This window comes from Enterococcus columbae DSM 7374 = ATCC 51263 (assembly GCF_000406925.1).
Lineage (GTDB): Bacteria > Bacillota > Bacilli > Lactobacillales > Enterococcaceae > Enterococcus_E > Enterococcus_E columbae.
The window spans coordinates 5474-62358 of sequence record NZ_KE136351.1 but is presented as its reverse complement, the minus strand read 5'-3'; the positions used below and the strand labels follow the sequence as shown (position 1 = coordinate 62358).

Genomic DNA, 56885 nt, shown 5'->3' with positions numbered 1-56885 from the left:
GGAGCATTAAGTCAAGGCTTTTATTCAGATATTGCCGCAACAATTGCTGAAAACTTTGGCGTTGCAGCTACTGAAAACGGCAAGAGCTTCTTAGCTGATTTGAAATAATTAGGAGGAAAATTCATGACTTTACAAAACCGTTTAGCTGAAACAACTGATTTTATCCATCAAAAAGGCGTAGACGCTGTTGAGTTTGGGTTAATTTTAGGTTCTGGTCTAGGAGAATTAGCTGAAGAAATCGAAGACAAAATCGTGATTCCCTATGCTGAAATTCCGCATTTCCCAGTATCGACCGTCGTTGGGCATGCGGGCCAACTAGTTTACGGTACTTTAGCAGGGAAAAAGGTTTTGGCGATGCAAGGTCGCTTCCATTTTTATGAAGGACACTCTATGCAAGTAGTGACTTATCCTGTTCGAGTGATGTCTGCCCTTAAAGCACATTCCTTAATCGTAACCAATGCTTGTGGTGGAGTGAATGAAGCTTTTGCGCCAGGTGATTTAATGTTGATTACTGACCACATTAATTTCATGGGGACCAATCCATTAATCGGTAAGAATGAAGATGAAATCGGTCCACGCTTCCCTGATATGTCTCAAGCCTATCATTTAGATTATCGAAATGTGGCAAAACAAGTGGCTGAAGAAAAAGGTTTACACTTAAAAGAAGGAGTGTACATGGGCTTTACCGGTCCAACGTATGAAACACCGGCTGAAATTCGCTTTGCCCGAACAATTGGTGCGGATGCAGTGGGTATGTCTACAGTGCCTGAAGTGATTGTCGCTGTTCACAGTGGTCTTAAGGTATTAGGCATTTCATGTATTACTAACCTTGCAGCTGGTATGCAAGCTAACTTAAATCATGAAGAAGTAGTTGAAACGACCGAACGAGTTAAAGCAGAATTTAAAGCTTTAGTCAAAGAAACTTTAGCTGCATTATAATGATAAATTGGAAGGAGCATATGAATGAGCGTTCATATTGAAGCCAAAGCAGGCGAAATTGCTGATAAAATTTTATTGCCAGGAGATCCGTTAAGAGCGAAATACATTGCCGAAACTTTCTTAGAAAATCCTGTATGTTACAACAACGTTCGAGGAATGCTAGGTTTTACTGGAACTTATAAAGGTGAAAGAATTTCTGTTCAAGGTACAGGGATGGGGATGCCTTCAGCTACTATCTACGCCCATGAGTTAATTAATTCTTATGGTGTAAAAAAATTAATTCGAGTAGGAACTTGTGGGGCGATTTCTAAAGATGTCCATGTCCGCGATCTAGTCTTAGGTCAAGGTGCGGTAACTAGCTCTTCAATGATTGCTAAAAACTTTGATACTTTCCATTTTGCACCGATTGCCGATTTTAAATTGTTAAAAACGGCTTATGAAATTGCTCAAGAAATGGGAACGACAACCCACGTAGGAAATCTACTTTCAGAAGATAGTTTCTATAAAGATGATATGACTGAAACCATTCAACTAGCTAGTTTAGGTGTGATGGGTGTTGAGATGGAAGCAGCCGCACTTTACTATTTAGGTGCTAAGTTTAATGTCCAAACGCTAGCTATCTGTACGGTTAGTGATCATATTATTACCGGAGAAGAAACAACTGCTGAGGAACGTCAATTGACCTTTAACGATATGATTAAGGTAGGACTAGAAACAGCGATTCATTCGTAAAGTATAAAAAGATATTTATATGATATGTAAGTAGCAAGTGCTTGTTTAACAAACAAGTACTTGCTACTTTTTAATAGTGATTCGCTTCTGCAATTAATTGTTTTAATTTATCTGGAAAGATTAGATAGCCTTTCTTTTGTTTACTTATGTACTGATTATCACGTAACCATTTCAATGTATAGGTAAGATGTCGATAGCTTGTTCCTAAATAATCGGCAATTTGTTCGTGCTTTTCCTCGTAAATATTATCAGTAGAAAATTCCAATAACAACATAGCTAGTCGATACTTCAATGAAAAGCTTTGATTTTTAGTAAAATGATCTGTCCGTAGTAACATTTTTTGAGCGATATGTCTAGCGATGGTTTGTAGAAATTGAACATCATAATAGAGTTCCTCCTGAGCAATGACTTGTGGGATAGCAAAAGTCCATACCTCGCCAATAGCAAGTATATCTGATGATTTTTTTTCGCCCTTCACTAAGGCTAAATCTCCTATAAAGTCACCAGCAGATAAAAATTGCGCAATCCTTTGTTTACCATTTGGCTCATTACGTAGGATTTTGGTTTTTCCTGATAAAATGAAAAAAAGATAATCAAAGGTGTCGCCTTCATGATTGAGATATTCATTTTTAGTAAAATGAATAATACGGCTGTCTTTTAGAATATTTTCATTAAAAATAGGGGGGATTTGATTAATAAGGTGTTTAACCGGGCAATCTGTAAGTAAATATTTTTTCATAATTATATATTCAACTGGGAGATTTCTCCTAGTCTATCCTTTCTTTATTACTTATAATCTATTATACCACTAATAGTCGGTATATTTTTAAAATTCAGAAAATTTTGGTAAAAGGAGGAAAATAAATGAAAAAAAGAATGGTTTTTATAAGTTTGGTTTGTAGTATTTTCTTAGTTGGTTGCAGTAGTGGTTCGAAGGATGTTTCAAAACAGACTGATTCAAAAAAAGTGGAACAAAAGCTTACTATTAGTTCAGAATCAGCAATCTCAACAATGGTTCCTTCACTTGCAATGGATACTACTTCCACTTTAGTAATGAATCAGGTGTATGAAGGTTTATATACTTTGGGTAAAAATGATAAATTTGAATTGGGTGTGGCGGCAGAAGAACCTGATATTTCTAAGGATCAAACGGTTTATACTTTCAAATTACGAAAAGATGCCAAATGGTCTAATGGTACGCCAGTCACTGCAGATGATTTTGTTTTTGCATGGCAAAAATTAGTAGATCCACAAAACGTTTCACCTAATGCAGATATTTTATTTAACGTTGTAAAAAATGCCAAAGAAGTTGCAGAGGGAAAACGAGCACTAGATGAATTGGGAATCCGGGCAATTGATGATAATACATTGGAAATTACTTTAGAAAAACCTACACCGTATCTTGTCTCGCTGCTATCTTTTCCTGTTTTGTATCCACAAAATAGAGCGTATGTTCAATCTCAAGGTGAAAAATACGCTTCTGATGCAGAACATTTAATTTATAATGGCCCATTTAAACTTTCAAAATGGAGTGCGGTTGGCGACAATTGGTCTTATGTCAAAAATGAAACCTATTGGGATGAAAAGACAGTAAAATTAAAGACTGCAGATGTAACTGTTGTAAAAAGTCCTTCTACTGCAATTAACTTATTTAAAACTGGAGAGTTAGATGTTGTAAATAAACTAAGTGGAGACTTTGTTGCAAACTATCGAAATGACCCTGCATTTGTTGCGGTTCCTCAGTTTGTTACTTTCTTTATCAAAATGAATGGGCAAAGAAATGGGAAAACTTCTATACTGAACAATATTAATGCTCGTAAGGCGATTGCACAAGCGTTTGATAAAAAAGGTTTTGTAAAATCTGTATTAGCAGATAAATCAACCCCAACCGATCAATTGATTCCTCCTGGTCAAACAATTATGCCAGATGGAAAAACAGATTTTGTCAAATCAGCAGAGAAAGCCAATGATTATTTGACCTATAATCCTAAAAAGGCACTGGCATTATGGAAAAAAGCTAAAGATGAACTAAAAATAGAAAATGTCACTTTGCAGTTTTTAACAGATGATACAGATAGTGCCAAACGATCTGCTGAATATTTTCAAAATCAACTAGAGACCCATTTACCTGGTCTAAAAATAGAAGTTACCCAAGTGCCATTTACAATTCGTGTTCAGCGAGATCAAAGTAAAGATTATGATTTAGAACTATCTGGCTGGGGAACTGATTATAGAGATCCATTGACAGTTTTACGTATTTTTACCTCTGATAGTACACAAGGAGGCGTTACTTTTAGTGATCCAACCTATGATCAGCTTATTAATCAAACCAGAAACGAGTATGCGGGTAATCAAGAGCAGCGAATGAAGAATTTTATGCAAGCGCAAAATATTTTAATTAATAAAGTAGCTGTGTTAGCACCAATTTATAATCGTTCGCTTTCAGTATTAGAAAATACTAAAATAAAAAATCTATATTGGCATTCATTTGGACCTACTTATAGTTTGAAATGGGCTGAAAAACAATAGTGAGGATGTGAGAATGTGTTATTAAAAAATGTTCGTTTAGAAACAGCCTTGAAAAAAGTTAAAGGGCAAACATTAGCTACCGAGACAGCAATTTTTGATTTGAGAATAGAAAATGACAGGATTGTAGAAATTAAAACGCATATTGCCCCTGCTGATCAAGAGATTGTCTATGATGTAGAAGGAAATTTGTTAGTTCCTTCTATGAGAGAAATGCATATCCATATTGATAAAACATATTTTGGCGGAGAATGGAAAGCGTGTCGGCCAATTATTAATGGCATCCAAACAAGAATTGACGAAGAAAAATGGCTGTTACCAAGTCAAGAAGCGACTAGCTATCAGCGTGCGGAAGCTATGATTAAGCATTATTTGTCTCAAGGCCATAATCATATTCGTACCCATGTGAATATTGATCCGATAATGAAAACAAGGCACTTAGCCATGGTTGTGGAGTTGTTGAAGAAATATGAAGACGTTTTGACGTATGAAATTGTTGCCTTTCCTCAGCATGGATTGTTAAAATCTGATGTTGCCGGGTTGATTCGAGAGGCTTTAGCAATGGGAGCGACACATGTGGGTGGGGTAGATCCGTCTTTGGTAGATCGACATGTTGATCGTTCGCTTCAACAAATTTTTGATCTTGCAAGTGAACAAAATAAAAAAATTGATCTTCATTTGCATGCTAGAAATTCCTTGGGGTTATATGAATTTGAAAAGATTATTGCTTATACAAAGCAATATCAATATCAAGGTAAAGTAACTTTAAGTCATGCAATGGCTCTAGGTGATTTGAATGCAACGGAGCTAGAAAGTATCGCTAAAAAATTTGCCGAGACTAATATTGATTTAACTACAACAATACCTATTCGCAATACAACTATGCCTATTTTGGACTTAGAAAAAGCTGGTGTAGGTGTCTCGCTAGGACATGATAGCTTAACCGATCATTGGTCACCATTTGGATCAGGAAACACTATTGAGAAACTCAACACGGTAGCGCAACGTTTTTCAATTAGTGATGAGTATCGCTTGTCTAGGTTATTAGGATTTGCTACGAATCAATTGACGCCACTTGATTCACAAGGAATACAGCAATGGCCGAGAGTGGGAGATAAGGCTGATTTTTTCACAGTAAATGCCCAATCAACAGCTCATATGATTGCGAGAAATTTGCCAATTGAACAGGTTTTTGCTAATGGAAAATTAATTGCGACAAGAGGTGAAGTGGATGATTCGATATTTAAATAATGTTCGTTTGGAAACGAATTTTTATAAAGACGAGACAGATTTAACAAGAACAGCGACTGAATTAGTAACATTAGGTATAGAAAATGAAAAAATTGTAGAAATTCTTGTCCAAAAGGAAGGTAGTTATCCTAAAGGCGAAGATATGAAAGGATTATTGGCACTGCCTACATTAAGGGAAATGCACAATCATTTAGATAAGACATACATGCCTTTAGGGTGGCGGGCTACTACACCTGTTGCTAATCTAAAAGAGCGTTTGGCGTTAGAAGCAAATGAATTAGCGCTATTAGCTCCTAGTACGGTTTTACGTGCTGATGCCATGATTAAACATTTATTAAGCTATGGGGTGAGTCACATACGCACCCATGTCAATATTGATCCTTACATTGGCTTAACTAATTTTCATGGTGTTAAAGAAGCTCTAGAAAAATATAAGGACTATCTTACTTATGAAATTGTTGCTTTTCCTCAACATGGCTATTTTTTAGAAAATACTCCTGAATTAATGGAACAGGCACTACAAGAAGGAGCAGATTTAGTAGGTGGTTTAGATCCTGCAGGAATTGATTTTGCAATTGAAGATTCGATTACTGAACTGGTACAATTGGCTCAAAATTATGATAGAGGGATTGATATTCATTTACATGATTTAGGTGATGTAGGGGTTTATACCGTAGAGACACTACTGGATCAATTAGAAAGGTGTGATTTTAAGCATTCCGTTGCGCTTAGTCATGCATTTTGTTTGAAAATATCTGAAGATAAGAAAAGAAACGAATTATTTGAGCGACTGAGTAAGACTAATGTCCATATCATGTCAACTGTTCCGTATGATTTACGTGATCGTAGACCTCCAATCGATCAATTAACACAGGCTGGAGTTGCTGTTAGTTTTGGCTCGGATGGATTTTTTGATTCGTGGAGTTCGTTTGTTTCTGGGGATTTAGTGGAGAAAGTAAAGAATTTTTGTGAAGTAACGGGTAAAATAACGGAAGAAGAAATTGCTAGAAGTTATCAATACGCTTGCGGTAAGCCTTGTCCATTTAGTTTTGATTCGAAAAAGTATTGGTTTGATGAAGGTGAGCTAGCAAATATATTATTTGTTCCTGCAAGCTGTACCGCGGAGTTTGTTGCTAGGCGTCCACTTGAAAGAAAATTATTATTACGCGGTAAGTGGATAGATGTAAGTGACGAAAATAGATATTAAAAAAATATGAATATGACCATCGATTTAATATTTGAGCATATCGATGGTCATATTTTTAATTTATAGGAATACCGATTGTAAAGCAACTTCCCTTCTCATTAGAGGTCACCGTTAGTAACCAATCATTTTTCTTAATGAGTGATTGAATAATATACAAGCCTAGACCGGTGCCCCCACTTTTATGCTTAGTAGTAAAGAATGGTTCAAATATTTTTTCGCGTAATTCTTCAGGAATGCCTGAGCCAGTGTCTTCTACGCTGATGGCTACGAATTGTTTATTTCTATAGATATACGAGTGTTGTTGGAATTCAGCTAACAACTCATTTTGTGCTCGTTTGATTTGGACAAAAATCTTCCCTTGATTATCCATCGCTTGAATTGCATTGGTCAGTAAATTATATAATATAACCTGTAATTCATCTTGGCTGAGTAATAGTTTAAATGTTTCCGATGCTTGTTTAAAGAAAATCTGAATCCCTTTAGGCGCTAACAGACTAATGGTATCTGTGGCTTCCTTGACCGTTTGATTGATATCAATCAAATGAATTTGTGTATTTTGCATCTTAGAAAAATTCAATACTTGTTTAGATAGATTTTGTCCACGTTTAGCCGCCAAATGGATTTCTGTTAATTCGTCTAAAATTTCTGGCTGATCATGATAGTTTTCCATCATTAATTCGATATTACCGATTAAAGGGGTCAAGAAATTATTCATATCGTGAACAATAGATGTTGTAAGTAGCCCAATCGTTTCTAGCTTCGATTCACGTAAAATTGTTTTTTCCAGTTCACTTTTTTGCTGCTCCAACTCATATTGGGCGACGATTCGTTGGTGCTCATTGTAGGCAAAGTTTCTGCGAATATAGGCCCGTAGATTTAGAAAGGCTAGAATGCTGATGGCTAAAATAATAGCTAGTAGCCCTAAAACGATTAAAAAATCTTGAGAAAATAGATTGGTTTGTCTTTGTAAATCAGTATTGCTTGCTACCACCCATTGTTCTTCACCGATTTTCAGCCGTTTAAACACGGCTACTTTTTTTACGCGTTTATAATCTTTTTTAGTCCACCAATAAGAATGATAGACGATTAATCCACTGTCTTTCGTTTTTTGTTCGTGCTCTAAGCGCTGAAGATCGGAATAGTCTAGAGATGGAAACTGTTCTCGTCTTTCTTCTACGATAGTTAGGCCAACTTGCTCGTCTGCTGGGTGCATAACGATTTCCATATTCATATTTTTAACCAAAGAGTACCCTTGCAAATCATTATTACTATCTTGAATATTGTTCTTAAAGAGTTTTTCTAGCTGAATTTGTAAAATAAACACGCCAAGAAGTTGCTTTTGCTCATTTTTTAAATAATAATAGATATTAAGGTAGGAAGCATGATTTTTTTCGTCAAAATAAGCTTGCCCATTTTGTACCTCTTTTTGAAAGGCTAGTTTAAAAATCGGATCTTTTTGTACGAGTGAAGGATTTTTGCTTTTAACTAGCTGCTGTTGTTGATCTAATTGATAACCATCTTGTAGTGTGCCGTTTGGTTGATACAGAAAAATAGCAGAGAAAATAGGCGTATTCTCAGCAAGCAACTGGGTTAAATGTTTGTCAAAAGTTATTTGCTCAGGGATATGCGTAACATTAGGATAGGCTTCGTTGCTATAGGTTTGCAGTGTGTTCACAGTGCGGTCGATTTCTAAGGTTAAGATATCACTGACATAGTTATTAATCTTAGTTAATTGGGTTTTAGCTAGCTGAATAGCCTCGGTATTGGCACTTTGATAGCTATATCCAGTAAAGATCAATCCAAGGCAGGTTAGGATGAGTGAACTAAATAGACAAATGTGTAACCAAAGTTTTGAAGGCTTTCTTAACATGGCAACTCCTTTCCACACACAAAGTAGATTATCTAGGAGGGATACTTTATGCGTAATGATAAGATTCTAGTTGTTGATGACGACGTTTCGATTCGTAGATTGATTTGGAAGTCGTTGCAATCTACAGGATTACTTATTTATCAAAGTGATTCAATTGAAAAAACTTTAGATATTATGACCAGAGTAAAGTTTGATTTATTTATATTAGATATTTCATTAGAATATGAAAATGATGGTTATCATTTAGCGCAATTGATTCGTAATCAAGATCCAATTGTGCCGATTGTCTTTTTAAGTGGTAAGACAAGTGAAAATGATATTGTTACTGGTTTAGAAACCGGTGCAGACTTGTATTTAACCAAACCCTTTACACCTAATGTATTACGTGCGCAAATCATTGCTACGTTAGATCGTTCTAAACAAGTTCAAGGTACGCAACAGGTGAATCAAGTCAACGAGCTCATTGCTGGTGCCTTTAGACTTGATTTAAATCGCTGCCAGCTTTTTAAACATGAAATACCTATTAAGTTGTCCTCAAAAGAATTAAAGCTGATGCAGTTTTTTATGGAAAATCCGAATCAGGTTTTTTCAAAGGAACAGATTTATAATAGTGTTTGGGGCAATGATCAAGTTGATGCCAACACGATTATGGTTTTCATGAATCATTTACGAAGCAAGATTGAGGATAATCCTAAAAATGCTCGTTTTTTAAAAACCGTCTGGGGAATAGGATATACTTTTACCCCAACGGAAGAGTGATTTTTTCCTCGATAATTAACCAAAAGATAGCTAAAGCAAGTACGTCAGCTGCCCCGCCAGGACTTAAGTAACGTTTTGTCAGTAATTGATTGTAGGCTGATAAACTATCTAAAAAGCGTGTTTCATCCGCAATTAAGCTAATTTGTGCGGCTTCGTTTTGAACAGTACGCCAAGCATCTAATCCACCACGATGAATAAGGTTGCTATCTTCAATATTTGCCATTAAAAAAAGGAGTCCGCGTAAAAGTTGGCTCTCTTTTTTTATCGGTAATTGGCCGTTTAAAAAAGGCAGTAGCTGGTCAAAAAGATCAGGATATCCAGCGGCTGCTTGACCTCTAATACCGGTTATCCCGTATTTAATAAACAATTTTTCACCGTTAGTTGAGCGCTTCTTTATTTCCTTTTTTTGTAAATCTTCTTCAATTAAATGTTGGGTCATTTGTTGAATGTATTGGCGAATCTGTTTTTGATCAAACTGATTGAAGGTTGCAGGAAGGTTTTGCATTGTTTTTCCAATAGCTGCTAAAAATAAAGCAAAGGAAAAATTTGCACCTTTATGGGTATTGATTCCCTTCGTTGCTGTTAACATCGCTTTTTCAGCTTTTTGACCAATTTGGCGAATCTTATCAAACAATTGGCGCGGGGTTCCCTGATGCTGATAGCCAGTTAATGCATATTGATAAAAATAAGGCTGTAACGCCAAGATGCTTTCTGTAAAAGTAAATAAATGCATATCGTTGTGTGCACCATTGTCTAATCGATCAACTAATCCGGGCTTAGGTGCTAATTGTACTTCGATAAATAAGGCTTTGGCTGCGCTTTGCTGTAAAAATAATAATCCATCAGACAATCTTATGCTTCTCCATTTCTTTAATAATAAATTGTAGGGAATGATCTAAGTGTTCATGAGTAATCAGTTCGATTTGTAGTTTATCCTTATTTCTCATTCCACGATATAAAAGCCAATGTTCAGCTAATGCTTTTTCCCGTCTTTGTGTGGAGCGAATAGCAATATCACGAAAATAAACTAAATAGGTTTGCAGCTCTAGAACAATGGCTTTTAAACGTAACATTTGGCTTTTTTCATAAATAAATTGATTGAAATCTGAAAAATTTTGTAAAACCTCGTCTACTTTCCCTTCTTGATGTAAGGCTTCACCTCTGATTAATAAAGCTTCTAATTCATCGAAATCTTTTTCTGTCATTAAATGCATGGCTTTGATAGTTGCTAAGGTATCAAGTGATTTACGAATATCATAAATCTCATAAGCATCTTTTATACTGATGCCTTTTACTACAATCCCTATGCGTGGGACGTGTTCGACTAGTTTTTCTTCAACTAATTGCTGCATAGCGAAGCGAATAGGGGTACGCGAGATATTTAACGTATCTGAAAATTCTTTTTCGTTGATGCGTTCACCTGCAGGAATATCGCCCAAAATAATGGTTTTTCTAAAGGCCTCGTAAAGTAAGGTTTTTAAAGGTTTGTTTTGGGTTAAGTCTAAATTTTTTTTGACAGCCTCAATTGTTGGATTCATTTTGCATTCATCCCATCCTTTTAGATATAAAACTTTTTAGTAGTTATTTTTATAAAAATAATCCGCTTTCTTATACTTATATGATATAGTACTTTTGTTTTGAAAACTACAGATTTCATTAAGGAATTTGCCTGTTGTTATAAATAATATGTTAGTTATTAATGTTTTTTTAAGAATTAAAAAATAAAACTTCCTCAAGCAAGCTGCTTGCGGAAGTCTTATTGACAGTTAAAGTAGTATAAATGCGTTTATTGCGCTACGTAGATAGGAATGAATCCTAGAGCTGTAATTGTTACAATAAAGATAAAGAAAATACCTAATGCGTATTTAGCTGATGTACGTTGCCATTGTCCCATATCTAATCCAGTTAAACGAAGTAATAGATAGATAAAGGCAACTAATGGACTTAATAAGTGGAAGGCTTGTCCCATCAATGAAGCTAAGGCCATTTGCATATCGGTAAAGCCATATTGACGACCTGCTTCCGCTAATACAGGTAATACCCCGAAGTAGAAACCATCATTTGAGATGAAGAAGGTACCTGGTGCTGAAATTAAGGCAATAATTAAGCCCCAGAATGCGCCAAGCTGTTGAGGGATAATTTTGGTAAAGCTTTGAGCTAAAGCTTCAGCCATACCAGAGCCTTGGAATAATCCCATAAAGATACCAGCAGCAAATACTAAGATAACGACTTGGACTGCATCACCACCATTGGCACCGATACGTTTAGATTGGTCTTTTAAGACTGGATAGTTGACTAACAAGGCGATACAGGTTCCAACCAAGAATAATAATAATGGTGGTAAAGAGATTGATTCAACAAAAGAACCACTAACCAACCAAGCAATTAAACCAACTGTTAAAACTGCATTAAATAGCCAATTTTTTGGTCGACGAATTTCCAAGGTTTCAGGATCTGTAATTGTAGTCATTTCTTGGATTTCAGCTTCAGTTAAATGTGTAATCCCAAGACGTTCGCGCTCTTGTTTCCCCATTCGGCGTGCAACAAAGAAGATAACGTATAAAACAGAAAGCACCATTCCAGGAAGTAAATAAGAAAGAATATCTGCATCGACCTTTAATACAGCCATAGCTCTGGCTGTTGGTCCACCCCATGGAAGCAGGTTCATGATGGTATTTTGTAAAATGACTAAAACACCCAGATTCATCAATTTCATGCCTAACTTTTTATAGATAGGGATAAAAGCAGAGCAACAGATTAATGTAGTTGTTGTTCCATCACCATTTAGTGAAACTGCAGCAGCGACAATAGCAGTTGCCATTAACACACGCATTGGATCACCTTTGGCAAAGCGAATCATTTTATTAGTAATTGGATCAAATAATCCAGCATCTAACATAATTGAGAAATATAAAATCGCAAATAATAGCATAATTCCGGTATTAGCAGTGGTGCCTACTCCGGCTAAAACATATTCACCTAGGGTTCCTTTTTTGGCTACGCCGGCAAATTTGGCGATTAAAGCAAAAATCATCGGAACTAATACTAAGGCAGTGAAGGGCGACATTTTTTTCTTCATAATGACAAACATGAAGACAATAATCATCGCATAGGATAAAACAGTTAATAACATTTTTTCTCCTCTTTTCTATTTCTTTTTTAGAAAGCGTTATCTATAGTTTTATAAAAAAACAAAATGTTCATTATTGTTTATAAATTAAACTATTCACATAACCGCTTACATGAATTAAGATACTCAAAATAAAGAAAAATAAAAAGGGCTTTCTTTTGAAAAGCACAAGGAAAAAACAATTTGGTATAGAAATTCTTAGCGAAATATTAACGAGATATTAATAAAATATTAATTATCTCATAAATGTTGATATATCAATGATACTTGATGTATTCTATAATTGGATATAGATTTTGAACAGCAAAAAAACAATTTAAATTCAGTTTTGGTCTAGTTTAGATAAAAAGAAATCTTATAATGGAATCATAGAAAGTTTTCTGAAGAGAGGTGAGTAGATGAGATTGCTTCAATGGTTGTTTAAAAAAACAGATGATTCTAAAAATAAGGTGGATGATTCTAATAAAGATGTTTTGTCAAGTGTTGGAGAAGCATCTTGGCAAGAATTAGATGGTTATATTCCAGCCCAAAGCCAAGAATATCAAATCGTCAGTTTAATAGCCAGTGCGATTGCTACCGGTGACAATCCTGAGCGTCAGTTTGTTGTTAAAAAGATATTAAAGCGCAATCCAGAAGTGTTACAAGTATCTTTGATTGCCTCTAGCTTGGTTCAAACGACTGATCCAAATGCGCAAGTTATCATTAAAAAAATTAGTAAAAAGTTACATTAATTATTGGAGGAAAAATATGTTAAGAAAATTTAAAATCTCAATTGATGGTAAAGAATATTTAGTAGAAATGGAAGAAATTGGGGGTGCTCCTGTACCGGCTGCTCCAGTTGCCCAGGAAGCGCCAGTCGCTTTGCAAGCATCAGAACCTACACCTAAACCAGTTGCCACACCACAGCCAGCTGCTCCTGTTGCTGCGGGTAGTGATGCGATGACTGCGCCAATGCCAGGAACCATTTTACGTATTTTAGTTAATCCGGGTGAAAGCGTAACTGAAAATCAACCGTTAATGATTTTAGAAGCAATGAAGATGGAAAACGAAGTGGTAGCTAATCGTTCAGGTGTTATTAGTGCAATTCATGTAACCCAAGGACAAATGGTCAATCCTGGAGATGCTTTAGTTACTATTGGATAGCAGCAAAGAACAAATAAAGAGGAAGTGATGAATGTGGAAACACTTATTGCAGGTGTTGTTCAAATGGGACAAGAGCCCGGAAGAATTGCGATGATGATTATTGGGGGTATTTTGATGTACCTCGGTATCAAAAAAGAATATGAACCGACCTTGTTGGTGCCGATGGGATTGGGAACGATTTTAGTTAACTTTCCATTTTCAGGAGTATTAGCAGCTGGTGGAGAAGAAGGGCCTTTTCAGGTTTTATTCCATGCAGGCATTGACACTGAGCTATTTCCATTGCTTTTATTCATCGGTATTGGTGCCATGATTGATTTTGGTCCATTATTACAAAATCCGTTTTTACTATTATTCGGTGCAGCTGCTCAGTTTGGGATTTTCTTCACCGTCATTGCCGCGGTATTGTTAGGTTTTGATTTAAATGATGCAGCTTCAATCGGTATTATCGGTGCTGCTGATGGGCCAACTTCTATTTTCGTGGCAAATACCTTACATTCGAAATATTTAGGGGCAATTATGGTTGCGGCTTATTCATATATGGCCTTAGTCCCAATTATTCAACCAGTAGCTATCAAAGCGGTAACGACGAAGAAAGAACGTCAAATTCGTATGAAATATCATGCTGGTCAGGTTTCACAAACGGCTAAAATTTTATTCCCAATCGTGATAACAATCGTAGCCGGTTTAATTGCACCAGTTTCTCTACCGTTAGTAGGCTTCTTAATGTTTGGTAATTTATTAAGAGAATGTGGGGTTTTAGATCGATTATCTGTAACCGCTCAAAACGAACTAGTGAATATTATTAGTATTCTATTAGGTTTAACTGTTTCAGTAAAAATGCAATATCAAGAATTTTTACGTGTAGATACATTAATGGTTATCGGCTTAGGTTTAGTAGCTTTTGTAATGGACTCTGTAGGGGGTGTCTTGTTTGCTAAGGTATTAAATCTATTCCGCAAAGAAAAAGTAAACCCAATGATTGGGGCAGCGGGTATTTCTGCCTTTCCAATGTCTAGTCGAGTAATTCAAAAGATGGCGACAGAAGAAGATCCGCAAAACTTTATTTTAATGCATGCAGCAGGAGCGAATGTCTCTGGACAAATTGCTTCAGTAATTGCCGGTGGTTTATTACTAGCTTTATTATCTTAAGAGAGGAGTCTAGCAATGTCAGAAGCATTAATGAAAGCATTAGAGTTATTAGTATTTGGCTGGGGTGGCGTTTTTAGTGTCATTTTGATCATCTATTTGGCAGCTTTACTGATTGCCAAGGCCTTCCCAGTGAAAAATAAATAAAGGAGCGAGCAACGTGTTTGAACTAAAAAGATTATGGCTGCAATATGATGAAGTGATGCATCAAAAATGGAAACAATTGATGGAACAAGCTAATCTAGACATTCACGAACAAATCGAATATACGCTAGGAATTTTTGATGGGGAAGATTTAATTGCAACGGGTTCATTTGATCGTAACATTATCAAGTGTTTGGTTGTTTGTCAAAACTATCAATCCGAAGATTTATTGTCCAAAATGTTGACACCTCTCATGCAAGAAATTCGGCAAAATGGCTTTAATCACTTTTTCATTTATACAAGTCCAGAAAAAGAGGCGATTTTTCAATCGCTGGGCTTTCAAACAATCATTAAAACAGCAGATATTCTCTTTTTAGAACAAGGCAATCCTAATTTAGATTCTTATTTAGCAATGCTTAGACAAAAGAAAATTATGGGTGTGACAGATGCAGGTGTGATTGTGATGAATGCCAATCCTTTTACCAAGGGGCATCAATATTTGGTGGAGCATGCTTGTCGTATTTGTAGTCATGTGTATGTTTTTGTTTTGTCAGATAATCAAAGCGAGTTTTCAGCAAACGACAGAATGGAAATGGTGAAAGCCGGAGTCGCACACTTAAAAAATGTTACGGTTTTGCCAACGAATGATTATATGGTTTCTTCGGCCACCTTTCCTGCTTATTTCTTAAAAGATAAAGCGCCATTAGCTCAAGCAAGTGTTCAAGCAAGATTAGATGCATTACTTTTCAAGCACAAGATTGCTCCGATATTGGAGATTCGATCCCGTTTTGTAGGTGACGAGCCCTTCTCCAAGGTGACTGATGTCTATAATCAAGCAATGCAAGAAGTGTTTCAACCAGAAATTCAGTTACATGTGTTGAAGCGACTAGCGATTGATAACCAAACAATCAGTGCAACCAAAGTGAGAAAAGCGCTGAAGGAACATGATGAACAACTCCTTTTACACTTTTTACCACAAACAACCTATAACTATTTGAAACGATACTATAATAATTTAGAGGTGAATATAAGTGGAAATCAAAATGAATTCAGTAGCAGGAACCGTTGAATCCAGTGATATCATGGTAACGATTGAACCAAACGATCAAAATAAAATCGAACTTCATTTGGTCAGTAGCGTAGAAAAGCAATTTGGTAAACAGATTCGTAAAGTCATTCTAGAAACTTTAGAAAATCTGGGTGTTACTTCTGCCAATGTTTCGGCAGTGGACAAAGGAGCGCTAGACTGTACAGTTCGTGCGCGTACGATTACAGCTGTCCACCGTGCGGCTCAAGTTGATACTTATGATTGGAAGGAGATAAACTCATGGAACGCTTAAGAAGAACGATGATGTTTGTGCCAGGTGCAAATGCAGCGATGTTAAGGGATGCGGCTTTATATGGTGCGGATTCTATTATGTTTGATTTAGAAGATGCAGTTTCTTTAAAGGAAAAAGATTCTGCGCGTGCATTAGTTCACTTTGCTCTAAAGACCTTTGATTACAGTAATGTGGAAACAGTGGTTAGAATTAATAGCTTAGATAGCTACGGCAAGCAAGATATTGAAGCGATGGTTTTGGCTGGTGTGAATGTTATTCGGCTACCAAAAACTGAAAACAAACAAGATATTATCGATGTGGATAATGAAATTACACGAGTAGAAGAAGAAAATGGTCTCTTAGTAGGAACAACTAAAATGATGGCTGCTATCGAATCGGCAGAGGGAATTTTGAATGTACGGGAAATAGCCACAGCCTCCAAGCGACTAATTGGAATCGCTTTAGGTGCGGAGGATTATGTGACAAATCTAAAAACTAAACGTTATCCTGACGGTCAAGAATTATTTTTTGCTCGTAGTATGATTTTACACGCAGCCAGAGCAGCTGGTATTGCCGCGATTGATACCGTATATTCTGATGTAGAAAATGTAGAAGGCTTTAAAGAGGAAGTTAAACGAATTAAGCAACTAGGCTTTGATGGAAAATCAGTCATTAATCCTCGTCAAATTCCAATTGTTAATGCTATTTATGCACCAACGCCTAAGGAAATTCAACAGGCTAAAGAAGTTATTTGGGCAATTCGTGAGGCCGAAGAAAAAGGTTCTGGTGTTATCTCGCTGAACGGTAAGATGGTAGATAAACCAATCGTTGAACGAGCACAAAGAGTAATCGCATTAGCTAAAGCTGCGAAATTGATTAGTGAGGAGGATTTATAAAATGGTTGTAAATAAAGTAGGTAAGGAGATTCCTCAAGCATATGCTGATAAATATGGTGTTTTTGAAGGTGAGCTAGCACATATTCATGAGTATCAAGAAGCCAGCCGTAAAATTAAACCAGTGAAGCCTTCTGATAGTAAGCTAGTCAGTAGCTTAAGGGAAGCTATTGAAAAAACCGGCTTAAAAGATGGAATGACTATTTCATTTCACCATCATTTCCGCGAGGGAGATTATGTCATTAATATGGTGATGGATGAAATTGCTAAAATGGGTATTAAAAATTTGTCGATTGCACCAAGCTCAATTGCGAATGTTCATGAACCGTTAATTGATCACATTAAAAATGGAGTTGTAACCAATATTACCTCTAGTGGCTTGCGTGATAAATTAGGAGCAGCGATTTCTGAAGGGATTATGGAAAATCCAGTGGTGATTCGTTCTCATGGTGGTCGTGCGCGAGCGATTGCTGCTGGAGATATTCATATTGATGTTGCTTTTATTGGTGCACCAAGCTCAGATATCTATGGTAATGCGAATGGGACAGTTGGTAAGGCGACTTGTGGTTCTTTAGGTTATGCCATGATTGATGCAAAATACGCTGATCAAGTGGTGATTATTACGGATACTTTAGTGCCTTATCCTAATACACCAATTAGTATCCCACAAACTGATGTGGATTATGTTGTTGAAGTTGAGGCTATTGGTGATCCAAAAGGAATTGCTAAAGGAGCAACCCGTTTTACTAAAAATCCTAAAGAATTATTGATTGCTGAATATGCAGCCAAAGTAATTACCCATTCACCATACTTTAAAGAAGGTTTTTCTTTCCAAACTGGAACAGGTGGCGCATCATTAGCTGTCTCACGTTTCTTAAGAGAAGCAATGTTAGAAAAAGGCATCAAGGCGAGCTTTGCCTTGGGAGGGATCACGAATGCGATGGTCGAGCTTTTAGAAGAAGGCTTAGTTGAAAAAATTATCGATGTACAAGATTTTGATCACCCATCTGCACTCTCTCTAGGTAAGAATGCCAATCATTATGAAATTGATGCGAATATGTATGCTTCTCCATTAAGTAAAGGTGCAGTGATTAATCAATTAGATACCGCAATTTTATCCGCATTAGAAATTGATACTAACTTTAATGTTAATGTGATTACGGGATCTGATGGAGTTATTCGTGGAGCCTCAGGTGGACATTCAGACACGAGTATGGCTTGCAAGATGAGTTTAGTGATTTCACCGTTAATTCGTGGTCGCATTCCAACAATTGTTGATCAAGTCAATACCGTTGTTACACCGGGAAGTAGTGTAGATGTAGTCGTTACCGAGGTAGGTATTGCGATTAATCCGTTACGTCAGGATTTAGTTGAACATTTTAAAGCATTAGATGTTCCACAATTTACGATCGAAGAGTTAAAAGAAAAAGCCTATAGCATTGTAGGTACTCCAGAGCCTATTCAATATGGGGATAAAGTTGTCGCTCTAATTGAATATCGCGATGGAACCCTAATTGATGTGGTGCATAATGTGTAAGCGAGTTTTTGATGGCCCTAGAGTTACTCTTGAAGAAATGCTTGAGGCCAGAGAAAATCGGGCAAATATCCAGCAGCAGCTTTTATTAAGTAATGTACAGGCAAGTCTATTAGTGGTAACAATGAATATTCCCGGACCAGTAAAATATTCACCTGTTTTAGCGCAGATTTTTCAACAGATGGTTGAAGAAATAGATGAGATACTTGATCAACAAAAAGTATTAGTCAGTCGATTTTGTGAACTGACTACAGGGATGGAATATTATCTATTAGTGGACATTCCTGCCAAACAATTAAAAGAGCAAATGGTTGCCCTAGAAAGTCATCATCCCCATGGAAGATTATTTGATTTAGATGTGCTTATCTTACAGGAGCAACTTCCTTGTCCGATTAGTCGACAAGAATTGGGGTATCCTAGTAGGCGATGTCTGATTTGCCAAGAGGATGCAAAAGTTTGTGGACGTTCTAGAAGGCATGATATCCAACAAATGCAACAAAAAATTAGTGAAATTATTCGATTAGAAAAGGAGTAAATGCATGTCAAAAATTATTCGTTTTACTGAAACGGTATTGCGTGATGGTCAACAAAGTCAAATTGCTACGCGCATGCCAACAAAAGATATGCTACCGATTTTAAAAACCATGGATCAAGCCGGCTTTTATGCGCTTGAGATGTGGGGTGGGGCAACCTTTGATGCTTGTTTACGTTTTTTAAATGAGGATCCGTGGGAAAGATTGCGCCAAATCAGAAAAGAAGTTAAACACACCAAACTACAAATGCTTTTACGTGGTCAAAATCTATTAGGCTATAAAAATTATGCCGATGATGTCGTAACGCAATTTGTAAAAAAATCAATCGAAAATGGGATTGACATTATTCGAGTCTTTGATGCGTTAAATGATGTGCGGAACTTACAAACTGCTATCAAGGCTACTAAAATGGCAGGTGGACATTGTCAAACGGCGATTTCCTATACAACAAGCCAAATTCATACGGTAGATTACTTTGTTCAATTAGCTAAAGAGATGGCTGATTTAGGCGCAGATTCGATTTGTATCAAAGATATGGCAGGAGTCTTAATGCCACAAGTCGGTTATGAATTAGTCAGTCGCATAAAAGATTCCGTGGATTTACCTTTAGAAGTGCATACCCATGCGACGAGTGGTATTTCTGAGATGACCTATTTGATGTGTGCGCAAGCCGGTGCGGATATCATTGATACGGCAATTTCTTCGTTTGCAGGTGGTACTAGCCAACCGGCTACTGAATCACTGGCAATGGCCTTTACTGAAATGGGCTTTGATACCGGATTAAACTTGGATTTATTGCCAAAAATCGCTGAATATTTTAATCCTGTTCGTGATCGTTTTAGAAAAGAAGGTTTGTTAAATCCTAAGGTGAAAGATACCGAACCAAAAACCTTAATTTATCAAGTTCCTGGCGGGATGCTATCGAACCTATTAAGTCAGCTAACTGAACAAGGTTTAGCTGATAAATACGAAGAAGTCTTGCAGGAAGTACCACGGGTGCGTAAAGATTTAGGCTATCCACCATTAGTTACACCGTTGTCACAAATGGTTGGGACACAGGCATTGATGAATGTCATTGCTGGTGAAAGATATAAATTAGTACCTAAAGAAATCAAAGACTATGTCAAAGGCTTATATGGTAAATCGCCAGTAGCAATTGATCCAAAATTACGTGAAAAAATTATTGGTGAGGAAGAGCTAATTACTTGTCGACCAGCCGATTTATTAACTAATCAATTACCAGGTTTTGCCAAAGAAATTGAACAATATGCTAAAAGTGAAGAAGATGTATTAAGTTACGCCCTCTTCCCACAACAGGCAAAAGACTTCTTAGGTCGACGTGAAGACCGTTTTTATGATGTACCCATCCAAAACGTCACCGTCACTATCGATACAAAAATGTGAAGTAGCTTGAATAGTCACGAGAAAATAAGTTCCAGTGTGGCGAGAAAGAAGGAAATCAAAAGAACCGACCTTCTTAGCCAAACTGGCTTATTTTCTGAAGTGACTAGCTACTGAACATAGATTACCCAAAAATGTGAAGTAGCTTGAACAGTCACGAGAAAATAAGTGTATAGGCTACTTATATGAAATCCTAAAAAAAATTTTTTAACTTAGCGTTCCCTTTTAAAAGAAATATAAATAAATCATTGTGAGAAAATTGGTTTAGACAGTTGTCTAAGCCATTTTTCTTTTTACTTGGTGTTTATAGCTTATTTATCAAAAGCAAACGTTTTGAATTTTTTCTTTTTTGGATTAGAATGAAAGTAGCTGATATTGACGAGAAAAAAGTGTTAACTTTATATTGGATAAATGGAGGGTAATATGGAGAATTTTAATTTTTATGTGCCAACAGATGTGCGTTTTGGTAAGGATCGTTTGGGTGAGTTGCCTGAGGTTTTGAATGAGTTTGGTAAGCGTGTGTTGTTAGTTTATGGTGGCGGTAGTATTAAAAGAATCGGTCTTTATGATAAATTAATGACGATTTTGAAGGATAATGGAAATGAAGTGTTTGAATTAAGTGGGATTGATCCCAATCCACGTATTGAGAGTGTTCGTGAGGGGGTTGCTTTGTGTCGCGAGCATCAGGTGGATGTGGTGTTGGCCGTTGGTGGTGGTTCAGTGATTGATTGCAGTAAAGTGATTTGTGGGGCAACTTTTTATGAAAAAGATGCGTGGGATTTAGTTTTGAGTCGTAATTATGCTGGTCCAGCGCTGCCTTTGGTAACCATCTTGACCTTGTCTGCAACAGGAACAGAAATGAATCGTAATGCGGTGATTTCTAATCTGAAAACACGTCAAAAATTAGGGATTTATGGTAAAAACTTATTACCTAAGGCTTCTTTCTTAGATCCACAAAATACTTACACGGTTAGTCAGTATCAGACGTTGGCTGGTTCAGCGGATATTTTAAGTCATTTAATGGAACAATATTTTGATTTAACACCGGGAACAGAAGTACAGGATAGTATTGCTGAAGCGTTGATGAAAACAGTCATTCAATGCTTGCCAGTTGCTTTGAAGGAGCCAGATAACTACGATGCTAGAGCAAATTTAATGTGGGCAAGTACGTTAGCGTTGAATGGTTTACCTGGAACTGGACGTAAGGGTGCTTGGTCTTGTCATCCAATGGAGCATGAGCTCAGTGCATTTTATGATATTACTCATGGGATTGGTTTAGCGATTTTAACACCACGGTGGTTGGATCACGTATTAAATGAAAAAACTTTACCAAAAATTGAACGCTTTGCTAGAAATGTTTGGGGAATCACTGAAAAAGATGCGATGACCGCAGCTAAAATGGGTATTCAAGCACTTTATGATTTCTTTGTGTTAAATGGTGTGCCAATGACCTTGCCTGCTGTAGGGATTAATTCTGAAGGTGAGTTTGAAGCAATGGCTAGACAAGCTGTTGATCATAGCACGATTGCTACGGCTGCCTTTTCGCCTTTAAATGTTGAGGATGTTGTAGCAATCTATCAAGCATGTATGAAAGACAGTCATTTTATCTAAGGCTAAAGTTTTCTTGTTTTGCAAAAGTTTAGCCAATAAAAAAAAGGAAGTGCGTGTGTACCGACCCCCAAAAGTTAGACCATAAAATCTAACAATTGGAGGTCGGTATTTTTATGTCCAAATATTCTTTTGAGTTTAAAAAGCAAGTTGTAAATGCTTATCTTAATGGCGAAGGTGGTTATACTTATCTTGCAAATAAGTTCGGCATTCCATCTGATAATAAAGTTAAACTATGGGTGGATAATTACAATGCATTTGGTGATGAAGGATTAAAACGTTCTAGAAAAAAAGATTTTTATTCTTTTGAAAAGAAGCTTTCTATAGTAGAGTTATATTTATCAAGTGAAATCTCATATCAAGATTTAGCTCTGCAAGAAGGAATTACTAATCCAAGTATGATCACAAATTGGGTGAGTCGCTTTCGTGCAGCTGGTCCTGATGCCCTAAGACCACGCAAGAAGGGACGAAAGAAAACATTGAATACAACTAATGGCAATACACAAAACAAACCAGTTGAAGAATCTTCTGTTGATACAAGTGCAGAACATGTAAAAGAGCTAGAAGATGAACTTCTTAAATTGAGAATTGAGAATGCCTTTTTAAAAGAACTGAGGAGGCTGCGTTTAGAGGACGAGGAAAAAATGAGAGAACGGCACTCGTCATCAACAGTCTCCGACGAGAATTCAAACTAAAAGACCTTCTCTCTTATACAGGCATGCCTAAAGCAACATATATGTATTGGCAAAAACGATTTGATAGAGAAAATCCTGACAAAGAACTTGAAGAAAAAATCCAAGAAATCCGTAAGAATAATAAGGATTACGGATATCGTAGAATACATGGAGAGCTTCATAATCAAGGATATCTCATCAACAAAAAGAAGGTTCAGCGAATAGTTCAAAAACTTGGCTTGCAGGTGACATCCTACACACGCAAAAGTAGGAAATATAGTTCCTATAAGGGCAGGATTGGTACCATTGCACCCAACAGAATTCGCAGACGCTTTAATACGCACATACCCCATCAAAAAATCACAACGGATACGACTGAATTTAAGTATTATGAAGTTGATGTCAAAGGACATATGACAATGCATAAGCTGTATTTAGATCCATTTATGGATATGTGTAATGGAGAAATACTAAGTTACAGCATCGATAAGAAACCTTCAGCAAAGAATGTAATGAATGCCTTGGATAAAGCCATTGAAATCACTTCAGACTGCCCTTATAGACGAACATTCCATTCTGACCAGGGTTGGGCATACCAGATGAAGGCATACTCTCAAAGGCTAAAAGAAGAACGAATATTTCAAAGCATGTCTCGAAAGGGCAACTGTCTAGATAATTCCGTAATGGAGAATTTCTTCGGTCTGCTTAAGCAAGAGATATACTATGGCGTTACTTACTATAGCTATGAGGAATTAAAAATGGAAATAGAACGATTTATAAAGTATTATAATGAACAACGAATAAAAGAAAAGTTAGGATGGATGAGTCCTGTTCAATATAGGCTCCATCTTTTAGCTGCATAATGAAAACGAGACGACCGGAGTCGTCTCGTAAAAAAGTCTAACTTTTGGGGGTCACCTCACGTGCACTTCCTTTTTTATTTAGAAATTATAAGTAGTATTTCTTAGCAACTGTTAAATCATCGTTTAATTCATAAACTAATGGTTGACCAGTTGGGATTTCAAGATCCATGATATCTTCGTCTGAGATACCTTCGATGTGTTTAGCTAAAGCACGTAAAGAATTACCGTGTGCAGCAACTAAAACAGTTTTACCATCTAATAATGCTGGAGCAATTTGATCTTGCCAGAATGGTAAAGCACGTTCTAAAGTAACTTTTAAGTTTTCTCCTCCTGGTACATCGCGAGGGTCTAACATTGCATAGCGACGATCGCCAGCGATTGAACCTTCGTCAGTAGCATCTTGTAATGGAGGTAATACATCGTAAGAACGACGCCAGATGTGTACTTGTTCGTCACCATATTTTTCAGCAGTTTCTTTTTTGTTTAAACCTTGTAATTTACCATAGTGACGTTCGTTTAAGCGCCATGATTTAATTTGAGGTACCCATAATTGATCTGAGTATTCTAAAATTAAGTTACATGTTTTGATAGCGCGAGTTAAAACTGAAGTGAAAGCTACGTCAAATTCGATTCCAGCTTCTTTAATTTTACGTCCGCCTTCTTTGGCTTCTTCAACACCTTCTGGAGCTAGATCAACATCAGCCCAACCGGTGAATTGGTTTAATTTGTTCCATTCACTTAATCCGTGACGTGAAAAAACTAATTTTGGCATAAAAAAACTCTCCTTTATGTTGTTAGTTTTCTGAAATTTTTTCATTCCTTCCACATTGTACACTTTTTTACAAGGAATTTCCATGAAAAAAAGCTGGGAAAGTAAAATTTTAGCAAAGAATCATCAATTTTTTGTTACCTTAGTTTGCGTGAATGGTTTTAACACCCTCAGGAGTACCGATAATCACCGTATGAACCATATCTAAAAATAAGCCGTGTTCCACAACTCCAACGATAGTATCTAATTGTTTGGCCAATTTATGAGTGTCATCAATTTTTTCTAGGTGTAGGTCAATGATATAATGACCACAATCAGTAACAACAATTTCACCTGCTGCATTTTTGCGTAGGCTAGGTTGCCAACCTAAATCGCTAAATTGTTTGAGGACTTGTTGGTGACCATAAGGAATAACTTCGATTGGCAGTGGAAATTTTCCTAGAGTAGGCACCATTTTGGATTGGTCGACAATCCAAATTACTTTTTTAGAATAAGTCGCGACAATTTTTTCGAAAAGTAAGGCTGCCCCACCACCTTTGATGCCACCAAAATCAGGATCGATTTCATCTGCGCCATCAATTGTTAAATCTACATAAGGGACTTCATCAATGGTTTTTACCGGAATACCTAATCCTTCTGCTTGTTTTTTTGAAGCAATTGAAGTGGGCACCCCAACAATTTGTAAGTTTTCTTCTTTAACGCGACGACCAAGCTCTTCAATCATGTAGTAGGCCGTGGATCCCGTACCTAATCCTACAATCATCCCGTCTTTCACATACTTACTTGCTTCAATACCGACCATTTGTTTTAAGTTCATTCTATTGCCACCTTTACAAAATTAATTACTATTTTATTATACAATTCTTTGATAAGAAATCCTATGAAAAGATAGTCTCAATTAATAGAGTAAGGGCTAAAAATATTGGTCGAAAAAACTAAAAATTTTTTCAGAAAATAGCTTAAGCTAACGTTGACAGTTTGTAAAAAGTGTGTTACCATGAAAAAGGTGCTTTAAACAGGTTCCGTATGGGACGTGCTGACTGTGAATAAGCCATTGATAAAGGTGCAGTTATCTGCATTATTTTTTATCGCAAAGAAAAGAACCACCTGGATGTGTGGGACTAAGAAAGCGAATCAAGGAAGGAGGAAAACAAGGAATGCCTACAATTAACCAATTAGTACGTAAGCCTCGTAAATCAAAGGTTGAAAAATCAAATTCACCTGCATTAAACAAAGGATATAACAGTTTCAAAAAGACTCAAACGAATGTGAGCTCACCTCAAAAACGTGGGGTAGCAACTCGTGTGGGAACTATGACACCTAAAAAACCGAACTCAGCTTTACGTAAATATGCCCGTGTTCGTTTGTCAAACTTAATCGAAGTTACAGCTTATATCCCAGGTATTGGCCACAACTTACAAGAACACAGTGTTGTGTTATTACGTGGTGGACGTGTAAAAGACTTACCAGGGGTACGTTACCACATCGTTCGTGGTGCGTTAGATACTGCTGGTGTGAACAACCGTAAACAAGGTCGTTCTAAATACGGTACTAAACGTCCTAAAGCTTAATTTTTGACTTTGAAACGAAATTATATAAATTAATCATATTACGAAAAGGAGGAGTTACGGATGCCTCGTAAAGGTCCTGTTGCAAAACGTGATGTTTTACCAGATCCTATTTATAACTCAAAATTAGTAACTCGCTTAATCAACCGTGTCATGATCGACGGAAAACGCGGGATTGCTGCAAGCATCATTTATAATGCATTTGATATTATTAAAGAATCTACAGGTAATGATCCATTAGAAGTATTTGAACAAGCTATGAAGAACATTATGCCTGTATTAGAAGTTAAAGCTCGTCGTGTGGGTGGTTCTAACTACCAAGTACCAGTTGAAGTACGTCCAGAACGTCGTACAACTTTAGGTTTACGTTGGATCGTTAGCTACGCTCGTCTACGTGGCGAACACACAATGGAAGAACGTCTTGCAAAAGAAATCATGGATGCTGCTAACAACACTGGTGCTTCTGTGAAAAAACGCGAAGACACACACAAAATGGCCGAAGCCAACCGTGCATTTGCACACTATCGTTGGTAAGATCCTCTCTGCAGCAAGCTTATGGCTTGCTGACAGAAGGTATAGCATGAAACAACCGATTTAAGTTAGAGAGGAGAAAAACCTACAATGGCAAGAGAATTTTCTTTAGAAAAAACTCGTAACATTGGTATCATGGCCCACATCGATGCCGGTAAGACAACTGCGACAGAACGTATCTTGTATTACACTGGTAAAATCCACAAAATTGGGGAAACTCACGAAGGTGCGTCTCAAATGGACTGGATGGAACAAGAACAAGAACGTGGGATTACTATCACATCTGCTGCGACTACTGCACAATGGAAAGGTCATCGTATCAACATCATCGACACACCAGGACACGTGGACTTCACTGTTGAGGTTGAACGTTCATTACGTGTATTAGATGGTGCAGTAACTGTCTTAGATGCTCAATCTGGGGTAGAACCACAGACTGAAACTGTATGGCGTCAAGCAACTACATACGGCGTTCCTCGTATTGTATTTGCTAACAAAATGGATAAAATCGGTGCAGACTTCTTATACTCTGTAAGAACTTTGCATGACCGTTTACAAGCAAACGCACATCCAATTCAATTACCAATTGGTGCGGAAGATAGCTTCACAGGTATCATTGACCTTGTGAAAATGAAAGCCGAAATCTACACTAATGACTTAGGTACTGAAATCGAAGAAACTGAGATTCCAGAAGAATACCGTGAATTAGCTGAAGAATGGCGTGAAAAATTAGTGGAAGCTGTTGCTGAAACTGATGAAGAATTAACAATGAAATACTTAGAAGGTGAAGAAATCACTGAACAAGAACTAAAAGAAGGAATTCGTCGTGCAACTACTGCTGTAGAATTCTACCCAGTTCTTTGTGGTTCTGCGTTCAAGAATAAAGGGGTTCAATTATTATTGGATGCCGTTATTGATTACTTACCTTCTCCATTAGATATCCCTGCAATCAAGGGTATCGATCCTAAGACTGACGAAGAAGTAACTCGTCCTGCTGACGATTCTGCTCCATTCTCAGCTTTAGCCTTCAAAGTTATGACTGACCCATTCGTAGGTCGTTTAACTTTCTTCCGTGTGTACTCTGGTGTATTACAATCAGGTTCATACGTACAAAATGCAACTAAAGGAAAACGTGAACGTGTTGGACGTATCCTACAAATGCACGCAAACTCTCGTTCAGAAATTTCTGAAGTATACGCAGGGGATATTGCGGCTGCTGTTGGTTTGAAAGACACAACTACTGGGGATACGCTATGTGATGAAAAGAGCCTAGTTATCTTAGAATCAATGGAATTCCCAGAACCAGTTATCCAAGTTGCTATTGAACCAAAATCTAAAGCTGACCAAGACAAAATGTCTATCGCTTTACAAAAATTATCTGAAGAAGACCCAACTTTCCGTGCAGAAACTAACCAAGAAACTGGCGAAACAATCATCGCTGGTATGGGTGAGCTTCACTTAGATATCATCGTTGACCGTATGCGTCGCGAATTCAAGGTTGAAGCGAACGTTGGTGCACCTCAAGTATCTTACCGTGAAACATTCCGTACAGCTACTCAAGCTGAAGGTAAGTTTGTACGTCAGTCTGGTGGTAAAGGTCAATACGGTCACGTATGGATTGAATTTACACCAAACGAAGAAGGTGCTGGTTTCGAATTTGAAAACGCAATTGTCGGTGGTGTGGTTCCTCGTGAATACATCCCAGCAGTTGAAGTTGGATTGAAAGACGCTATGGAAAATGGTGTTCTTGCAGGATATCCAATGGTTGACATCAAAGCTAAGCTTTATGATGGTTCTTACCACGATGTCGACTCAAGTGAAACTGCCTTCCGTGTAGCTGCTTCTATGGCTTTACGTGCAGCTGCTAAGAAAGCTAACCCAGTAATCCTTGAACCAATCATGGCTGTTGAAGTCGTTGTTCCAGAAGAATATCTAGGAGATGTTATGGGACACGTTACTGCACGTCGTGGTCGTGTTGAAGGTATGGAAGCACGCAACAGCTCTCAAGTTGTACGCGCAATGGTTCCACTTGCTGAAATGTTCGGTTATGCAACTACTTTACGTTCAGCAACTCAAGGTCGTGGTGTGTTTACAATGACATTTGACCACTACGAAGATGTTCCAAAATCTGTTCAAGAAGAAATTATTAAGAAAAACGGTGGAAAAGCTGAATAATCTTTGACTTTTTTGCATGAATTTTTGCAAATAACTATCTTTTTTAACGATTTTTCGGTACAATAAAAGCGATGATATGGGCAGAGAGCGTTCTGCTCTCTACCTATCAGATAAATTAAAAAAATGTATTAATAGGAGGCACATTTTAAAATGGCAAAAGAAAAATTTGACCGTTCTAAATCCCACGTTAACGTTGGTACAATCGGACACGTTGACCATGGTAAAACTACATTAACAGCTGCTATTACAACTGTATTAGCTAAACAAGGTGGGGCACAAGCTATGGCTTATGACCAAATCGATGGTGCTCCAGAAGAACGTGAACGTGGTATCACAATCTCAACTGCACACGTTGAGTACGAAACAGCTACTCGTCACTATGCACACGTTGACTGCCCAGGACACGCTGACTACGTTAAAAACATGATCACTGGTGCTGCTCAAATGGACGGTGCTATCTTAGTAGTATCTGCTGCTGATGGTCCTATGCCACAAACTCGTGAACACATTCTTTTATCACGTAACGTTGGTGTGCCATACATCGTTGTTTTCTTAAACAAAGTTGATATGGTTGACGACGAAGAATTATTAGAATTAGTTGAAATGGAAGTTCGTGACTTATTAACTGAATATGACTTCCCAGGAGACGATGTTCCTGTAATCGCTGGTTCTGCATTAAAAGCTTTAGAAGGCGACCCTGCTTACGAAGAAAAAATCTTAGAATTAATGGCTGCAGTTGACGAATACATCCCAACTCCAGAACGTGACAACGACAAACCATTCATGATGCCAGTTGAAGACGTGTTCTCAATTACTGGTCGTGGTACTGTTGCTACAGGTCGTGTTGAACGTGGACAAGTTCGTGTTGGTGACGAAGTTGAAATCGTTGGTATCGCTGACGAAACTTCTAAAACAACAGTTACTGGTGTTGAAATGTTCCGTAAATTATTAGATTACGCTGAAGCTGGAGACAACATCGGTGCATTATTACGTGGTGTGGCTCGTGAAGACATCCAACGTGGTCAAGTATTAGCTAAACCAGGTTCAATCACTCCACATACAAAATTCACTGCTGAAGTGTACGTTTTAACTAAAGAAGAAGGTGGACGTCATACTCCATTCTTCACTAACTACCGTCCACAATTCTACTTCCGTACAACTGACGTTACAGGTGTAGTTAACTTACCAGAAGGTACTGAAATGGTTATGCCTGGTGATAACGTAGCTATGGAAGTTGAATTAATCCACCCAATCGCTATCGAAGACGGAACTCGTTTCTCAATTCGTGAAGGCGGACGTACTGTTGGTTCAGGCGTTGTTACAGGTATCTTAGCTTAATTTTAAGCTTAATATTTGATTTCAAAGACAAGAAGCATTTTGCTTCTTGTCTTTTTTTATATAAAAACAAATAAGAATTTGCACATCAAAAATTAATTATTATTTAATGTTTTGAAGTTGATTTTTCAACATTTTTTTAACGGATATATATTGTGAAAGTTATTAAAAAACACATTTTCTGAAAGCTTCTGCTTATTTTCATTAAATAAAAATGAAAAAATGTCGATAATCAATACATATTGATTAAATGGGGTGGAGTAATGAAGGGAAAACAAAAAAGTATCGGCTGGTTTATCGGCTTTGCGCTAATTAGTATTGCCTTACTTCCAGTTTTGCTATTATCTGTAATAAATTTTTTCAGTACAATTCATTCGTTGAAAACAAATGTTGCCAATACGCAAAAAGGGACAGTGTCAGCAGTGGTGGTAGCACAGCAAGAATTATTTGCCAATACCGATAATCAAATGCAAGAAATTGCCCAATTTGATGTCTTGCAAAATGCTTTTGATTTAAGTCAAATTGAGCATGCTTTGATTACTGCTAGTAAAGGGGATCATAATATTTTAAGTATGACCTTTGCGACTGAAAATGCGGCGGAATGTGTGTCAACTTTACCGCTACCGGCAGATTATGATGCGACTACCCGTCCGTGGTTTAAGGATGCTGTAGCCAAAATGAATACTTTGGTTTGGTCTGAGCCTTATCAAGATATTGATAGTGGTGATTTTGTTTCGACAGTTTCTTATGCCTTTAAAAATACGCAAGGACAGCTTGGGGTATTGACCGCAGATGTGTCATTTAAAGCGGTTAGTGATTTAATCAAGGCGTTAAATACTAGTGAAGGTGCGCAAGTTTCGTTGATTGCTAAATCAGGGATTGTGGTAGCCTCTTCTGATAAAGCGCTAGTGAATAAAAACTATCCTTTTGCGACATTATTTAAGTCGGTTGTACAAGCCAATAAAGAGGCCGATATTTTAAAGCTTAAACAAAAGGAATTTGCTTCTGTTTATTTCAATCGTGGCACTGCGGCACATCCACTAATTGTCCTTGCTACGATGGATAAAGTGGTGATGCAAAAAACGCTATGGTTCCAAGTGCTAATTACAGTGGTTTTAATCTTAATCATGCTAGTTATTATTTTGATTAACGCCCTGTTCATTACCCGGTTGATTAAAGGGGTAGTCGCTTTATTTACGACCTATTTCAAACGAGTAGGCTCTGGACATCTTAGTAAGATTGATACGAAATCTGAGCAGGCAACGAAAACCGGTCAATCAATGCCACGTTTATTGTATCGGGCAGTCCATCCTGATGAAAAAGGCAATGAACTGCAACAAATGAGTGCACAATACAACTTAATGATTGATTCGGTGGCCCAATTAATTCAAGAGGTTCAAGCTGAAAGTAATGAAGTTTCCCAACGTTCAGCTTCTCTATTAGAGCTTTCCAAGCAAACCAATATGGCGACTGAAGAAGTGGCTGAGACCATCACTGGTATTGCACAAGTCACTGGCTCACAAGCCAACGAAACTGAGCGCAGTGTCAGCCAAATGAATGAATTATCAACGCATGTAAATGAATTGATGAATAGTGTTGAAGTGATGAGTCTGCAATCAGCTGAATCGGCAAGTATTAATCAATCAAGCATGCAATTGATGGGTGAAGTGAATGGTAGCTGGCAAGATGAAATGCAACAAATGGAAGAATTGATGCGTAGTATGGATGAAATGAATGATATGATTCAAAATATTACGCAGATCATTCAGGTAATTAATGACATTTCTTATCAAACCAACTTACTAGCCTTAAATGCTTCTATTGAGGCGGCTCGCGCTGGTGAATCAGGAAAAGGGTTTGCGGTGGTCGCTTCTGAAATTCGCAATTTAGCTGAACAAAGCAAGGAATCTACTAAAGAAATTGCCGCAATTATCGAGCAAGTTCAGCATCGTTCGACAGAAATGGTTGAACAAACCTCGCGCTCATTAGCTGGTGGGGAAAAACAAACCACTTTAATTCATCAAGTGATTCAGACCGTACAAGAAGTTTTTGATAAGAACCAGACTTTGTTAAATAGTATTGAGAGCTTGGAAACAGTAGCTAATAGTATTACCAATGTCCAAGCTACTGTCTTAGAGAATTTAGAAAATATCTCAGCTTCAACAGAAGAAAATGCTGCCGGAACACAAGAAGTTTCAGCAAATGCTGAGGAGGTCTTGGCTACTTCTGAGGAATTTACGCAACATGTGAGTGATTTACGTCAGATTGCTGCTCAATTACAACGCTCAGCAAGCAAATTTACCCTTTCATAAAATACAAAATCAGGTAAAGGTGCTTTACCTGATTTTTTGTAGGTAGCATTTCATTTTATAAATAATTAGAATGAAAAAAAGTAAAGATAAAAAGATTGTATCAAATTCAACCGATAAATTTTTGCAAAAATTGACCTATCCTCCTACTATAGAGGTGTAGTAATAAATAAAGCTAAATTGGAGGAATTTATATGTGTACATCAATTACTTATACTACTAAAGATCATTATTTTGGCCGTAATTTTGATTACGAGCTTTCCTATGGTGAACAGGTAGTGGTGACACCTAGAAATTATGTCTTTGAATTTCGCAAAGAAGCACCATTAAAAAATCATTATGCAATAATTGGTATCGCAACAGTGGTCAATGACTATCCTCTTTATTACGATGCAACAAACGAGAAAGGGTTAAGTATTGCTGGTTTAAACTTTGCAGGCTTAGCTGATTATAAACCTTATGTTGAAGGAAAAGATAATATCACTCCTTTTGAATTGATTCCGTGGCTACTAGGTCGTTGTGCCAACGTGAGTCAAGCGCGTGAATTGCTTGATCGGATGAATTTAGTAAAGATCAACTTTAGTCCAGAATTACCTTTAGCTGATTTGCATTGGATGTTATCTGATCAAAATGAATCGATTGTTATTGAGTGTGTGAAAGAAGGACTGAAAATATATGATAACCCAATTGGTGTACTGACAAATAATCCAGAGTTTAAACAACAAGTTTTTCAATTGAACAATTACCGTTCGTTGTCTACCAAAACACCTGCAGATACCTTTGCTAAGGGATTGAATCTTGATGTATATAGTCGTGGGATGGGTGGCTTAGGCTTGCCTGGTGATTTATCTTCTAGTTCACGTTTCATCAAAGCAACTTTTACAAAATGGAATTCTGTTTCTGGTGAGTCAGAGGCAGAAAGTGTTGGTCAATTTTTCCATATTTTAGGGTCTGTTGAACAACAAATGGGCTTATGTGATGTAGGGGATGAAAAGTACGAACATACCATTTATTCTTCTTGTTGCAATATGGATAAAGGGATTTTTTACTATCGAAGCTATCACAATAGTCAAATTACTGGCGTGGATATGCATAAAGAAGATTTAGATGGTCAAAAATTAGCTTGCTATCCATTGATTAATGAACAACAGTTTAATATTGTAAATGCGTAAAATTTAGATAACTAATAATAAAGAAGAGATAGTCAAGGGCTTTGGCTATCTCTTTTGATCTTATTTGTGTGAAAATGTAACGAAATTTTGTTTATCTAGTATTTGTTTGATTGGGAAATATAAAATGCTGACAATTAAAATGGTAGTTACGACATTAATTAAGGTTGCTGGTAATTTGATGCTAGCAGCCAACCAAGCTTGTGAGACATCAGCCCCACTGATTAATAGAAAGACGAAATTTTTCAACTGAGTCATCAAAAGCTTGGCCAAACCAGTAACCACCCCGACAAAGATAAGTTGAGGTAATTTAAGTGGCTTTTCTTTAAAAAGACGGATGGCTCCATAGCTAAAAGCAGCAACGATAAAGCATTCGAGAACAAAATAAGGTGCTTCAGTTGCATAACCATTAAGCAAATCAAAAAGTGCAAAGCCAATGCTACCGGCTAAAGCCCCCTTAGTATAATCTAACAATAACACCGCTAGTAAAAACATAGCATTTCCTAGATGAACAAAGGCTCCGGTAGGTAAGGGGATTTTTAGTGTTGTACCGATAAAAACTAAGGCACTAAATAATGCAACTAAGGTAATTGAAAAAATAGATTTATTTTGCATAAGGGAGTTGCTCCTTTCTTTGTTGTGTATGAAAATAAGCACCATGCCAGACATGACCGACATAAGGGTTGATGTGTAGCCCCTCGTTGATGGCTTGATACACGAAATCCTTGGCCAATTTGACCGCTGCTTCATAAGAAAAACCAAGGGCTAGTCCTGCGGTGATGGCGGCTGAGAAGGTACAACCGGCTCCGTGATTGGTATCTTTGTTGATTTTAGGTGCACGCAGTAGTTGAAGGTTGATTCCGTCGTAGTATAGGTCGATGGCTTCTTCTGTCTGAGTCAGCCGATGCCCCCCTTTAATGACTACTTGCTTGGCGCCAAGTAGCTGGATACGTTTAGCTGCTTGTTTCATCTGTTCAATGGTCGTGATATCTCCCATTTCTGATAAAATTCCCGCTTCGATTAAGTTAGGTGTAGTGATGGTGGCTAAAGGGATTAGCTTGTTTTTGAGTTGCTCAACCACATCTGGTTGTAAGATGTTAGCCGTTCCTTTACAAGCGATGACCGGATCAATGACGATATGGGCAATGGAACAATATTTAATTAATTCCGCGACCATTTCAGCATTCGCAGCGTCACCCAACATGCCTGTTTTTAGTGCGCGAATGTTTTTACTAGCTGTGGCGCTTAAGAATTGAGCATTAATTAAATCTGGAGATAAAGGGGTAACGTGGTGTTGCCAATTTTGTTGTTCATCCATAGTGACGATAGACGTGATTGTTGAAAAACCAAACAGACCAAACTCTTCAAAGGTTTTTAAGTCTGCTTGTATGCCGGCGCCTGCTGTAGAGTCAGAACCAGCGATAGTAAGTGCTTGATAAACCATAAGCAAAACTCCTTTTTTAATCAGTAGTTGCCAACTAGCTACTCGGAAAATTCGCCTCGTCGGTTGAAAAACGTTGAAAAAAATGAGTGCTTCCGTTTTTCAACCGCCGAGTAATCCTCGAATTTTCTCGTAGCTGATCCAGTTGGCCCCTATCCTTTTTAATCAGTAGTTGCCAACTAGCTACTCGGAAAATTCGCCTCGTCGTTTGAAAAAGTAGGTGCTTTTGTTTTTCAACCGCCGAGTACTCCTCGAATTTTCTCGTAGCTAATCCAGTTGGCCCCTATCCTTTTTTATAGATTATAAAGAAATAAGTGTAAAAGAAAAGAACCAATTGGCTTGTTTTTTTACCAACCAATTGGTTCTTTTTTAAAATTTAGACAATTCATTTGTAATTTGGGCGAATTTTTCACTAAACGCTATTTGGTGCTGACTAGCTAAATGCGCATAATTTAAACGGAAGGCTTGTTTATTTTTACTATATAAGAAGCTAGGTGCAATCAATAATTTATTTTTTAAAAAGAGCTGCCAATCGTTGCGTTTTAAGGGTTGTCCTTTCCAAGTTAAATATAGATAAAAACCACCAGCTACTGCGTTAACAGTCCAAGCATGCTGAAAGCTTTGTAAAATGTTGAACGTTTCAGTCTGACGTTGTTGTAGCTTCTTTAGCAAGGTTTGTTGCTTAGTCGTGTAATCATCGGCACTTAAAGCAGCTGTAGCCATTAGCTGCGGAAAGATATCCGTTGCCCGCTCGCTATCTCTTTTGGTTTGTAAAAATGATTGTAGCAGTGGTTTAGGCGCGCAAAGCCAACCAATTTTAATCGTTGCGCTAAAAATTTTTGATAAAGAGCCCAAGTAAATCACTTGATTTGGTGCTAATTGTTTCAATCGTGGGAGCGGCTGTTTAAAATTCAATTCGCCGAAAACATCATCTTCAATAATTAAAACCTGATATTTTTGGCAAAGTGCGATAATTTCCTGTCTTCTAGCCAGCGACATTTGACAAGTCGTGGGATTTTGAAAATCAGGATTAAGATAAAGCAGCTTTACTTTTCCTTGTTTTAGGCAATCTTCTAAGGCGTTTGGCTCAATCCCTTCATGATCCATTGGAATACCAATTAGCTGAATTTGATTAGAAGCGAGCCAAGGCAAAGCAAATAAAAAGGAAGGATCCTCTGTAGCGATACAATCACCATGCTGTAATAGTGTATCAAAAATAATTGAAATCCCTTGTGTGGAGCCAGAAGTTACCAACAATTCATCTTGAGGAATCGATAAATCAAATTGGCGCTTAAGCTGTTGGCGAATGCTTTCCTTTAATGGTTGATAGCCAGATAAGGCTAATTGCTGTTGCTTAGATAATACATTCTCCCATGAATAGCTTGGGATTTGAAAATCTTGAATAAAGTCTAAAGGGAGATCGCCACTATATAAATCGATACTGTCAGCATGAGGTTGGAGTGATTTCAATTCCTGTACAAAAGGATCCTCGCGTGTCAGCTGTGTAAAGAGCAATTGTGACCATTGAAAATGTGGCGTGTGTCGATTGGCTAGCCTGCTGTTAGCGATAATTGTTTTGCTGCCAGGAATGCGTTCGATCCATCCAAGACTGACCAATTCTTCCAACGCCCGACCAACCGTTGAACGATTCACACCATAAAGCGTTGCTAATTTGCGTTCAGCTGGCAAACTATCATCAGGGGCAAGGGTCCCTTCTTCAATGCCGCGAATGATGTCTTGCATGATTTGCTGATAATAAGGTTGATGATGATTACGATCGATTTCAAACATAGCAGCATCCTCCCCAAAATATTTTTGATCTTTTTACATCGACTAATTGCTTAATGAATGATTTCTACTATATAATATAGCGATTCTTTTCAATTAATTAAAGCAAAAAAAATAGCGACAATCAAAACATTCTTACCTAGATAAAGTAAAATTGAAAACTTATTGATATTTTTTCATATTTTCAAGAAAAAAGGCTTGCATCAAAGGGAAACATATACTATAATCAAAAAGGTGCTGTTCATAGAAATGAACGTACTTGCAGAGAAAAAATCTGCCGGCTAAGAAACGAGAGGTTGCGACACGCCCGGACGCTTTGCCATGGTCGAGCGTGACGGAAAATTTTCGTGGAGCTATGTCTACTTGTCAAAATAGGCGAAGGAGGGAAACTAAATGGCAAAACAAAAAATTCGTATCCGTTTAAAAGCGTATGAACATCGTATTTTAGATCAATCAGCGGATAAAATTGTAGAAACTGCAAAAAGAACTGGAGCAGATGTGTCTGGTCCAATTCCATTACCAACAGAACGTAGTCTTTACACAATTATTCGTGCGACTCACAAATACAAAGATTCACGCGAACAATTCGAAATGCGTACACACAAACGTCTAATCGACATTGTGAACCCAACACCAAAGACAGTTGATGCTTTAATGAAGCTTGACTTACCATCAGGTGTAAATATCGAAATCAAACTATAATCAATTAATTAAGATGGAGGTGTAATCATGACCAAAGGAATCTTAGGGAAAAAAGTGGGAATGACACAAATCTTCACTGAATCTGGAGAATTAATCCCAGTTACTGTTGTAGAAGCTACTCCAAACGTAGTATTACAAGTGAAAACTGTTGAAACTGACGGCTATGAAGCCATTCAAGTTGGTTTTGAAGATATGCGCGAAGTTTTGTCTAACAAACCTGCGAAAGGTCATGTTGCAAAAGCAAACACGGCTCCTAAGCGCTTCATTCGTGAATTCAAGGGTGTTGAGCTTGAGGGCTTAGAAGTAGGATCAGAAATTAAAGTGGATGTGTTCCAAGCTGGAGACATCGTTGACGTTACAGGAACAACTAAAGGTAAAGGATTCCAAGGCGTTATCAAACGTCATGGACAAAGCCGCGGACCAATGGCTCACGGTTCTCGTTACCATCGTCGTCCTGGATCAATGGGTCCAGTTGCACCAAACCGCGTATTCAAGAATAAACACCTTGCTGGCCGTATGGGAGGCAACCGCGTAACAATTCAAAATCTTGAAATCGTACGTGTAGATGCTGAACGTAACGTAATCTTAATCAAAGGTAACGTGCCAGGCGCGAAGAAATCATTGATTACAATCAAATCAGCTGTGAAGGCTAAATAATAGATAGGAAGAAAGGAGGAACTAAGGAATGCCAAACGTAGCATTATTTAAACAAGATGGAAGCCAAATTGGCGAAATTACTTTAAATGAAGAAATTTTTGGAATTGAACCTAATGAAAGTGTTGTATTTGATGCAGTTATCATGCAACGTGCTTCATTAAGACAAGGTACACACGCTGTTAAAAACCGTAGCGCAGTAAGCGGTGGCGGACGCAAACCATGGCGTCAAAAAGGAACAGGTCGTGCACGTCAAGGTTCTATTCGTTCACCACAATGGCGTGGAGGTGGCGTTGTATTTGGACCAACACCACGTTCATACGGCTACAAACTTCCTAGAAAAGTTCGTCGTTTAGCAATGAAATCTGTTTTATCAGAAAAAGTTGCTTCAAATAACTTGGTAGCAGTTGATGCATTAAGCTTCGAAGCTCCAAAAACTAAAGAATTCAAACAAGTTCTTGCTAACTTATCAATTGATACAAAAGTATTAGTAGTATTAGAGCCAGGTAATGACTTTGCTGCTTTATCAGCTCGTAACTTACCAAACGTAAGCGTAGTTGCTTCTGACAACGTAAGCGTACTTGATGTTGTATCAAATGACAAATTATTAGTAACTCAAACTGCTCTTACTCAAATTGAGGAGGTGCTTGCATAATGAACTTACTAGATGTCATCAAACGTCCAGTAATCACTGAAAAGTCTATGAACGCTATGGAAGCGAACAAATACACTTTTGAAGTGGATACTCGTGCAAACAAAACATTAGTAAAACAAGCTGTAGAAGCTGCTTTCGATGTAAAAGTTAAAGAAGTAAACATCGTAAACGTACGTCCTAAATTCAAACGTATGGGTAAATATGCAGGTTATACAAACAAACGTCGCAAAGCAATTGTGACATTAACAAAAGATTCTAAAGCAATTGAATTATTTGGCGCTGAATAAGCCAAATATTACGAAAGTTAAAATAGGAGGGAAATAGACGTGGCGATTAAAAAGTACAAACCTACCTCAAATGGTCGTCGTAATATGACTTCTTCTGATTTTGCTGAAATTACTACATCAAAACCAGAAAAAACATTATTAGCGCCATTGAAAAACAATGCTGGCCGTAACAACAACGGACGCATTACTGTACGTCACCAAGGTGGCGGTCACAAACGTCAATACCGTTTGATCGATTTCAAACGTAATAAAGATAATGTTGTCGCTAAAGTTGCAACAATCGAATACGATCCAAACCGTTCTGCAAACATTGCGTTATTGCACTACGAAGATGGAGTAAAAACTTATATCTTAGCACCTAAAGGCCTAGAAGTTGGCATGACAGTTGTTTCTGGTCCTGAAGCTGATATCAAAGTGGGTAATGCTTTACCATTAGAAAACATTCCAGTTGGTACAGTTATCCACAACATCGAATTAAAACCTGGTAAAGGTGGACAATTAATTCGTTCAGCTGGTACAAGTGCTCAAGTATTAGGTAAAGAAGGTAAATACGTTCTTATCCGCTTGAACTCAGGTGAAGTTCGTATGATCTTAGCAACATGCCGTGCAACAATCGGTGCTGTTGGTAACGAACAACACGAATTAATTAACATTGGTAAAGCCGGTCGTGCTCGTTGGATGCGTAAACGTCCTACTGTTCGCGGTAGCGTAATGAACCCTAATGATCACCCACACGGTGGTGGTGAAGGTCGTGCTCCAATCGGACGTAAAGCACCAGTTTCACCTTGGGGTCAACCAGCTCTTGGCTTCAAAACTCGTAACAAGAAAGCTAAATCAGATAAGCTTATCGTTCGTCGTCGTAAGACTAAATAATTTTTATGACCATGTGTCGCACATTTTGAGAGGAGGTTCACCATGGGTCGTAGCTTAAAGAAAGGACCTTTTGTCGATGACCATTTGATGAAAAAGGTCGAAGCACAACAAGGTGTTGAAAAGAAAAAAGTAATCAAAACTTGGTCTCGTCGTTCTACAATCTTCCCAAGTTTTGTTGGATTCACAATCGCTGTGTATGATGGACGTAAACACGTGCCTGTTTACATTCAAGAAGACATGGTAGGACATAAATTAGGTGAATTTGCACCAACAAGAACTTATCGTGGCCACGCAGCTGACGATAAGAAAACAAAACGTTAGTCTGAGGGGAGGATATACAAATGGCAGAACAAATTACATCAGCTAAAGCAACTGCTAAAACAGTACGCACATCTCCTCGTAAAGCGCGTTTAGTTATCGACTTAATCAGAGGAAAAAGCGTTGCTGAAGCAATTGCAATCTTAAAATTTACACCAAACAAAGCTGCTGGAATCATTGAAAAAGTATTGATGTCAGCAATTGCGAATGCTGAAAATAATTTTGACTTAGATGTTGAAAACTTATTCGTTTCTGAAGCTTTCGTAAACGAAGGACCAACAATGAAACGTTTCCGTCCACGTGCGAAAGGATCAGCTTCACCAATCAACAAACGTACAAGTCATATTACGGTAGTCGTATCAGAAAAATAAGGAGGGACAATCAGTGGGTCAAAAAGTACATCCAATTGGAATGCGTGTAGGCATCATCCGTGACTGGGATGCAAAATGGTATGCTGAAAAAGAGTATGCTGAATTTCTACACGAAGATTTAAAAATTCGTAAATTTATCGCATCTAAACTTGCTGATGCCGCTGTGTCAACAATCGAAATCGAACGCGCTGCAAATCGCGTGAACGTTTCAATCCACACAGCTAAACCAGGTATGGTTATCGGTAAAGGCGGAGCTGAAGTCGAAAACCTACGTAAAGAATTAAACAAATTAACTGGTAAACGAGTACACATCAACATTGTGGAAATCAAAAAACCAGATTTAGATGCTAAATTAGTCGGCGAAGGTATTGCACGTCAATTAGAAAACCGTGTTGCTTTCCGTCGTGCTCAAAAACAAGCGATCCAACGCGCAATGCGTTCAGGCGCTAAAGGAATCAAAACACAAGTATCAGGTCGTTTAAACGGTGCTGATATCGCTCGTAGCGAAGGCTACTCAGAAGGAACAGTTCCACTTCACACATTGCGTGCAGACATCGACTACGCATGGGAAGAAGCAGATACAACATACGGAAAACTAGGAGTTAAAGTGTGGATCTATCGTGGAGAAGTTCTTCCAACTAAAAAAAACACTGAAAAAGGAGGGAAATAAGACATGTTAGTACCTAAACGTGTAAAACACCGTCGTGAGTTCCGTGGTAAAATGCGCGGGGAAGCTAAAGGCGGAAAAGAAATTACATTTGGTGAATACGGTTTGCAAGCTGTTGAATCTCATTGGATTACCAACCGTCAAATCGAAGCAGCCCGTATTGCTATGACTCGTTACATGAAACGTGGTGGGAAAGTATGGATTAAAATCTTCCCTCACAAATCTTATACTGCCAAAGCGATTGGGGTACGTATGGGATCTGGTAAAGGGGCACCTGAAGGATGGGTTGCACCAGTTAAACGCGGCAAAATCATGTTTGAAATTGCAGGCGTATCTGAAGAAGTAGCTCGTGAAGCATTACGTCTAGCTTCTCACAAATTACCAGTAAAAACTAAGATCGTAAAACGTGAGGAAATGGGTGGTGAATCGAATGAAGGTTAAAGAAATCAGAGAATTAACCACTGCCGAAATGCTAGATCAAGAAAAACAATTAAAAGAAGAATTGTTCAATCTTAGATTCCAATTAGCGACAGGCCAATTAGAAAACACTGCACGAATCAAAGAAGTACGTAAATCGATTGCACGCATCAAAACAGTATTGCGTGAACAAGCTAAGTAATCGTGGAAGGAGGCCATTCATCGTATGACTGAAGAAAGAAATCAACGTAAAGTTTACCAAGGTCGCGTAGTATCTGACAAAATGGATAAAACTATTACTGTTGTTGTTGAAACAAAACGTAACCATCCAATTTATGGTAAACGTCTGAACTATTCTAAGAAATACAAAGCTCACGATGAAAACAATGAAGCAAAAGTTGGAGATATCGTGAAAATTATGGAAACTCGTCCATTATCAGCTACAAAACGTTTCCGTCTAGTAGAGATTGTTGAAAAAGCAGTGATTATTTAATCAACGAGATTTTCCTATATAGATTTCTAATATTGTCAAATCTGAAAGGAGGATACACATCGTGATCCAAGCAGAAAGTCGTTTAAAAGTTGCTGATAACTCAGGCGCTCGTGAGATCTTAACGATCAAAGTTTTAGGCGGATCTGGCCGTAAAACAGCCAATATCGGTGACGTGATTGTTGCTACGGTTAAACAAGCAACGCCAGGTGGTGTTGTCAAAAAAGGTGACGTTGTTAAAGCCGTTATCGTTCGTACAAAATCAGGAGCTCGTCGTCCAGACGGTTCATACATTAAATTTGATGAAAATGCTGCGGTAATTATCCGTGATGATAAGAGCCCACGTGGAACTCGTATCTTCGGCCCAGTTGCTCGTGAATTACGCGAAAACAACTTCATGAAGATTGTTTCACTAGCACCAGAAGTATTATAATCTTTCATTTTAACATAAGGAGGTGCTACGAAAAGATGTTTGTTAAAAAAGGCGATAAAGTTAAAGTTATCACTGGAAAAGACAAAAATAAAGAGGGCGTAGTTTTAGCTGCGTTACCTAAACAAGATAAAGTCATCGTTGAAGGTGTAAACATTGTGAAGAAACACCAAAAACCTTCTCAAGCTGCTCCTCAAGGTGGAATCGTTGAAGTTGAAGCGCCAATTCACGTTTCTAACGTAATGGTTATCGATCCTTCAAACGGTCAACCAACAAAGGTTGCTTACAAAGAAGTTGATGGCAAAAAAGTCCGTGTTTCTAAGAAAACCGGTGAAGTTTTAGATAAATAATAAATACAAGGAAGGAGGGGCTTACTGAATGAACCGCCTTAAAGAAAAATATACAAAAGAAGTTGTTCCATCTTTAATGGAAAAATTTTCATATAGCTCAGTTATGCAAGTACCTAAAGTTGAAAAAATCGTAATCAACATGGGTGTTGGTGATGCTGTATCAAACGCTAAAAACTTAGATAAAGCTGTTGAAGAATTACAATTAATTTCAGGTCAAAAACCTTTAATTACTAAAGCTAAAAAATCAATCGCTGGTTTCCGTTTACGTGAAGGAATGCCAATCGGTGCGAAAGTTACTTTACGTGGAGAAAGAATGTATGAATTCTTAGACAAACTAGTAACAGTTTCTCTACCACGTGTACGTGACTTCCATGGTGTAAGCAAAAAAGCATTTGATGGACGTGGAAACTATACTTTAGGTATCAAAGAACAATTAATCTTCCCTGAAGTGGATTACGATTTGGTAGATAAAGTACGTGGTATGGATATCGTTATTGTAACTACAGCTCAAACAGATGAAGAATCTCGTGAGTTGTTAACACAATTAGGCATGCCATTTGCAAAATAATAAAAGGAGGCGAACTACGTGGCTAAAAAATCAATGATTGCTAAGAACAAACGCCCTGCAAAATTCTCAACTCAAGAATATACTCGTTGCGAACGTTGCGGACGTCCACATTCAGTTTATCGTAAATTTAAACTTTGCCGTATTTGCTTCCGCGAACTTGCCTACAAAGGTCAAATTCCCGGCGTGAAGAAAGCTAGCTGGTAAAAAAGTAAATTCGCATAAAGGAGGTAAATCATCTAATGGTCATGACAGATCCAATTGCAGATTTTCTAACTCGTATTCGTAATGCCAACATGGTAAAACACGAAGTTTTAGAAGTACCTGCTTCAAAAATCAAACGTGACATCGCTGAAATCTTAAAACGTGAAGGTTTCGTACGTGATGTAGAATATATCGAAGATGACAAACAAGGCGTAATCCGTGTATTCTTAAAATACGGTAAAAACGGCGAACGTGTTATCACAAACTTAAAACGTATCTCAAAACCAGGTCTACGTGCTTATGTTAAAGCTGACGAAGTACCTAAAGTATTAAATGGTTTAGGGATTGCGATTATCTCAACTTCTGAAGGTGTAATCACTGACAAAGAAGCAAGAGCTAAAAATATCGGTGGCGAAGTTGTCGCTTACGTATGGTAATAAAAATTAATACACAAGGAGGTGCCTCTAAGTGAGTCGTATCGGTAATAAAGTTGTTGTTCTTCCTCAAGGTGTGGAAGTAAAACAAAACGGAAACGAAATTACAGTAAAAGGACCTAAAGGTGAATTAACTCGTACTTTCTCAGCTGATATTAAAATGAATATCGAAGGAAACGAAGTAACATTCACTCGTCCAGATGATTCTAAAGAAATGAAAACTATTCACGGAACTACTCGCGCTGTCTTCCATAACATGGTTGTTGGTGTAAGTGAAGGTTTCCAAAAAGCATTAGAACTAATCGGGGTTGGATACCGTGCTCAATTACAAGGTAAAAAACTTGTATTGAACGTTGGTTACTCACACCCAGTTGAAATCGAAGCACCAGCTGGTATCGAAATCGAAGTTCCTGCTAACACACAAGTTGTGGTTAAAGGAATTAGTAAAGAAGCTGTTGGTGAATTAGCAGCGAACATTCGTGGTGTTCGCCCACCAGAACCTTATAAAGGTAAAGGTATTCGCTACGTTGGTGAATATGTACGCCGTAAAGAAGGTAAAACTGGTAAATAATCGTAAACAACATTGTTTACGATTCGCGGCCTAGGCCAGCATAATAAAAGAGGTGACAATTGTGATTACAAAACCAGACAAAAATAAAACACGTCAAAAAAGACATCGTCGTGTACGTAACAAAATCTCTGGTACTGCTGAGTGCCCACGCTTGAACGTTTTCCGTTCTAACAAAAACATCTACGCTCAAATTATTGATGACGTAGCGGGTGTGACGCTAGCAAGTGCCTCTGCCTTAGATAAAGAAATTTCAGGTGGAACAAAAACTGAACAAGCACAAGCTGTTGGTAAATTAGTAGCTCAACGTGCTGCAGCAAAAGGTATTAAAAATGTAGTCTTTGACCGTGGTGGATACCTTTACCATGGCCGTGTAGCAGCTTTAGCACAAGCAGCTCGCGAAAATGGACTTGAATTTTAATAGAAGGAGGAACACCATTCATGGTTTATATTGATCCAAAACATTTGGAATTAGAAGACCGCGTTGTAGCGATCAACCGTGTAACAAAAGTTGTTAAAGGTGGACGTCGTTTACGTTTCGCAGCTTTAGTTGTTGTCGGTGACAAGAACGGACATGTAGGTTTTGGTACTGGTAAAGCGCAAGAAGTTCCAGAAGCTATCCGTAAAGCTGTTGAAGATGCGAAGAAAAACTTAATTGAAGTACCTATGGTTGGCACTACGATCCCTCACGAAGTTATTGGAACTTTCGGTGGTGGACGTATCCTAATGAAACCTGCTGTAGAAGGTTCTGGGGTTGTAGCTGGAGGACCAACTCGTGCAGTCTTAGAATTAGCTGGTATCGCTGATATCGCATCTAAATCTCTACGTTCAAACACTCCAATTAACGTTGTTCGTGCAACTATTGAAGGTTTGAAACAATTAAAACGTGCTGAAGAAGTAGCAGCACTACGCGGCAAATCAGTTGAAGAATTAATCGGTTAAGGAGGACAATAATAATGGCTGAATTAAAAATTACTTTAAAACGCAGTGTTATCGGACGTCCTCAAAGCCAACGCAAAACTGTTCAAGCGTTAGGTCTAACAAAAGTGAATAGCTCAGTTGTAAAACCTGCTAACGATGCAATCAAAGGTATGGTTAACGCTGTTTCTCACTTAGTGGACGTTAAAGAAGTTTAATAAAAGATAGATATTTTAGATTTAGAATTGATTAAGGAGGTGCCAAAAACATGAAACTTCATGAATTAAAACCTGCAGAAGGTTCTCGTCAAGTACGCAACCGTGTTGGTCGTGGAACTTCATCAGGTAATGGTAAAACAGCAGGACGTGGACAAAAAGGGCAAAAAGCTCGTTCAGGTGGTGGAGTACGTCTTGGTTTTGAAGGGGGACAAACTCCATTGTTCCGTCGTTTACCAAAACGTGGATTTACAAACATCAACCGTAAAGAATACGCTGTTGTTAACTTAGACGTTTTAAACCGTTTCGAAGATGGTGCAGAAGTAACTCCTGTAGCTTTAATCGAAGCTGGAATCGTGAAAAACGAAAAAGCTGGAATCAAAGTTTTAGGTAACGGCTCACTAACTAAGAAATTAACAGTGAAAGCTGCTAAGTTCTCAAAAGCCGCTGAAGAAGCAATCGTTGCTGCTGGTGGATCAATCGAGGTGATCTAATAGATGTTTAAATTGCTTAAAGATGCATTTAAAGTCAAAGACATCCGATCACGAATCCTATTTACAGTATTCATTTTGTTTATCTTCCGTTTAGGTACTCATATTACGATTCCGGGAGTAAACGCCGCTTCATTACAAAGTATCGCCGACCTACCCTTTCTAAATATGCTAAATTTAGTTAGTGGTAGCTCGATTCAGCGATTCTCTATCTTTGCAATGGGGGTTTCTCCATACATTACAGCTTCCATTATTGTTCAGCTTTTACAAATGGATATCGTTCCGAAGTTTGTAGAATGGTCAAAACAAGGGGAAGTCGGAAGACGTAAATTAAACCAAGCCACTCGTTATATTACGCTAGTGCTTGCGTTTGCCCAATCAGTTACAATTACAGCAGGGTTTAACTACTTCACACAGTTAGGTTTTGTGAAGAATCCTACTGTAACTACCTTTGTCTTAATTGGTTTTATCTTAACTACAGGAACAATGTTTGTTACTTGGTTAGGTGAACAAATTACGGAAAAAGGGATTGGTAATGGTGTGTCAATGATCATCTTTGCAGGGATTATCTCACAATTACCAGGAAGTATTAAAGAAATTGTTGAAGATTACTTCATTAATGTTGATTCTTCACAGTTGTGGAAATCAGCATTATTCGCAGTCGCATTAGTAATTGTTATTTTGGTTGTAATTACGTTTGTAACGTTTGTTCAACAAGCTGAACGTAAAATTCCAATCCAATATACTAAGCGCATGACCGGAGCGCCAACCAGTAGCTATTTACCGTTAAAAGTAAATGCCGCCGGGGTGATTCCAGTAATCTTTGCTAGTTCTTTTTTAACTACGCCTAGTGCGATTATTCAAGCACTAGCAAGCTCTCACAGTGATGAGAAATGGTATGAAGTAGTGACTACATTATTCAGTTATAACACAGTTCCTGGAGCTGCCTTATATACCGTTTTAATCGTAGGCTTTACTTTCTTCTATGCCTTTGTTCAAGTGAATCCAGAAAAATTAGCTGAAAACCTACAAAAGCAAGGAAGCTATATTCCAAGTATTCGCCCAGGTCGTGGTACCGAAGAATATGTTTCCGGTCTTTTAATGCGTTTAAGCACAGTTGGTTCTGTATTCTTAGGTTTGGTTGCTCTATTACCAATCATTGCACAAATGGTTTGGAATTTACCTGGATCTATCGGATTGGGAGGAACAAGTTTATTAATCGTTATCGGTGTGGCCTTAGAGTCTGCTAAACAGCTTGAAGGTTTAATGCTGAAACGTAAATATACTGGTTTTATCAATTAAGTTTTTGAAGTGTTGAGGAATCTCCTCAACACTATTCATAAACTTTCTAGGAGGAATGAAGCATGAACCTCATTTTAATGGGATTACCAGGCGCTGGAAAAGGGACCCAAGCTGAGAAAATCATTGCTGAGTACCAAATTCCACATATTTCTACTGGCGATATGTTTCGCGCTGCCATTGCTAACGAAACAGCGTTAGGCTTAGAAGCAAAATCTTATATGGATCGTGGGGAATTAGTACCTGACGAAGTGACCAACGGAATCGTAAAAGAACGTTTGGCCCAAGCAGATACTGAAAAAGGCTTCTTATTAGATGGCTTTCCACGTACTTTAGATCAAGCCAAAGCATTAGATCAAATGCTTAGCGAATTAGGTAAAAAAATTGATGCAGTGATTGACATCAATGTACCTGAATCTGTTTTAGTTGAAAGATTAACTGGACGTTATATGTGCCGTAATTGTGGTGCAAGCTTCCACAAAATCTTTAAACCAACTAAAGTTGAAGGAACATGTGACCGTTGTGGTGAACATGAATTCTATCAACGTGATGATGACAAGCCAGAAACTGTAAAAAATCGTTTGGCTGTAAACATCAAAAATAGCGAACCAATTCTTGCCTATTATAAAGAGCAAGGCTTATTGAAATCAATTGATGGTGATCGCGATATCGATGCTGTGTTTGCCGATGTACAATCAATTATTGACTAACACTCAATCGCCCGCAAAACCAACTTGAAAAAAGCAACTTTCTCTTGATAAATTGGTAGGATCTATGGTATAATTTTCAAGTCCGACTTCTAGTATTATTTTTGTACTAGGAGCATTGTTTTGAGAATCTCAGGTGGAAGATAATTCCGCCGTTTTATCGTATGTAAGGTACGAAAATGTACAAGGAGGTACTGTGCGTGGCAAAAGAAGATATGATTGAAGTCGAAGGTACAGTCGTCGAAACTTTGCCGAATGCAATGTTTAAAGTCGAGTTGGAAAATGGCCATCAAGTGCTTGCCACTGTATCTGGTAAAATTAGAATGCACTACATTCGTATTTTACCTGGTGACAAGGTAACAGTTGAGTTATCTCCGTATGACTTAACTCGTGGTCGTATTACTTACCGCTTTAAATAATTGTACTCCGTAAATCATTAGGAGGTATTATCATGAAAGTAAGACCATCAGTAAAACCAATGTGTGAACATTGTAAAGTAATTCGTCGTAAAGGACGCGTTATGGTGATTTGCCCAGCAAATCCAAAACACAAACAACGTCAAGGATAATTGGAGGTGTAACAGAATATGGCTCGTATTGCAGGAGTAGATATTCCTCGTGAAAAACGTGTTGTTGTTTCATTAACATACATTTATGGTATTGGTACAGCAACTGCAAAAGAAATCTTAGCAAAAGCTGGTGTATCTGAAGATGTTCGCGTACGTGATTTAACAAACGAACAAACAGATGCTATCCGTGCTGAAGTTGACAAATTAAAAGTAGAAGGTGACCTTCGTCGTGAAGTCAACCTTAACATCAAACGCTTGATGGAAATCGGTTCATACCGTGGTATGCGTCATCGCCGTGGTTTGCCAGTTCGTGGTCAAAACACTAAGAATAACGCACGTACTCGCAAAGGTCCATCTAAGACAGTTGCAGGTAAGAAAAAATAATTAACTAATTAGTGAAGGAGGTTAACACTTCATGGCAGGAAAAAAAGTGAGTCGTAAACGCCGTGTCAAAAAGAATATTGAATCTGGTGTTGCTCATATTCATTCAACATTCAACAATACAATCGTCATGATTACTGACGTTCATGGTAATGCATTGGCTTGGTCTTCAGCAGGTGCATTAGGATTTAAAGGAAGCAGAAAATCAACTCCGTTTGCTGCACAAATGGCAGCTGAAACTGCAGCTAAAGCAGCTATGGAACACGGATTAAGAACAGTTGAGGTTACTGTTAAAGGCCCTGGTTCAGGACGTGAAGCAGCAATTCGTTCATTACAAGCAGCAGGTTTAGAAGTTACTGCAATCCGTGATGTAACTCCAGTTCCTCATAATGGATGCCGCCCTCCAAAACGCCGTCGTGTTTAATGAGTGCTGCTCATTTTGAGTTTCAACAATGGTCATTGAACAAGACACTTTTCGTTTTGAAAGGGGTAAGTGATAAGAATGATTGAATTCGAAAAACCAAGAATTTCAAAAATTGATGAAGAAAAAGATTATGGCAAGTTCATCGTTGAACCTTTGGAAAGAGGCTATGGTACTACTTTAGGTAATTCTCTTCGTCGTATCTTGTTGTCTTCATTACCAGGGGCAGCTATCACCAATATTCAAATTGAAGGTGTGTTACACGAATTTTCTACTATCAAAGGTGTTAGAGAAGACGTTGCACAAATTATTTTGAATGTAAAAGGTTTAGCTTTAAAATTGTACGGTTCTGAGGAAAAAACTTTAGAAATCGATATTACAGGTCCTGCAGTTGTCACTGCTGGGGATATTCTTGTTGATTCTGATGTAGAAATCCTTAACAAAGATATGTACATTTGTAGCGTCAGCGAAGGAGCTACTTTCCGTGCGCGCTTAACAGTGAAAGCCGGTCGTGGTTACGTACAAGCTGATGAAAACAAAAAAGAAGATATGCCAATTGGCGTGCTTCCAGTCGATTCAATTTACACACCAGTACGTCGTGTCAACTACCAAGTTGAAAACACTCGTGTTGGTCGTCGTGATGTATTCGATAAATTAACAATGGAAATTTGGACTGATGGATCAATCGAACCTTTAGATGCTATGAGTTTAGCTGCTAAAATCATGACTGAACATTTAGATATTTTTGTGAACCTAACTGATGAAGCAAAACATGCTGAAATCATGGTTGAAAAAGAAGAAACACAAAAAGAAAAAATGTTGGAAATGACAATTGAAGAATTAGATTTATCTGTTCGTTCTTATAACTGTTTGAAACGTGCAGGCATTAATACTGTACAAGAATTAACCAACAAATCTGAACCAGAAATGATCAAAGTTCGTAACTTAGGTCGTAAATCTCTAGAAGAGGTTAAAGCGAAGTTACATGATTTAGGTTTAGGTTTACGTAAAGATGACTAAAATATCGATTGAGGGAGGGAAAACCAAATGAGTTATCGTAAATTAGGACGTACATCTTCTCAACGTAAAGCGATGTTACGTGACTTAACAACTGATTTATTTATCAACGAACGTATCGTTACAACTGAAGCTCGTGCGAAAGAAGTACGTTCAACTGCTGAAAAAATGATCACTTTAGGAAAACGTGGTGACTTACACGCTCGTCGTCAAGCTGCTGCTTTTGTACGCAATGAAATTGCTGACATTCGCGAAGAAAACGACAAGATCGTTGTTGAATCAGCTTTACAAAAGCTATTCAATGATATCGCACCTCGCTATGCTGACCGTAATGGTGGTTACACTCGCATCTTGAAGACAGAACCAAGACGTGGAGATGCTGCACCAATGGTTATCCTAGAGCTTGTTTAATAGTTACACTTTTCATCACTTTATAGATGTTTATTAGAGTGTTATGATGTTGGAAGTTTATACTTTCCGAGTCTAGCTCGTCGCTACCCTCTGATGAGAGTCATCAGGGGGTATGCACTCATCATAAGGTGTTTTTTTTATAGTTGATTTTTGTGTCAAGACATAAAGTAGACGCAAAAATGAATTATGAAAAAAACGTTTTCTAAAAGCCAAGCAAGAGGAATTGAATTTTCTCTTGTTTTTTGGTATTGTTAGGGCTAGTGAATAGCATTTAAGGAGAAATTATGAAACCGATTATAGAAATGAATAATATTACGTTTCGCTATCAAGTTGAAGACACTATTCCCGCATTAAATGATGTTTCACTATCGATTCATCAAGGTGAATGGATTGCCATTATTGGTCATAATGGTTCTGGAAAGTCGACTTTAGCTAAAACGATTAACGGCTTACTTTTACCTGAAGCTGGTACTATTAAAATTAATGGTCAAGAGGTCAATGAAAAAAATATTTGGGATATTCGTCGGAATGTCGGGATGGTTTTTCAAAATCCAGACAATCAATTTGTTGGCTCAACAGTTGAAGACGATGTTGCTTTTGGTTTAGAAAATCAAGGCATTCCACGTGAAGAGATGCTTATTCGAGTAAAAGAATCACTTGAACAAGTTCGCATGGCTGAATTTATGAAGAAGGAGCCTTCCCGACTATCTGGTGGTCAAAAACAACGAGTTGCGATTGCCGGCATTGTTGCTTTACGGCCAAATGTTATTATTTTGGATGAAGCCACCAGTATGTTAGATCCAGAAGGCCGACTAGAAGTGATTGCTACGGTGAAAAAAATCAAGGAAGAAAATAATTTAACCGTCTTATCAATCACCCATGATATTGATGAAGCAGCTAATGCGAATCGAATCTTTGTCATGAAAAAGGGCCAATTGATTCAAGAGGGTACACCGGAAGAGATTTTTTCTGCAGGCGAAAAGCTCATCGAATTAGGGCTGGATTTACCGTTTCCTGAACGTTTAAAGGCTGCTTTAAAACAAGCTGGCTTAAATGTTCCAACTGATTATATGACTGAAGAAAGGATGGTTGATTGGCTATGGACATCCGTTTTGAAAAAGTAGATTTTACCTATCAGCCGAATACCCCTTTTGAACATCGGGCGCTATTTGATATTGATTTACAGATTCAATCAGGTAGCTATACTGCAATTATTGGTCATACCGGTAGTGGAAAATCGACTTTACTTCAGCATTTAAATGCTTTATTAAAACCAACTGCTGGTACTGTAACCATTGGCGAGCGTAAGATTACGCCAGAAAGTGATAACAAAAATCTAAAGCCGGTTCGTAAAAAGGTAGGGATTGTTTTCCAATTCCCTGAATCACAATTATTTGAAGAAACAGTTGAAAAGGATATTGCTTTTGGCCCACAAAACTTTGGGGTAAGCCAAGCGGATGCCTATGCCCTAGCGAAAGAGACCTTACAGCTAGTCGGCCTTGATGAGAGCTATTTACAGCGTTCACCATTTGATCTATCTGGTGGGCAAATGCGTCGTGTGGCGATTGCTGGAGTATTAGCTATGCAGCCAGAGATTTTAGTCTTAGATGAGCCAACAGCCGGCTTAGATCCTCAAGGACGCAAGGAAATGATGGATATGTTTTGGCGCCTACATAAAGAACAAGGCTTAACCCTAGTCTTAGTCACTCATTTGATGGATGATGTCGCTGATTATGCTGATTATGTTTATGCCTTAGAAAAGGGACGAGTGGTTAAAGAAGGAACACCAGAGCTGGTCTTTCAAGATTTTCAATGGCTACAAGAAAAGCAATTAGGTTTACCGACGGCGACTCAATTTGCTTTAAAATTACAAGAAAAAGGGATGCATTTTAAGCAATTACCACTGACTGCTAAGGCTTTAGCTGATGAAATTATGCAGCAAGGGGGATTGATTCATGAATAAACTGATTTTTGGTCGCTATATTCCTGGAAATTCACTTATTCATCAAATGGATCCACGTGCCAAGCTATTAGCTAGCTTTTATTTCATAGGGATTATCTTCTTAGCGAATAATTGGCAATCTTATGCGTTATTAGCAATTTTTACTTTTGTGGCAGTAGGTTTATCTAAAATTAATTTATTGTTCTTTATACGTGGATTAAGAGCGTTGATCGGCTTGATTTTGTTTACAGTTTTCTTACAGGTCTTCTTTACTAATGGAGGTACCATCTATTGGCAATGGGGAATTTTCCGTTTAACGGAATATGGGGTAACGAATGGGATTTTTATTTTCTGTCGATTCGTTTTAATTATCTTCATGTCGACATTATTAACCTTAACCACGCTACCTTTAGAATTGTCAGATGCAATTGAGTCATTATTACGCCCATTAAAAGCCTTCAAATTACCTGTCCACGAGTTTTCATTAATGCTATCAATTGCTTTACGTTACGTGCCAACATTAATGGATGAAACAGAAAAAATTATGAATGCTCAACGCGCACGCGGGGTGGATTTTTCTGAGGGAAATCTCATTCAAAAAATGCGGGCGATTATTCCATTGTTAATTCCACTATTTGTAAGCAGCTTTACACGCGCAATCGATCTTGCTTATGCAATGGAAGCGCGAGGCTATCAAGGGGGCAATGGACGCACCAAATATCGCTTGCTTGAATGGAAATTATTAGACACGATTACGATATTAACCTTTGTATTATTAACGGCCCTTTTAGTGTTAGTAAGAAATTAAAGTGGTTCTTTGTCAACTAGTGTTGTTGGCAATTAAGTCGATGGGAGAGGAAGTTATTTTTTCGATGACTTTCTCTCCTGTTTTTATTTTCTTTTTCAATCGATGCTTTTTGTCAAACAGGCAGCTAAGCGTGCAAGGGTGACCGAGACGAAGATCGGTCACTTGCAAAGCCCTTGCACAAGCGAAAGCTCGCCTGTTACAATAGCAGTCTGATTGAGAAAGAGATTTAGGCGGATTTCTCCCCACAATTTCTTTTAGTTGGTTGTTTTGTATGCCAATTTTCTTCGTATAAAAAGATTCTTCTTCGCATATTACTAAAGTTTCTAAATCCAAAAGCCACTCGCTGAAAGACCTTGATTAAATTGTTTTTCCCTTCTAATTTTCCGTTGGAGTAAGGGGATTGTATCGCATTTTTTATAGCGTGTGTATGTTTGATTAAATATTTCAGCGATTTTTTAAAGGCTATATCTAAGTCTTCAGGTAGCGTGTGAAGAATATGGAAGAATTCGTCTAGCTGCTTTTGATGAAAACAAGCAAGTAGCTCTTGATAAATCTGGTAACACTGTCTGAATGCATCATCAAAACTAAGTAACGTATCCACCACCTCAGTCTGTGTCACATATCTTCGATCGAATAAGGGATATTGTACATATTTCTCAAAGTTTAAGTGATCTTCAGGCATTAAAAGCAACTTCCAATAGCGTTTGAATTTATTGTAAGCACGTTGATTTTTATAGCGCAATGCTTTCATCACTTGAATTCTTTTTTTATTCAACGCTCGAGTGAGTTGTTGGATAATATGGAAACGATCAATGACAATTGATGCATTGGGCAATACTTCTTTAATGACATAAGGATAAGCGGCATTCATATCCATGACCACATATTTGACACGATTTCGACTTTCCAAACTAAAACGTAGAAAAAAGTCTTTAATTACGAAATTTCTGCGATCGTCTAAAATATCAATGATTTTCCCGGATTGTCCATCACTTAAAATAAAGCACATTTTCCCGTTACAATCGCTCGTTCCTTTGAATTCATCAATGAGCAGGCATTCTGGTAGTTGCATATGGTAAGGATTTAGCTCATAAGAGTAAGACTTTAAGATTCGTTCAACTGATTTAGGCGAGACAAAATAGCGCTTGGCGATATCCGTCATTGCACATTTTTGCTTCAAATCATGTAGGATAGCGAATTTCAATGCATTTGAAAGATAGCAACGTTCATCAACGATGTTTGTCGTAGCGGAAAACGTTTGTCCGCACGCTTTACAACGATAACGTTGCTTGTATAAACGCAGGTAGGTCGGCACATTTTGATAAGGAATCATTTGAATCAAACTAGCTTTAGGCGTATGCTTAATAACCGTACCTGACTTTCCACAAGAAGAACAACAATGGGGATTTTCAGGGTAGGAAAGCAAACCAGAAAAGACTTTAGAAAACACGCCATGGACCTTCTCGTCAGAAAATGCGTAAGCATAAGCAGGAAAAGTAATATGTTTATCCTTAATATTTAGGATATTTTTGATAAGATTCGTTGTACTTGCACAAGTTTTTTTGATATTATGTAAGAAAGACATCATGTTTCACTCCTTAATGGTTTTGGTCGACTTAATTATAGAGGAAACAGATGTCTTTTTCTATTGTTTCAAACAAAAAAAGATATTCAGCGTTATCCTCAATTTGAGTAACAACACTAAATATCATAGAACCATTAAAGTATTATACTTATTTAATTATAAATAGTTATCTGTCATTAGTTACAGATAACTATTTTTTGTTTGGAAGACAAAGTGTGGGGGAACTTTGAGTAAATAAACTGGTTTAAGCCAAAAATTCGTGACTTTAAAAATTTTACTAGGCAAACAAGCTTAGCTGACAAAAGTAACTGGCTATTTCTAAATTTGCTTACAAGGATAGGCAAATTGTCTAAATACACGCACCTCTCAGCTCACTTAGGCTTGAATAAATAAAAAGAGAACGCCTAATAAGCATATTTACAGAATCCACGATCAGGTATCAGTTATAATAGAATTAGACTACAGCCGAATCAACTAAGAAAGGTAGGATGATGATGGAAAAGGAAGAATTAAAAGCTAAAATTGGTCCACTAGCTTATACGGTGACCCAAGAAAATGCAACCGAACGTCCGTTTACTGGCGAATACGACGACTTTTTTGAAGCAGGGATTTATGTAGATGTCATCAGTGGTGAAGTGCTCTTTAGCTCTAGAGATAAATATCAAGCAGGTTGCGGCTGGCCAGCCTTCACTCAGCCGATTAATCGTAAAGTCATTAAAGAAAAGGCTGATTTTTCACATGGAATGCATCGAATAGAGGTTCGTAGCCAACAAGCTGACTCACATCTCGGACATGTTTTTACTGATGGCCCAATTGATAAGGGTGGACTACGCTATTGTATCAACTCAGCAGCTTTGAAATTTATCCCCCTAAATCAAATGGAAGCAGCTGGCTATGCAGCATATATCAAGGATGTTTTGTAATGAGATTCATTTGAACAGATTACACCAAAGATGTGAAGCAAGTTGGTCAGCTCCGAGCAAATAAGATCTAGTCTGGGAAAAATTCAGTGGTTATGGAAATTTTTCACCAGACTAGCTTATTTGACGAAGGAGCTACTTGCTAAACACAGATTACGCCAAGGATGTGAGACGGGTCGACCAGATACGAGCAGCTAACATTCTGGCTTAGATGCAACGGAGCTAGCCGTCGAACACAGATTACATTAAGGATGTGAAGCAGCTTGCTTAGACACGAGCGGATAAGTTTTCCAGTCTGGCAGAAAAGTCTGCTAAGGTGTAAAGACTTTCCTAGACAGACTGGCTTATACGACGAGTGTCTAGCTGCTAAACACAGATTACGCCAAGGATGTTTAGCGACTTGCTCAGCTACGAGAAAATTTGAGTGTTACTCGTCGTTAAAAAAATGGGAGAGGCTAAA

General features: G+C 37.8%; 69 protein-coding genes (1 of these 69 cut by a window edge). 58 read left to right on the top strand and 11 right to left on the bottom strand.

Annotation, left to right across the window (positions count from 1 at the left end; genetic code table 11):
- The 3 genes in view from deoB to deoD are tightly spaced (at most 24 nt apart) and all read left to right on the top strand, a layout consistent with a single transcriptional unit that may run on beyond the window.
- Positions 1–108, top strand: partial view of a phosphopentomutase gene (gene deoB / locus RK02_RS10620; RefSeq protein WP_016184241.1) — the 3' portion only. It extends 1059 nt beyond the left edge of the window; 108 of the gene's 1167 nt are visible here — the last part of the coding sequence; the start codon falls outside the window, past its left edge; it ends in the stop codon at positions 106–108.
- Between the two features lie 15 nt (positions 109–123).
- Positions 124–939 (top strand): purine-nucleoside phosphorylase, encoded by an 816-nt coding sequence (locus RK02_RS10615; protein WP_016184240.1) that lies wholly within the window; start codon positions 124–126, stop codon positions 937–939.
- Positions 940–963: 24 nt separating this feature from the next.
- Complete coding sequence (deoD, locus tag RK02_RS10610; protein WP_016184239.1) at positions 964–1671, top strand: purine-nucleoside phosphorylase; 708 nt, start codon at positions 964–966, stop codon at positions 1669–1671.
- Between the two features lie 70 nt (positions 1672–1741).
- Here the strand turns inward: deoD and RK02_RS10605 are convergent, their stop codons facing one another.
- Positions 1742–2410, bottom strand: coding sequence for a cyclic nucleotide-binding domain-containing protein (locus RK02_RS10605; RefSeq protein WP_016184238.1), 669 nt, complete (start codon positions 2408–2410; stop codon positions 1742–1744).
- A gap of 125 nt (positions 2411–2535) precedes the next feature.
- Between RK02_RS10605 and RK02_RS10600 the strand changes: the two genes are divergently transcribed.
- Genes RK02_RS10600 through RK02_RS10590 form a run of 3 tightly spaced genes read left to right on the top strand, consistent with a single transcriptional unit; the run spans position 2536 to position 6655 of the window.
- Complete coding sequence (locus tag RK02_RS10600; RefSeq protein WP_016184237.1) at positions 2536–4200, top strand: peptide ABC transporter substrate-binding protein; 1665 nt, start codon at positions 2536–2538, stop codon at positions 4198–4200.
- Positions 4201–4215: 15 nt separating this feature from the next.
- Positions 4216–5448, top strand: coding sequence for an amidohydrolase (locus RK02_RS10595; RefSeq protein ID WP_016184236.1), 1233 nt, complete (start codon positions 4216–4218; stop codon positions 5446–5448).
- The gene (locus tag RK02_RS10590; RefSeq protein ID WP_016184235.1) at positions 5429–6655 is read left to right on the top strand and encodes an amidohydrolase; all 1227 of its coding nucleotides are present in this window, start codon (positions 5429–5431) and stop codon (positions 6653–6655) included. Before RK02_RS10595 ends, RK02_RS10590 begins: the two co-directional genes overlap by 20 nt.
- Before the next feature lie 55 nt (positions 6656–6710).
- Here RK02_RS10590 and RK02_RS10585 read toward each other — a convergent pair whose 3' ends face one another.
- Positions 6711–8525, bottom strand: coding sequence for a sensor histidine kinase (locus tag RK02_RS10585; protein ID WP_016184234.1), 1815 nt, complete (start codon positions 8523–8525; stop codon positions 6711–6713).
- 48 nt (positions 8526–8573) lie between these two features.
- Between RK02_RS10585 and RK02_RS10580 the strand changes: the two genes are divergently transcribed.
- Positions 8574–9284 carry a response regulator transcription factor gene (locus RK02_RS10580; RefSeq protein WP_016184233.1) on the top strand — a complete coding sequence of 237 codons (711 nt, stop codon included), beginning with the start codon at positions 8574–8576 and terminating at the stop codon, positions 9282–9284.
- Here the strand turns inward: RK02_RS10580 and citG are convergent.
- The 3 genes from citG to RK02_RS10565 form a co-directional block, all read right to left on the bottom strand.
- Complete coding sequence (gene citG / locus RK02_RS10575; protein WP_016184232.1) at positions 9265–10134, bottom strand: triphosphoribosyl-dephospho-CoA synthase CitG; 870 nt, start codon at positions 10132–10134, stop codon at positions 9265–9267. The genes RK02_RS10580 and citG overlap by 20 nt on opposite strands.
- Entirely contained in the window at positions 10127–10822 is a 696-nt protein-coding gene (locus RK02_RS10570; protein WP_016184231.1) for a GntR family transcriptional regulator, read from the bottom strand. Before RK02_RS10570 ends, citG begins: the two co-directional genes overlap by 8 nt.
- A 248-nt stretch (positions 10823–11070) precedes the next feature.
- Positions 11071–12417 (bottom strand): CitMHS family transporter, encoded by a 1347-nt coding sequence (locus tag RK02_RS10565; RefSeq protein ID WP_016184230.1) that lies wholly within the window; start codon positions 12415–12417, stop codon positions 11071–11073.
- A 395-nt stretch (positions 12418–12812) separates the two neighbouring features.
- On the opposite strand from RK02_RS10565, the gene RK02_RS10560 reads away from it, so the two are divergent.
- From RK02_RS10560 to RK02_RS12160, 12 genes are all read left to right on the top strand, one after another.
- On the top strand, positions 12813–13145 hold the full coding sequence (locus RK02_RS10560; protein ID WP_016184229.1) for a hypothetical protein: 333 nt from the start codon (positions 12813–12815) through the stop codon (positions 13143–13145).
- 16 nt (positions 13146–13161) lie between these two features.
- Entirely contained in the window at positions 13162–13557 is a 396-nt protein-coding gene (locus tag RK02_RS10555; RefSeq protein WP_016184228.1) for an acetyl-CoA carboxylase biotin carboxyl carrier protein subunit, read from the top strand.
- 33 nt (positions 13558–13590) lie between these two features.
- Entirely contained in the window at positions 13591–14706 is a 1116-nt protein-coding gene (locus RK02_RS10550) for a sodium ion-translocating decarboxylase subunit beta (RefSeq protein ID WP_026231359.1), read from the top strand.
- Between the two features lie 15 nt (positions 14707–14721).
- Positions 14722–14850 (top strand): OadG-related small transporter subunit, encoded by a 129-nt coding sequence (locus RK02_RS12500; protein WP_016184226.1) that lies wholly within the window; start codon positions 14722–14724, stop codon positions 14848–14850.
- Between the two features lie 13 nt (positions 14851–14863).
- Complete coding sequence (gene citC / locus RK02_RS10545) at positions 14864–15916, top strand: [citrate (pro-3S)-lyase] ligase (protein WP_016184225.1); 1053 nt, start codon at positions 14864–14866, stop codon at positions 15914–15916.
- Positions 15891–16187, top strand: a complete 297-nt coding sequence (gene citD, locus RK02_RS10540) for a citrate lyase acyl carrier protein (RefSeq protein ID WP_018451680.1) — start codon at positions 15891–15893, stop codon at positions 16185–16187. Before citC ends, citD begins: the two co-directional genes overlap by 26 nt.
- Positions 16175–17062 (top strand): citrate (pro-3S)-lyase subunit beta, encoded by an 888-nt coding sequence (citE, locus tag RK02_RS10535; protein WP_016184223.1) that lies wholly within the window; start codon positions 16175–16177, stop codon positions 17060–17062. Before citD ends, citE begins: the two co-directional genes overlap by 13 nt.
- A gap of 1 nt (position 17063) precedes the next feature.
- A complete protein-coding gene (citF, locus tag RK02_RS10530) occupies positions 17064–18596 on the top strand; it encodes a citrate lyase subunit alpha (RefSeq protein WP_016184222.1) in 1533 nt (510 codons plus the stop codon).
- Positions 18589–19128, top strand: a complete 540-nt coding sequence (gene citX / locus RK02_RS10525) for a citrate lyase holo-[acyl-carrier protein] synthase (protein WP_018451679.1) — start codon at positions 18589–18591, stop codon at positions 19126–19128. Before citF ends, citX begins: the two co-directional genes overlap by 8 nt.
- A gap of 4 nt (positions 19129–19132) precedes the next feature.
- Positions 19133–20530, top strand: a complete 1398-nt coding sequence (locus RK02_RS10520; RefSeq protein ID WP_016184220.1) for an oxaloacetate decarboxylase subunit alpha — start codon at positions 19133–19135, stop codon at positions 20528–20530.
- Between the two features lie 420 nt (positions 20531–20950).
- Positions 20951–22138 carry an iron-containing alcohol dehydrogenase gene (locus RK02_RS10515; RefSeq protein ID WP_016184219.1) on the top strand — a complete coding sequence of 396 codons (1188 nt, stop codon included), beginning with the start codon at positions 20951–20953 and terminating at the stop codon, positions 22136–22138.
- A gap of 113 nt (positions 22139–22251) precedes the next feature.
- A protein-coding gene (locus tag RK02_RS12160; protein ID WP_143139393.1) for an IS3 family transposase occupies positions 22252–23672 on the top strand; the annotation gives its coding sequence in 2 pieces (ribosomal slippage) (positions 22252–22819 and positions 22819–23672; 1422 coding nt in all).
- An 85-nt stretch (positions 23673–23757) separates the two neighbouring features.
- On the opposite strand, the gene gpmA is transcribed toward RK02_RS12160, so the two are convergent.
- Both gpmA and rpiA read right to left on the bottom strand, forming a co-directional pair.
- A complete protein-coding gene (gpmA, locus tag RK02_RS10500) occupies positions 23758–24444 on the bottom strand; it encodes a 2,3-diphosphoglycerate-dependent phosphoglycerate mutase (protein WP_016184216.1) in 687 nt (228 codons plus the stop codon).
- 139 nt (positions 24445–24583) lie between these two features.
- Positions 24584–25258: a ribose-5-phosphate isomerase RpiA gene (rpiA, locus tag RK02_RS10495; RefSeq protein ID WP_016184215.1), complete on the bottom strand. Its 675-nt coding sequence runs from the start codon at positions 25256–25258 to the stop codon at positions 24584–24586.
- A 340-nt stretch (positions 25259–25598) separates the two neighbouring features.
- On the opposite strand from rpiA, the gene rpsL reads away from it, so the two are divergent.
- The 6 genes from rpsL to bsh all read left to right on the top strand — a co-directional run bounded on the left by rpsL (position 25599) and on the right by bsh (position 33531).
- Positions 25599–26012 carry a 30S ribosomal protein S12 gene (gene rpsL, locus RK02_RS10490; protein WP_016184214.1) on the top strand — a complete coding sequence of 138 codons (414 nt, stop codon included), beginning with the start codon at positions 25599–25601 and terminating at the stop codon, positions 26010–26012.
- Positions 26013–26072: 60 nt separating this feature from the next.
- Positions 26073–26543, top strand: a complete 471-nt coding sequence (gene rpsG, locus RK02_RS10485; RefSeq protein ID WP_016184213.1) for a 30S ribosomal protein S7 — start codon at positions 26073–26075, stop codon at positions 26541–26543.
- 87 nt (positions 26544–26630) lie between these two features.
- A complete protein-coding gene (gene fusA / locus RK02_RS10480) occupies positions 26631–28715 on the top strand; it encodes an elongation factor G (RefSeq protein WP_016184212.1) in 2085 nt (694 codons plus the stop codon).
- A gap of 150 nt (positions 28716–28865) precedes the next feature.
- The gene (gene tuf / locus RK02_RS10475; RefSeq protein ID WP_016184211.1) at positions 28866–30053 is read left to right on the top strand and encodes an elongation factor Tu; all 1188 of its coding nucleotides are present in this window, start codon (positions 28866–28868) and stop codon (positions 30051–30053) included.
- A 260-nt stretch (positions 30054–30313) separates the two neighbouring features.
- The gene (locus RK02_RS10470; protein ID WP_016184210.1) at positions 30314–32362 is read left to right on the top strand and encodes a methyl-accepting chemotaxis protein; all 2049 of its coding nucleotides are present in this window, start codon (positions 30314–30316) and stop codon (positions 32360–32362) included.
- A gap of 191 nt (positions 32363–32553) precedes the next feature.
- Positions 32554–33531, top strand: coding sequence for a choloylglycine hydrolase (gene bsh, locus RK02_RS10465; RefSeq protein WP_016184209.1), 978 nt, complete (start codon positions 32554–32556; stop codon positions 33529–33531).
- 60 nt (positions 33532–33591) lie between these two features.
- Here the strand turns inward: bsh and RK02_RS10460 are convergent, their stop codons facing one another.
- From RK02_RS10460 to RK02_RS10450, 3 genes are all read right to left on the bottom strand, one after another.
- A complete protein-coding gene (locus tag RK02_RS10460; RefSeq protein ID WP_016184208.1) occupies positions 33592–34143 on the bottom strand; it encodes an ECF transporter S component in 552 nt (183 codons plus the stop codon).
- Positions 34133–34972, bottom strand: a complete 840-nt coding sequence (gene thiD / locus RK02_RS10455) for a bifunctional hydroxymethylpyrimidine kinase/phosphomethylpyrimidine kinase (protein WP_016184207.1) — start codon at positions 34970–34972, stop codon at positions 34133–34135. Before thiD ends, RK02_RS10460 begins: the two co-directional genes overlap by 11 nt.
- Positions 34973–35338: 366 nt before the next feature.
- The gene (locus RK02_RS10450) at positions 35339–36760 is read right to left on the bottom strand and encodes an aminotransferase-like domain-containing protein (protein WP_016184206.1); all 1422 of its coding nucleotides are present in this window, start codon (positions 36758–36760) and stop codon (positions 35339–35341) included.
- A 390-nt stretch (positions 36761–37150) separates the two neighbouring features.
- On the opposite strand from RK02_RS10450, the gene rpsJ reads away from it, so the two are divergent.
- The 32 genes from rpsJ to RK02_RS10290 all read left to right on the top strand — a co-directional run bounded on the left by rpsJ (position 37151) and on the right by RK02_RS10290 (position 53920).
- A complete protein-coding gene (rpsJ, locus tag RK02_RS10445; protein WP_016184205.1) occupies positions 37151–37459 on the top strand; it encodes a 30S ribosomal protein S10 in 309 nt (102 codons plus the stop codon).
- 27 nt (positions 37460–37486) lie between these two features.
- Entirely contained in the window at positions 37487–38116 is a 630-nt protein-coding gene (gene rplC / locus RK02_RS10440; RefSeq protein ID WP_016184204.1) for a 50S ribosomal protein L3, read from the top strand.
- Positions 38117–38144: 28 nt separating this feature from the next.
- A complete protein-coding gene (gene rplD, locus RK02_RS10435) occupies positions 38145–38768 on the top strand; it encodes a 50S ribosomal protein L4 (protein ID WP_016184203.1) in 624 nt (207 codons plus the stop codon).
- Positions 38768–39055 carry a 50S ribosomal protein L23 gene (locus tag RK02_RS10430; protein ID WP_016184202.1) on the top strand — a complete coding sequence of 96 codons (288 nt, stop codon included), beginning with the start codon at positions 38768–38770 and terminating at the stop codon, positions 39053–39055. Before rplD ends, RK02_RS10430 begins: the two co-directional genes overlap by 1 nt.
- A 39-nt stretch (positions 39056–39094) precedes the next feature.
- The gene (rplB, locus tag RK02_RS10425) at positions 39095–39928 is read left to right on the top strand and encodes a 50S ribosomal protein L2 (RefSeq protein ID WP_016184201.1); all 834 of its coding nucleotides are present in this window, start codon (positions 39095–39097) and stop codon (positions 39926–39928) included.
- 42 nt (positions 39929–39970) lie between these two features.
- A complete protein-coding gene (rpsS, locus tag RK02_RS10420; protein ID WP_016184200.1) occupies positions 39971–40249 on the top strand; it encodes a 30S ribosomal protein S19 in 279 nt (92 codons plus the stop codon).
- Between the two features lie 20 nt (positions 40250–40269).
- Complete coding sequence (gene rplV / locus RK02_RS10415; RefSeq protein ID WP_016184199.1) at positions 40270–40617, top strand: 50S ribosomal protein L22; 348 nt, start codon at positions 40270–40272, stop codon at positions 40615–40617.
- Positions 40618–40630: 13 nt separating this feature from the next.
- The gene (rpsC, locus tag RK02_RS10410) at positions 40631–41287 is read left to right on the top strand and encodes a 30S ribosomal protein S3 (RefSeq protein ID WP_016184198.1); all 657 of its coding nucleotides are present in this window, start codon (positions 40631–40633) and stop codon (positions 41285–41287) included.
- A gap of 3 nt (positions 41288–41290) precedes the next feature.
- Complete coding sequence (gene rplP / locus RK02_RS10405) at positions 41291–41725, top strand: 50S ribosomal protein L16 (protein ID WP_016184197.1); 435 nt, start codon at positions 41291–41293, stop codon at positions 41723–41725.
- Complete coding sequence (gene rpmC / locus RK02_RS10400) at positions 41715–41903, top strand: 50S ribosomal protein L29 (protein WP_002288664.1); 189 nt, start codon at positions 41715–41717, stop codon at positions 41901–41903. Before rplP ends, rpmC begins: the two co-directional genes overlap by 11 nt.
- Before the next feature lie 24 nt (positions 41904–41927).
- Positions 41928–42194: a 30S ribosomal protein S17 gene (rpsQ, locus tag RK02_RS10395; protein ID WP_016184196.1), complete on the top strand. Its 267-nt coding sequence runs from the start codon at positions 41928–41930 to the stop codon at positions 42192–42194.
- Positions 42195–42255: 61 nt separating this feature from the next.
- Positions 42256–42624, top strand: a complete 369-nt coding sequence (gene rplN / locus RK02_RS10390; RefSeq protein WP_016184195.1) for a 50S ribosomal protein L14 — start codon at positions 42256–42258, stop codon at positions 42622–42624.
- Positions 42625–42659: 35 nt separating this feature from the next.
- Positions 42660–42971 carry a 50S ribosomal protein L24 gene (gene rplX, locus RK02_RS10385; RefSeq protein ID WP_016184194.1) on the top strand — a complete coding sequence of 104 codons (312 nt, stop codon included), beginning with the start codon at positions 42660–42662 and terminating at the stop codon, positions 42969–42971.
- Between the two features lie 28 nt (positions 42972–42999).
- Positions 43000–43539: a 50S ribosomal protein L5 gene (gene rplE, locus RK02_RS10380; RefSeq protein ID WP_016184193.1), complete on the top strand. Its 540-nt coding sequence runs from the start codon at positions 43000–43002 to the stop codon at positions 43537–43539.
- Between the two features lie 18 nt (positions 43540–43557).
- Positions 43558–43743 (top strand): type Z 30S ribosomal protein S14, encoded by a 186-nt coding sequence (locus RK02_RS10375; RefSeq protein ID WP_016184192.1) that lies wholly within the window; start codon positions 43558–43560, stop codon positions 43741–43743.
- A 35-nt stretch (positions 43744–43778) separates the two neighbouring features.
- Positions 43779–44177: a 30S ribosomal protein S8 gene (rpsH, locus tag RK02_RS10370; protein WP_016184191.1), complete on the top strand. Its 399-nt coding sequence runs from the start codon at positions 43779–43781 to the stop codon at positions 44175–44177.
- 31 nt (positions 44178–44208) lie between these two features.
- Entirely contained in the window at positions 44209–44745 is a 537-nt protein-coding gene (gene rplF / locus RK02_RS10365; protein WP_016184190.1) for a 50S ribosomal protein L6, read from the top strand.
- A 61-nt stretch (positions 44746–44806) separates the two neighbouring features.
- Positions 44807–45163, top strand: a complete 357-nt coding sequence (gene rplR, locus RK02_RS10360; RefSeq protein ID WP_016184189.1) for a 50S ribosomal protein L18 — start codon at positions 44807–44809, stop codon at positions 45161–45163.
- Positions 45164–45183: 20 nt separating this feature from the next.
- A complete protein-coding gene (rpsE, locus tag RK02_RS10355) occupies positions 45184–45684 on the top strand; it encodes a 30S ribosomal protein S5 (protein WP_016184188.1) in 501 nt (166 codons plus the stop codon).
- A 14-nt stretch (positions 45685–45698) separates the two neighbouring features.
- Positions 45699–45878 (top strand): 50S ribosomal protein L30, encoded by a 180-nt coding sequence (gene rpmD / locus RK02_RS10350; protein WP_016184187.1) that lies wholly within the window; start codon positions 45699–45701, stop codon positions 45876–45878.
- Between the two features lie 50 nt (positions 45879–45928).
- Positions 45929–46369, top strand: a complete 441-nt coding sequence (gene rplO, locus RK02_RS10345; protein WP_016184186.1) for a 50S ribosomal protein L15 — start codon at positions 45929–45931, stop codon at positions 46367–46369.
- A gap of 3 nt (positions 46370–46372) precedes the next feature.
- Positions 46373–47668 (top strand): preprotein translocase subunit SecY, encoded by a 1296-nt coding sequence (gene secY, locus RK02_RS10340; RefSeq protein ID WP_016184185.1) that lies wholly within the window; start codon positions 46373–46375, stop codon positions 47666–47668.
- A 62-nt stretch (positions 47669–47730) separates the two neighbouring features.
- The gene (locus RK02_RS10335; RefSeq protein WP_016184184.1) at positions 47731–48375 is read left to right on the top strand and encodes an adenylate kinase; all 645 of its coding nucleotides are present in this window, start codon (positions 47731–47733) and stop codon (positions 48373–48375) included.
- Positions 48376–48572: 197 nt separating this feature from the next.
- On the top strand, positions 48573–48791 hold the full coding sequence (gene infA / locus RK02_RS10330) for a translation initiation factor IF-1 (RefSeq protein ID WP_002356224.1): 219 nt from the start codon (positions 48573–48575) through the stop codon (positions 48789–48791).
- Between the two features lie 32 nt (positions 48792–48823).
- Complete coding sequence (gene rpmJ, locus RK02_RS10325; protein WP_002288710.1) at positions 48824–48940, top strand: 50S ribosomal protein L36; 117 nt, start codon at positions 48824–48826, stop codon at positions 48938–48940.
- A gap of 18 nt (positions 48941–48958) precedes the next feature.
- Positions 48959–49324 carry a 30S ribosomal protein S13 gene (gene rpsM / locus RK02_RS10320; protein ID WP_016184183.1) on the top strand — a complete coding sequence of 122 codons (366 nt, stop codon included), beginning with the start codon at positions 48959–48961 and terminating at the stop codon, positions 49322–49324.
- 31 nt (positions 49325–49355) lie between these two features.
- Entirely contained in the window at positions 49356–49745 is a 390-nt protein-coding gene (rpsK, locus tag RK02_RS10315) for a 30S ribosomal protein S11 (protein WP_016184182.1), read from the top strand.
- Positions 49746–49823: 78 nt separating this feature from the next.
- On the top strand, positions 49824–50762 hold the full coding sequence (locus RK02_RS10310; protein WP_016184181.1) for a DNA-directed RNA polymerase subunit alpha: 939 nt from the start codon (positions 49824–49826) through the stop codon (positions 50760–50762).
- 27 nt (positions 50763–50789) lie between these two features.
- The gene (gene rplQ, locus RK02_RS10305) at positions 50790–51170 is read left to right on the top strand and encodes a 50S ribosomal protein L17 (protein ID WP_016184180.1); all 381 of its coding nucleotides are present in this window, start codon (positions 50790–50792) and stop codon (positions 51168–51170) included.
- A gap of 284 nt (positions 51171–51454) precedes the next feature.
- A complete protein-coding gene (locus RK02_RS10300; protein WP_016184179.1) occupies positions 51455–52294 on the top strand; it encodes an energy-coupling factor ABC transporter ATP-binding protein in 840 nt (279 codons plus the stop codon).
- Positions 52270–53133 (top strand): energy-coupling factor ABC transporter ATP-binding protein, encoded by an 864-nt coding sequence (locus RK02_RS10295; protein ID WP_018451741.1) that lies wholly within the window; start codon positions 52270–52272, stop codon positions 53131–53133. The genes RK02_RS10300 and RK02_RS10295 overlap by 25 nt, the downstream gene beginning before the upstream one ends.
- Positions 53126–53920 (top strand): energy-coupling factor transporter transmembrane component T family protein, encoded by a 795-nt coding sequence (locus RK02_RS10290; protein ID WP_016184177.1) that lies wholly within the window; start codon positions 53126–53128, stop codon positions 53918–53920. Before RK02_RS10295 ends, RK02_RS10290 begins: the two co-directional genes overlap by 8 nt.
- 226 nt (positions 53921–54146) lie before the next feature.
- On the opposite strand, the gene RK02_RS10285 is transcribed toward RK02_RS10290, so the two are convergent.
- Complete coding sequence (locus tag RK02_RS10285) at positions 54147–55505, bottom strand: ISL3 family transposase (protein ID WP_016182232.1); 1359 nt, start codon at positions 55503–55505, stop codon at positions 54147–54149.
- 494 nt (positions 55506–55999) lie between these two features.
- On the opposite strand from RK02_RS10285, the gene msrB reads away from it, so the two are divergent.
- On the top strand, positions 56000–56428 hold the full coding sequence (msrB, locus tag RK02_RS10280; protein ID WP_016184176.1) for a peptide-methionine (R)-S-oxide reductase MsrB: 429 nt from the start codon (positions 56000–56002) through the stop codon (positions 56426–56428).
- The last annotated feature ends 457 nt before the right edge of the window (positions 56429–56885 follow it).

What these genes read in the sequence shown, in the direction of transcription:
- RK02_RS10615 (WP_016184240.1), top strand. Translation starts at nt 124, where the DNA reads ATGACTTTACAAAACCGTTTAGCTGAAACAACTGATTTTATCCATCAA.
- deoD (WP_016184239.1), top strand. Translation starts at nt 964, where the DNA reads ATGAGCGTTCATATTGAAGCCAAAGCAGGCGAAATTGCTGATAAAATT.
- RK02_RS10605 (WP_016184238.1), bottom strand. Translation starts at nt 2,410, where the DNA reads ATGAAAAAATATTTACTTACAGATTGCCCGGTTAAACACCTTATTAAT.
- RK02_RS10600 (WP_016184237.1), top strand. Translation starts at nt 2,536, where the DNA reads ATGAAAAAAAGAATGGTTTTTATAAGTTTGGTTTGTAGTATTTTCTTA.
- RK02_RS10590 (WP_016184235.1), top strand. Translation starts at nt 5,429, where the DNA reads ATGATTCGATATTTAAATAATGTTCGTTTGGAAACGAATTTTTATAAA.
- RK02_RS10585 (WP_016184234.1), bottom strand. Translation starts at nt 8,525, where the DNA reads ATGTTAAGAAAGCCTTCAAAACTTTGGTTACACATTTGTCTATTTAGT.
- RK02_RS10580 (WP_016184233.1), top strand. Translation starts at nt 8,574, where the DNA reads ATGCGTAATGATAAGATTCTAGTTGTTGATGACGACGTTTCGATTCGT.
- RK02_RS10570 (WP_016184231.1), bottom strand. Translation starts at nt 10,822, where the DNA reads ATGAATCCAACAATTGAGGCTGTCAAAAAAAATTTAGACTTAACCCAA.
- RK02_RS10565 (WP_016184230.1), bottom strand. Translation starts at nt 12,417, where the DNA reads ATGTTATTAACTGTTTTATCCTATGCGATGATTATTGTCTTCATGTTT.
- RK02_RS10560 (WP_016184229.1), top strand. Translation starts at nt 12,813, where the DNA reads ATGAGATTGCTTCAATGGTTGTTTAAAAAAACAGATGATTCTAAAAAT.
- RK02_RS10555 (WP_016184228.1), top strand. Translation starts at nt 13,162, where the DNA reads ATGTTAAGAAAATTTAAAATCTCAATTGATGGTAAAGAATATTTAGTA.
- RK02_RS12500 (WP_016184226.1), top strand. Translation starts at nt 14,722, where the DNA reads ATGTCAGAAGCATTAATGAAAGCATTAGAGTTATTAGTATTTGGCTGG.
- citD (WP_018451680.1), top strand. Translation starts at nt 15,891, where the DNA reads ATGAATTCAGTAGCAGGAACCGTTGAATCCAGTGATATCATGGTAACG.
- citE (WP_016184223.1), top strand. Translation starts at nt 16,175, where the DNA reads ATGGAACGCTTAAGAAGAACGATGATGTTTGTGCCAGGTGCAAATGCA.
- citF (WP_016184222.1), top strand. Translation starts at nt 17,064, where the DNA reads ATGGTTGTAAATAAAGTAGGTAAGGAGATTCCTCAAGCATATGCTGAT.
- citX (WP_018451679.1), top strand. Translation starts at nt 18,589, where the DNA reads ATGTGTAAGCGAGTTTTTGATGGCCCTAGAGTTACTCTTGAAGAAATG.
- RK02_RS10520 (WP_016184220.1), top strand. Translation starts at nt 19,133, where the DNA reads ATGTCAAAAATTATTCGTTTTACTGAAACGGTATTGCGTGATGGTCAA.
- RK02_RS10515 (WP_016184219.1), top strand. Translation starts at nt 20,951, where the DNA reads ATGGAGAATTTTAATTTTTATGTGCCAACAGATGTGCGTTTTGGTAAG.
- gpmA (WP_016184216.1), bottom strand. Translation starts at nt 24,444, where the DNA reads ATGCCAAAATTAGTTTTTTCACGTCACGGATTAAGTGAATGGAACAAA.
- rpiA (WP_016184215.1), bottom strand. Translation starts at nt 25,258, where the DNA reads ATGAACTTAAAACAAATGGTCGGTATTGAAGCAAGTAAGTATGTGAAA.
- rpsL (WP_016184214.1), top strand. Translation starts at nt 25,599, where the DNA reads ATGCCTACAATTAACCAATTAGTACGTAAGCCTCGTAAATCAAAGGTT.
- rpsG (WP_016184213.1), top strand. Translation starts at nt 26,073, where the DNA reads ATGCCTCGTAAAGGTCCTGTTGCAAAACGTGATGTTTTACCAGATCCT.
- fusA (WP_016184212.1), top strand. Translation starts at nt 26,631, where the DNA reads ATGGCAAGAGAATTTTCTTTAGAAAAAACTCGTAACATTGGTATCATG.
- tuf (WP_016184211.1), top strand. Translation starts at nt 28,866, where the DNA reads ATGGCAAAAGAAAAATTTGACCGTTCTAAATCCCACGTTAACGTTGGT.
- RK02_RS10470 (WP_016184210.1), top strand. Translation starts at nt 30,314, where the DNA reads ATGAAGGGAAAACAAAAAAGTATCGGCTGGTTTATCGGCTTTGCGCTA.
- bsh (WP_016184209.1), top strand. Translation starts at nt 32,554, where the DNA reads ATGTGTACATCAATTACTTATACTACTAAAGATCATTATTTTGGCCGT.
- RK02_RS10460 (WP_016184208.1), bottom strand. Translation starts at nt 34,143, where the DNA reads ATGCAAAATAAATCTATTTTTTCAATTACCTTAGTTGCATTATTTAGT.
- thiD (WP_016184207.1), bottom strand. Translation starts at nt 34,972, where the DNA reads ATGGTTTATCAAGCACTTACTATCGCTGGTTCTGACTCTACAGCAGGC.
- RK02_RS10450 (WP_016184206.1), bottom strand. Translation starts at nt 36,760, where the DNA reads ATGTTTGAAATCGATCGTAATCATCATCAACCTTATTATCAGCAAATC.
- rpsJ (WP_016184205.1), top strand. Translation starts at nt 37,151, where the DNA reads ATGGCAAAACAAAAAATTCGTATCCGTTTAAAAGCGTATGAACATCGT.
- rplC (WP_016184204.1), top strand. Translation starts at nt 37,487, where the DNA reads ATGACCAAAGGAATCTTAGGGAAAAAAGTGGGAATGACACAAATCTTC.
- rplD (WP_016184203.1), top strand. Translation starts at nt 38,145, where the DNA reads ATGCCAAACGTAGCATTATTTAAACAAGATGGAAGCCAAATTGGCGAA.
- RK02_RS10430 (WP_016184202.1), top strand. Translation starts at nt 38,768, where the DNA reads ATGAACTTACTAGATGTCATCAAACGTCCAGTAATCACTGAAAAGTCT.
- rpsS (WP_016184200.1), top strand. Translation starts at nt 39,971, where the DNA reads ATGGGTCGTAGCTTAAAGAAAGGACCTTTTGTCGATGACCATTTGATG.
- rplV (WP_016184199.1), top strand. Translation starts at nt 40,270, where the DNA reads ATGGCAGAACAAATTACATCAGCTAAAGCAACTGCTAAAACAGTACGC.
- rplP (WP_016184197.1), top strand. Translation starts at nt 41,291, where the DNA reads ATGTTAGTACCTAAACGTGTAAAACACCGTCGTGAGTTCCGTGGTAAA.
- rpmC (WP_002288664.1), top strand. Translation starts at nt 41,715, where the DNA reads ATGAAGGTTAAAGAAATCAGAGAATTAACCACTGCCGAAATGCTAGAT.
- rpsQ (WP_016184196.1), top strand. Translation starts at nt 41,928, where the DNA reads ATGACTGAAGAAAGAAATCAACGTAAAGTTTACCAAGGTCGCGTAGTA.
- rplX (WP_016184194.1), top strand. Translation starts at nt 42,660, where the DNA reads ATGTTTGTTAAAAAAGGCGATAAAGTTAAAGTTATCACTGGAAAAGAC.
- rplE (WP_016184193.1), top strand. Translation starts at nt 43,000, where the DNA reads ATGAACCGCCTTAAAGAAAAATATACAAAAGAAGTTGTTCCATCTTTA.
- rpsH (WP_016184191.1), top strand. Translation starts at nt 43,779, where the DNA reads ATGGTCATGACAGATCCAATTGCAGATTTTCTAACTCGTATTCGTAAT.
- rpsE (WP_016184188.1), top strand. Translation starts at nt 45,184, where the DNA reads ATGGTTTATATTGATCCAAAACATTTGGAATTAGAAGACCGCGTTGTA.
- rpmD (WP_016184187.1), top strand. Translation starts at nt 45,699, where the DNA reads ATGGCTGAATTAAAAATTACTTTAAAACGCAGTGTTATCGGACGTCCT.
- rplO (WP_016184186.1), top strand. Translation starts at nt 45,929, where the DNA reads ATGAAACTTCATGAATTAAAACCTGCAGAAGGTTCTCGTCAAGTACGC.
- secY (WP_016184185.1), top strand. Translation starts at nt 46,373, where the DNA reads ATGTTTAAATTGCTTAAAGATGCATTTAAAGTCAAAGACATCCGATCA.
- RK02_RS10335 (WP_016184184.1), top strand. Translation starts at nt 47,731, where the DNA reads ATGAACCTCATTTTAATGGGATTACCAGGCGCTGGAAAAGGGACCCAA.
- rpmJ (WP_002288710.1), top strand. Translation starts at nt 48,824, where the DNA reads ATGAAAGTAAGACCATCAGTAAAACCAATGTGTGAACATTGTAAAGTA.
- rpsM (WP_016184183.1), top strand. Translation starts at nt 48,959, where the DNA reads ATGGCTCGTATTGCAGGAGTAGATATTCCTCGTGAAAAACGTGTTGTT.
- rpsK (WP_016184182.1), top strand. Translation starts at nt 49,356, where the DNA reads ATGGCAGGAAAAAAAGTGAGTCGTAAACGCCGTGTCAAAAAGAATATT.
- RK02_RS10310 (WP_016184181.1), top strand. Translation starts at nt 49,824, where the DNA reads ATGATTGAATTCGAAAAACCAAGAATTTCAAAAATTGATGAAGAAAAA.
- rplQ (WP_016184180.1), top strand. Translation starts at nt 50,790, where the DNA reads ATGAGTTATCGTAAATTAGGACGTACATCTTCTCAACGTAAAGCGATG.
- RK02_RS10300 (WP_016184179.1), top strand. Translation starts at nt 51,455, where the DNA reads ATGAAACCGATTATAGAAATGAATAATATTACGTTTCGCTATCAAGTT.
- RK02_RS10295 (WP_018451741.1), top strand. Translation starts at nt 52,270, where the DNA reads ATGGACATCCGTTTTGAAAAAGTAGATTTTACCTATCAGCCGAATACC.
- RK02_RS10290 (WP_016184177.1), top strand. Translation starts at nt 53,126, where the DNA reads ATGAATAAACTGATTTTTGGTCGCTATATTCCTGGAAATTCACTTATT.
- RK02_RS10285 (WP_016182232.1), bottom strand. Translation starts at nt 55,505, where the DNA reads ATGTCTTTCTTACATAATATCAAAAAAACTTGTGCAAGTACAACGAAT.
- msrB (WP_016184176.1), top strand. Translation starts at nt 56,000, where the DNA reads ATGGAAAAGGAAGAATTAAAAGCTAAAATTGGTCCACTAGCTTATACG.